We start from the raw sequence: 57,671 nt of genomic DNA, 5'->3' as shown, positions 1-57,671 counted from the left end.
GTGATCAACCACTCGGTCCGCTATATCAACCTGGCTGACGATACGCTGGCGGGCGACCTGGACGAGGTGCTGCGGCGCATCGTCGCCGAGGTCGAGGCCCACGGTCCGGCACTGGTGTTCGTCGACTCGTTCCGCTCGGTAGTGCTGGCAAGCCGAACCCAGGACAACCCGAACAACAACCTGCCGCAGTTCATTCAGCAGCTGGGCATGTTGATGACCACATGGCAGGCAACGACCTTCCTGATCGGCGAATATTTCACCGAGACTGATACCAATCCGATTTTCACCGTGGCCGACGGCTTGATCTGGCTGCGCCAGAGCGTGCAGCGCAACTCCATGGTGCGCAAAATGGAAATCATGAAGATGCGCGGCCAGCCGACATTGCCGGGGCTGCACACCTTCCGCATCGGCACTTCGGGCATCAAGGTCTTCGCACCGGCAGCGGTGCATGTCGCGAAGCCGATCGAACCGTCCGACGGCACGCCACCTTCGCGCCTGAAAATGGGCGTGCCGCGGCTGGATGAGATGCTCGGCGGTGGCCTTCCCCGTGGCTATTCGTTGCTGGTGGCCGGTCCTTCCGGCTCCGGGAAAAGTATCCTGGCGGCCACCTTCCTCGCTGAAGGTGCCCGCAATGGTGAAACCGGTGTGATCGCGGTGTTCGAGCAACGCCCTAATCATTTGCGAAGTGCCACGCTGACTCAGCTGATTCAAAGCGGTCAGGTCGGACTGGTGGACAGTCGTGCACCAGACCTGTCCATCGACGAAATCGTCCAGTTATTGTTGAGCGAAATCACCCGTCTGAAAGCGACCCGAGTGGTCATCGATTCACTTTCGGGCTTCGAGCTGGCGCTGGCGCTGGCACCGACCTTCCGCGAAGACTTCCGTGAGTCGTTGGCCCGCATGGTCACCGCCTTGACCAGTGTCGGTGTCAGCGTATTGATGACCTCCGAACTTGAAGACCGCTACACCGATCTGCGTTTCAGCCCCTACGGCACAGCCTTTCTCACCGACGCGATCATCGTTCAACGTTATATTGAAGTGGAAAGTCGCTTGCTACGCATCATGGCTGTGGTCAAAGTAAGGGCTAGCGCCCATTCCGATGAACTGCGCCTGTACCGCATCGACGAAAACGGTTTGCAGATCGGCGAAATGCTTGCAGATCAAGAAGGCTTGCTCGGCGGCCGGCCGACCAAACAGAGGCCAGGTGTGGCACACCCTGGAGATAAAAAAGTTTGAGTCCACACAATGAATGAGGCCAATGGCAAGAATGAGGGAGCGATGGCCAGTGCCGCGCGCGAACTTTTCCTGCTTGGCCAAAAAACCGTTGAAGCGCGTGCGGTGCTCGCCGCGCTGCAACAAGAGCTGGTCGATGCCAATAATCGTCTGGGGGACAACCAACAGATCGAGCAACTGATCGAGGCCAATCAACAGCTGGTATTGGCAATACTCCTGGCGCAGTCAGATGCACAAACGCCGCTGCCCTCGGAACAACAACGCCTGTATCTGGAGCTGCGCGAAGCCAACGCACAACTGGTGATCGCCGCACTCAGTGCGCAAAACCTTCAAGCTTCGGCCGAACAGGCACTGGGCCAGCAACGGGATATTCTCACCCTGGTCGCCCATGAACTGCGCAACCCCTTGACCCCCATCAGCATGATCGCCGGACGCCTGGTGCGGGTGCCTAGCGAAGAGCTGCCGCGGATGCAGGCGCTGATCGAAGGCCAGGTTCAGCACATGTCACGGCTGGTCGACGACCTGCTGGACGTCTCCCGCGCCAGCACCGGCAAATTGCGCCTCGATTGCCGCGTCGTGGACATGGTGCAGATCATCCATGAAGCCATCGCAGTCTGCAGCTCAGTGATGAGCGCTCACCAATTGCATTTCAGCGCCCGACTTCCTGAGGGGACGCTGACGGTGAACGGCGACCCGGTGCGCCTCACTCAGATCCTCGGCAACGTCCTGGGGAATGCGGCCAAATACACCCCAGCTGGCGGCATCGTCAGCCTGTCCGTAACGGTCGAAGCCGACACGCTGGTGATGAGTGTTTGCGACAACGGCATCGGCATTTCGGCAAAGGCCCTGCCGTTTGTTTTCGACCCCTTTGTCCAGGACGTGCACGCCGTGGGCTTCAATGGAGCCGGCCTGGGCATCGGCCTGACCGTGGTCCGCGAACTGGTCGAAGCCCATGGCGGCACGGTGATCGGCCTCAGCGACGGTGATGGCAAGGGGAGCGAGTTCATCGTCAGGTTGCCATTGACGGGGCATTGACCTCTACCCGCGAAAACACCGTCCCGTCCGTGATACCACCTGCCCTGGCCCCTCAGCCAATCGACTGCGGCTGAGCACCCTCCAGCGGTTCTACATTCTTTTGCAAAACCGGCAGCTCAAGCCGCGCTCGCCCGTAAAACGCCAGCGCCGTCAGCAGGCAGGCGAGCCAGACGAAGATCCCTGCCCAGAAGGTGTGGGACATGTAGTGCCAGCCCTGCAGTACCCGGGTCGTGCCATAGACAAAGCCGAGCAACAACGACCCGCACAGGATTGCTTTGGAATGGCGCCAGCGATAGCGGCGAGCCACGAAGTACAAGGCGAGCATGGTGAAGCCACCCGAGGCATGACCACCTGGCCAGCAGCGGACCGGGCCTGCGACTTTCAGCAGGTCGAAATTCTGGTACCACTCTTTGTGTTCGATTTTGCCAGCGTACTGAGTGGTTTCAACCGGGCAGTACACACTGGTGTGGCCTTTCAGATAATGGATGACCCCGGTACAGATCGAGAATGCAAACACCACGTAGAGGAAGTCCCGGCGGTGCCTGGTCGCAAACCTGAGCAGTGGAGCAATCCGCACCTTATCCAGAAACGCGATACCCCTGGCATGTTTATCGGCCTTCAACCGCGGCCAGAGAAACGATGTCAACGCACCGATAATCGCCGCTTCGCCTGTCCAGTTCGGAATGATCCGCGCCCATTTATGGGTGATTTGTTCAAACAGGCGAACATGATTCAACGGAAACAATTGAGTCACCGGATCGTAAAAAAGATCACTGAAGGCAATATCTATTGTTGTCAGATCAAACAACAAAAACACCACGGCAGCGCAGAACAGCGGAATACCAAAATTCACCCAATAAAATCGGTAGCGAGAAGAAGTCCGCATCTTTTTTCCTGATTGAACAGGCAAGCCCGTCTATTTGTTTGATGACGATTGAATTGAATCCCAGTCGCTGGCTTCAATGAAACCGAGCATCTGCGGTTTCCCGGCGATTCCTGCGGTTGAAACAAACAGCGATGCGCCGTAGCCCAGCGTCGACGAAGAGAACTTCATGTCGCTTTCCAGCTGCGACATGCATTCACTGTGCGTCACCAGGATCAGGTTCCGGCCAGGCACCTTGTGGCTGAGGGCATCACTGAGCATGTGACCCTTACAGCGGATCAGCCAGTCCTGGCCCGAACTGACCTTATTGAACATGTAGGAAGATGTCTGCGCCGCTCGGGTCAACGGACTGTTGTAGATATCCGCCTGGCTCAGATCCAACCGCCTGAACTGCGAACCGATCGCTGCGGCGACGTTGCGCGAGCGCTCGGTAATACCGTCGGCACTGCCAAGGCAGGTGGCGCGGGAGTGGTCACAACGCTCGACGTGACGAACCAGCACGATCATCTCGCCCTTGGCCCAATCCGCTTTCAGCTGCGCCACTACCGAGGCGTTGCCATTGGCGAGATCGGGGACTGCCGCGGGCTTCAGAAGAAAGAGGGTCAGTGCCAGGACAAACACGGCGGACACCAGTATCACGGCCGCATTTCTATACCTGGCAATGCCCCTCAAGCCCAGGGAACGCCTGACACCAATAAAATCGAGTCTTAACTGCACAACCAACCCGCCACTTTGGCCAAAACCTGGCAATGAACCGCACCGCACAGCGAGAACAACTGCGCGCTTGAGAATGTCTGTTTTTTGGGGTGATAGACCGGCACCCACCGCTCAACGGCTGAGCGAAACTTTAGGGGGCAGAAGGTAGGGACTGAGTGAAATGAATGTGAAAAAAAGCTTGAGAGACCGGACAAAAATCGTTTCAGCTCTCGCGTTTGCTGCCGATACACCCCCTACGACAAACCTTGCTGGCTACCAAAAACAACAAACTTCCAGCCACTGACGATCAACACTCGCACTGTTCCTGGAGGAATTCGATGAATAGCTGGTTCGGCAACATCAGCGTCAACCTGAAACTGGGCCTGGGTTTCGGCCTGGTACTGGCACTCACCACTCTCCTCGCCCTGACTGGGTGGACTAGCCTTGGTGGGCTGATCGACCGCAGCAACTGGATGAGCGACATCACCCAGCTGAACGCCGGCCTGACCAAACTACGCATCAGCCGCTTGCAGTACATGCTGACCAATGGCGACGAAACCGCCGCGCAGAACGTGCAAACCACCCTTGACGGCTTCGTTGCCCAGCAACAATCCCTGCTTAATAGTTTCAAGAGTCCGGAAAACCTCAAGCTCCTCAGAGCGCAAAGCGCAACCATCGGTGCCTACCAACAATCGCTGAACAAAATGCGCAACGCCTACCGCACCGGCAACGCTGCTCGCCAGCTCATGGACGACAACGCCGACAGCGCCAACGGGTTGATCAGCGCGATCAACACTCGCGTGCAGCAGATGCCCTTGAGCGATCAGCGCTTCGAACAGTTCCAGGCCATCTCCCAGGCCCGGGAAGAATTTCAGCTCGCCCGTTATGAGGTGCGCGGCTACACCGCCAGCAGCAACCCGCAAACCGAGCAAAAGGCCGTCGCACAACTGGACGCGGCCATCGCCAGCCTGAAAGACCTCAATGCGCATTTTGCCGACACCCAGCAAGACGCCCTGAGTCAGCTGGAAAGTGCCCTGATCCGCTACCGTAGCGCTCTGTTGGACTACAAAGTGGCGAACAGCGAGGCGATTCAGGCACGCAAGGAAATGACCGAACAAGGCAGCGCCATCGTCGCTCAGAGCGATGCGCTGTACCAGATCCAGCTCGATCGACGCGATGCGGAAAGCGCTCGGGCGCGGACGTTGCAACTGGTCAGCACGCTGCTGGCGTTACTGGTTGGCGTGCTGGCCGCGGTGATCATCACCCGGCAGATCACCCGCCCGTTGCGCGAAACCCTGGCCGTGGTTGAACGCATCGCCTCGGGTGACCTGACCCACGATGTGCGCGTCACCCGTCGCGACGAACTTGGCGTGTTGCAGCAAGGCATCGCGCGCATGGGCGTGACCTTGCGCGACTTGATCAGTGGCATTCGCGACGGCGTCACGCAGATCGCCAGCGCCGCCGAGGAGCTGTCGGCCGTCACTGAACAAACCAGTGCCGGGGTCCATAGCCAGAGGATTGAGACGGATCAGGTGGCCACCGCCATGCACGAAATGACGGCCACTGTGCAGGAAGTCGCGCGTAACGCCGAACACGCCTCGCAAGCCGCGGCGGCCGCCGACGGCGAAGCCCGCGCAGGTGACAAAGTGGTCGCCGAAGCCATCGCCCAGATCGAGCGCCTGGCCACCGAGGTCGCGCGCTCCACCGATGCCATGAATGTGCTGCAGCAAGAGAGCGACAAGATCGGCAGCGTCATGGACGTGATCAAAGCCGTGGCTGAACAGACCAACCTGCTGGCGCTCAACGCGGCCATCGAAGCAGCCCGCGCCGGTGAAGCCGGTCGAGGCTTCGCGGTGGTCGCCGACGAAGTCCGCGGCCTGGCCCAGCGTACGCAGAAATCCACCGAAGAAATCCAGGGGCTGGTTGCCGGTTTGCAGAACGGCACCCAGCAAGTGGCCACGGTAATGAACAACAGCCGCAGCCTGACCGACAGCAGCGTCGAACTGACCCGCAAGGCCGGCACCTCCCTGGAAAACATCACCCGCACGGTGTCGAACATTCAGTCGATGAACCAGCAGATCGCCGCAGCCGCCGAGCAGCAAAGCGCCGTGGCCGAAGAGATCAGCCGCAGCATCATCAACGTGCGCGACGTCTCCGAACAGACCGCCGCCGCCAGCGACGAAACCGCGGCATCCAGCGTCGAGCTGGCGCGACTGGGCAATCAGTTGCAGATGATGGTCAGTCATTTTCGGGTGTGATTGATCACATTGTGGGCGGTTGAATAAGTGGTGAATTAGAGATCCTATCGCGAGCAAGCTCGCTCCCACAGGTTATGTGTCGATCACGCCGACACAGATCCAATGTGGGACCGGGCTTGCTCGCGATGACTATTCAATAAGCGCCCTGGAACCAAGTTCAGTTACGCCGCTTTTTTCTCGTTCAAGCGTCCCACGGATTGATAACAGGTAAGCCGGAAAACTCGAAATCGCGCACATTGCGCGTCGCAATCGATGCTCCGTGTACTCGACAGATCGCCGCGATCTGCGCGTCCGCCATGGAGACTGCGCGCCCGTTGGCCTCACTACCGGCCACCAACATGGCGTATTCGACGGCCCCATGAGCGTCGAAGGGCAGGATCTTGCCAGCAAAATCCTCTTCGAACATCGCCATCGCCTGGGCCCCCAGTCCTTGTTTGCGCTTGCCGGCAGGGAGACGGGCGATACCGTGGAGAATTTCGGCCACGGTGATCGCGCTGATGACCAGATCCATTGCCGGTTGCGCATCAACCCAAGCCAGTACTTGAATCGCAGGTTCAGCGCGCATGAACTCCGATAGAACATTGGTATCCAGCACAATCATTCGGTGAGATCCACGGCAGTGGCTTTCTCATGACGAGCAGGCAGGTCGAGCTCAACCCCTCCACTCGCGCTGAATCGAGCGCGAATCCGGCTGCCCAGGCCTCCGGCACGATTGACCTGGGCCAGTGCCCGCCCGAGGATCAGGCGTGCTTCTTCCTCCATCGAGTGGCCATGGTGAGCCGCCTCGATGCGCAGTTGCTCTTTAATCTGGTCGTCCAGATTGCGAATAGTAATACTGGCCATGAATGCGCCCCTCGTGCAATCAATGAAATCATTGATTGAGCCTAGCACATTTCTTTTGCGTTGCCTTCTGGACACAGCACAACGGCATGGCCTGAAATTTGGAGCGATCAACCTCGCGTAGGAACACAGAAATTTCCGACAGGTTTTTGAGGTTGCGTTGACTTGGGCCCGTGGCTAACCTTCGCCGGTCGCTGCATATCAGCGTCCGGGCGTCGCGGCCCGCGTTTACTTGGTAGCTCCCTTCAACCCTGGAGTACCACAATGCACAAAGCCATCCCTAACCTTCCTGAAACTCTAAACATCTCACCCTACGAATCTCTCGATTCCAGCAAACTTCACGAGGCCGCAAACCGCGCCCTCGATCATTACCTGACGCCACCAATCGACAACCCCCGAACCACCACCGTCGACCGTTCGCTATCCGTCTTTGCCGTCGCCCCCGGCATCAACACCGAAGCCCTGTTGCCCAACGCCTACGAAACATTCTGTTCGGCCACCACTCTGGTGCTGGATCTTGGCGACGACCTGGACGGCAAAGACCGCAACCTTGCCTTGGCGATTCATCAAATGATGGAGCTGGGTTTGTTGCTGATCGAGAAGGCGCTGGATCACGAGCATTCGGTGGGGCATCGGGGCATGGTATAGATCGGGGGTTGGCAGTTGAATCATTGGTGAATTGGAGACCCTATCGCGAGCAAGCTGAACTGGTCCAGTAATTTTGGACATTTTTTTAGGTTCTCACGCCGCCAGCTTTTCCGCTCCCGGTGAGCTGTCGCCGTGGTGCTCGGACAGATGCAGCACGCACGCATCTCGTGAGACCTGCAGGTACAGCGGGAAGTTTTCTTCGAAACGTTGCTGCCAGTCGAGAGTGAAACCGAGGAAGTCGAGGTAAAATTCCAGGGCCTTGGCTTCGTCGAATATCCGCAGGATGGGGGTGGTTTTTCCAAAACTCATGGTGCTGCTCCCTGATTGAAATGTGGTCATCCTATACAGGCTGAATACCGAGTACGAGCATGTGTTCCTGGAAGCAAAATCAAAAGATCGCAGCCTGCGGCAGCTCCTACAATGACCGCGTTCACCACGAACTCTGCGTGAACACAAATCCCGTAGGAGCTGCCGCAGGCTGCGATCTTTTAATGAAACCCTCGCCGCAAATCCCCTGCCCGGGCCAAAAACCTCCCTTCACGCCGACCATTGGCTATGCCATCCGCATAACTGCACACGCCATTGACCCATACCCCATCAATCCCTTCAGCTGCCCGTTGCGGGTCCTCGAAGTCGGCCACGTCGCGCACTCGTAGCGGGTCGAAGAGCACCATATCCGCCCAATGCCCTTCGTGCAGTTCACCCCGTTCCACCAGGCCAAAACGCGCTGCCGAAAGCCCGGTCATTTTGTGTACCGCGGTGTGCAGCGGGAACAGTCCCACGTCGCGACTGAAATGCCCGAGCACCCGCGGGAACGCCCCCCACAAACGCGGATGGGGGAATGGATCTTCCGGCAGGCCATCGGAGCCGATCATCGACAATGGATGCGCCAAGATGCGCCGCACATCGGCTTCGTCCATGCCGTAATACACCGCGCCAGCCGGTTGCAGGCGGCGAGCGGCGTCCAGCAGCGGGAGGCCCCATTCGGCGGCGATGTCCCGCAGGTCGCGGCCGCTCACTTCAGGATGAGGTGTCGACCAGGTGATGGTAATGCGAAAGGCGTCGGTGACCTGTTTGAGGTCCAGTGTCGAAGAACTCGCCGCATAGGGATAACAATCGCAGCCCACCGGATGACTCAGCGCGGCACGCTCCAGGGAGGCGAGCAGTTGCGGGCTGCGGCCCCAATTGCCGGCTCCGGCGCATTTGAGGTGGGAAATAATCACCGGGGCCCCGGCATGACGGCCGATCTGGAAAGCTTCGTCCATCGCCTCCAGCACCGGCTCGAATTCGCTGCGCAAATGGGTGGTGTAGACCGCGCCAAACGCCGTCAGCTCTTCGGCCAGTTGCAGCACTTCATCAGTCTCGGCGCAAAAGGCGCTGGCATAGGCCAGACCTGTGGATAAACCCAAAGCGCCCGCCTCCAGACTTTCACGCAATTGCTCGCGCATGGCGCTGATTTCGCCGGGCGTGGCGCTACGAAACAGGTCATCCATATGGTTGCTGCGCAACGCCGTGTGGCCGACCAGCGCCGCCACATTCAGGGTTGGGTTCGCCGCTTCGATCGCGGCGCGGTAGTCGCGAAAGCGCGGGTAGACAAAAGCGCTGGCGGCACCCAGCAGGTTCATCGGGTCCGGCGGCTCGCCGCGCAAACTCACGGGGGATGCGCTGATCCCACAGTTTCCGACGATCACCGTGGTCACACCCTGGCTGAGCTTGGGCAACATCTGCGGCTGGCGGATCACCACGGTATCGTCGTGGGTGTGCACATCGATAAACCCCGGTGCCAACACTCGACCGCCCGCATCGATCTCTTCATCGGCGCAGGCTCCATTCAAGCTGTCGATACGCTGAATGCGTCCATCCAGAATCGCCACATCGGCGAGGAAACCCGACGTGTTACTACCATCGATGACCAGAGCATTGCGGATCAGCGTGTCGTACTTCATGTCAGTCTCCCAGCGGCAGACAATCGGCGCCACCGCGGTAGTCGTCCAGTGCCAGTATGATCCGGCGCCGACGCTCTTGATTATCTTCAGGCTGAACCAGAGCCAGCTCGGTGGCAAGTAGGTCGATGGCTGGCAGCATGCCTTAGCGCAGCTTAGACTGCGGATCTTACGCTTTACGACTCATTGACCAGGAAAGGCCAACCATGAACCCCCGCTGCCTATTTGCTGCCTGTGGTCTGTCATTGGTGTTTTGCGGCTCGGCTTATGCCGCTGACAACACTGATAGTCCTGCCTACAACAAGTGCATGGAGGCGTCGGGAGGCGTAACCGTCAACATGCTCGATTGCACCACTGCTGAAATCAAACTGCAGGATGCCCGGCTGAACAAAGGTTACAAGGCGGCCATGGCGACGCTGGAGGCCGACAAGAAGAGCCAGCTGCAGAACGTCCAGCGGATGTGGATCAAGTACCGCGACGCCAACTGCGGATTGGTCGGCAGCTTGACTGGCGGGACCATCGACAGCATCAACGCCGGTTCCTGCGTTCTGGAGATGACCAGGACCCGGGCCCAGGAGCTGGAGAATCTGGTTGGGCCTTGAGTAACAGAAACGCGAATATCCTGTCTGATGATCACTTGTGGCGAGGGGGCTTGCCCCCGCTGGGCCGCGCAGCGGCCCTAAAATCTGCTACCGCATTTTTTCAGACAAAACGCATTTGTCGATTTTACGACGGCTTCGCCGCCGAGCGGGGGCAAGCCCCATCGCCACAGAAGCCCCCTCGCCACAGGTTTGCGCCCGACACTGACGGGTTGGTCGCACCCTCTTCCCCACTCCCGTAAACTCACGCCCTTCGCACTCCCCGCTCTACCCTGGACACCTCGATGCTTTCAACCGTCAAACAACACTGGTTCTCCAACATCCGCGCCGACGTGCTGGCCGGTCTGGTGGTTGCGCTTGCGCTGATCCCCGAAGCCATCGCCTTTTCGATCATTGCCGGGGTCGATCCGAAGATCGGTCTGTATGCCTCGTTCAGTATGGCGGTGGTGATTGCTTTCGCCGGTGGTCGGCCGGGGATGATTTCCGCCGCGACCGGTGCCATGGCGTTGCTGATGGTGACGCTGGTAAAGGACCACGGCCTGCAATACCTGCTGGCGGCCACCCTGCTGTGCGGCGCGCTGCAGATCGGTGCCGGGTTTCTCAAGCTTGGTTCGTTGATGCGTTTTGTCTCGCGCTCGGTGGTCACCGGTTTCGTCAACGCGCTGGCGATTCTGATTTTCATGGCCCAGTTGCCGGAGCTAATCAACGTCACCTGGCATGTCTACGCCATGACCGCCGCCGGCCTCGGGATCATCTACCTGTTCCCCTATGTGCCGAAGATCGGCAGGGTCATTCCCTCGCCCCTGGTGTGCATCCTGGTGCTGACCGGCGTGGCGCTGTGGCTGGGCCTGGATATCCGCACCGTCGGCGACATGGGCGCGCTGCCGGACACGCTGCCGATTTTCCTCTGGCCGGATGTGCCGCTGAACCTGGAGACGCTGAAGATCATCTTCCCGTACTCGGCGGCGATGGCGGTGGTCGGTCTGCTGGAGTCGATGATGACCGCGACCATCGTCGACGAAATGACCGACACCCCGAGCGACAAGAACCGCGAATGCAAAGGCCAGGGCCTGGCCAATATCGCCACTGGTTTACTCGGCGGCATGGGCGGCTGCGCGATGATCGGTCAGTCGGTGATCAACGTGAAATCCGGTGGCCGCACGCGGTTGTCGACCTTGATTGCCGGGGTCGCCTTGTTATTCATGGTGGTGTTTCTCAGCGACTGGGTCAGCCGTATTCCGATGGCCGCGCTGGTGGCGGTGATGATCATGGTCTCCATCGGCACCTTCAGCTGGGACTCGTTGCGCAATCTCAAACGCTACCCCATTTCGACCAACATCGTGATGGTGGTCACCGTGGCGGTGGTGGTTGGCACGCACAATCTGGCATATGGGGTCCTGGCCGGGGTGCTGCTGGCGGCGATGTTTTTCGCCAACAAGATGGGCCATTACCTGGCGGTGGAATCATCGGTGGATGCCGACAACCCGCAGCGCACCTACCGGGTGATCGGCCAGGTGTTCTTCAGCTCCGCCGACAAATTCAGCGCCGCCTTCGATCTCCAGGAAACCCTGCCCAAGGTCTGCATCGACCTGACCCACGCGCACTTCTGGGACATCACCGCCGTCGCGGCCCTGGACAAGGTGGTGCTCAAGTTGCGCAGCGCTGGCGCCGAGGTTGAAGTGCTGGGATTGAATGAAGCGAGCGCGACCCTGGTGGATCGCTTTGGCGTGCATGACAAGCCGGAGGGGATTGAGCGGTTGTTGGAGCATTGATCCAGGTTTAGCCCCAAGCTTGCGGTGAAGCTGAAGCCGCCATCGCGAGCAAGCTCGCTCCCACAGGTCCCGCGCCAGCCCATATTTCTTGGAGCGATGCGATCTATTGTGGGAGCGGGCTTGCTCGCGATGGCCTCACCTCGGTTTCAAGCGAGAATCACACCATCTCGTTACGAATCCACTCCACCACCGATGTCCGCTGCGGCGCCCAACCGAGCAGTTCACGGGCATGTTTGCCGCGCACCCGGCTGTTGGAGCCCAGGCCGTAGTTGGCCATTTCATAACCCCACTCGGCTTCGGCGTCGGCCAGCGGCCAGTCTTGCGGTTGACCCAGTTTCAGCGCCTGAGCGATGGCCGTGGTCATTTCGATGAAGGACGCTTCGCCGCTTTCGACGAAGTAGAAAGTGCCAGGCACATTCTTCTCCAGCGCCAGCAGGTACAGCGCGACCACGTCTTCGATATGCACGTTGGACCAGATGTTCCGACCCGGGCCGACATGCCGGACCACGCCGCTTTTACCCGCCTGTTTGAGCAAGCGTGGCAACTGTACGCTGTCGCGCTTGACGCCGAGGCTGTGGCCATAGATCAGCGTGTTGCAGATCACCGCCGAGTTCACGCCTTCGCGCGCCGCGGCGAGGATCAGGTTGTCGATGGCCACCCGAGCTGCCTTGTCCACAGTCGGCTCAGGCAGCTTGTCTTCGTAGTAGATGACGTCGCTGGATTTGCCGCCACTGGCATCACCGACAATGCTCGAACCGCTGGTGTGCAGGAAGGTTTTGTTCGTCCCGCGCAGCGCACCGAGCAAGGCTTCGACCGCACCGCGATGGTCGCTGCTGGCGGCGTTGATCACCGCGTCAGCGGCGCGAGCCTGTTCGGCCAGCAGGTCGCTGTCGTCGAGGGTACCGATCACTGGGGTAATGCCCAATGCGGTCATTTCTTTAGCTTGTTCGGCACTGCGTACCAGGCCGGTGACTCGATGACCGGCCTTGACCAGACCGGTGGCGATGGAGCCACCGATAAAACCTGCGGCACCGGTTACGAATACTTTCATGGAGAGGACTCCTGCGTGAGTAAGTGATGGAACAAGTATCGAGGACTGATCCCGGCAGAAAAAGTCCAGGTTGCCCAATTCAATCTTGCGCAGAGCTCACGAATCAGCCCTCGAACACCGTCATGGCATAGGCCGCCAGCTTGCTCTGAATAAAGTCGAGGAAGCATTGAATGCGCAACGCCAGCTGCGAGTTACGGTAGTACACCGCATTGATCGGTTGGCGATAACCGCTATTGGCTTCGGCCAATAGCACCGTCAAGCGACCGGCCTTGATGTCATCGATGGTCATGAAGTGCGACAGGCAGGCAATGCCCTGTCCCTCCAGGGCCAGATGGCGCAGGGTCTCACCGCTGGATGCGCAGATTCCCGGCTGAATCTGCCAGCGGTCACCCTGGGCATGCCGCAATGGCCAATGATTGAGGCTTTCGGTCTGGGTAAAGCCCAGCAGCGAATGCCCGGCCAGTTCCGCTACGGTCGTCGGTGTGCCGTGTTTTTCCAGGTACCCGGGGCTGGCGAGGATGTGCAGCGGGCTGCAACCCAGGGAGCGGGCATGCAGCGTCGAATCCGCCAACGGCCCGATGCGAATGGCGATATCGGTGCTTTGTTCGAGCAAATCGATGATCAGGTCGTTGCTGTTGAGTTCCAGCTGGATGTCCGGGTACAAACGGCGAAATTCGTCGATGTACGGCACGATGGCGTGGAGCATGAACGGCGAGGCGGCGTTGATCCGCAAGCGACCCGAGGGCGTCTGCTGGCGCGAGGACAAGCGCTCTTCAAGGTGATCCATTTGTTCGAGAATCCGCTTGGCGTGCTCGAAGAAGTACTTGCCCTCTTCGGTCAGGTCCATGCGCCGCGTGGTGCGGTTGATCAGCGTGGTATCCAGCTTGGCCTCGAGCCGCGACAGCGTGCGGCTGACCGCCGAAGGGGTTTGCCCGACCTGTTCGGCCGCCGCGGAAATCGACCCGCACTCGATCACGCAGACGAAAATCTGCAACTCATCGGATCTGGCTTTCACATATCCCCTCTTTATCGAGTTGTCCCGGCGACCGCTTAATTGTGGCGAGGGGGCTTGCCCCCGCTGGAGCGCGAAGCGGTCCTAAAACCAGTCACCGCGTATCTTCAGATAGAGCGCGTGCACTGGTTTTACGACTGCTGCGCAGCCGAGCGGGGGCAAGCCCCCTCGCCACAGGTCGTCGCTGCTGATGCGTCGATAGTAGCCCGATGTTGGGCAAAAGGAAGCTTACCGCGGCAGGTTGAAAACCTCTTTCAGGTGCTGCTCGTAGCGCGCCACGTCGGCCTCGATGGCTGGACGCTTCATCACGTCGACGCAGAGGAAGGTCGGCAGACCGGTCATGCCGAGGAAGGTGTTGGCCTTGTGGAATGGGAAATACACCGAGTCCACGCCCTTGGCTTCGAAGAAGTCGGTCGGGTCGTCGAAGGCTTGCTGCGGTGCGTTCCAGGTCAGCGAGAGCATGTATTGCTTGCCCTGCAACAGGCCGCCGCTGCCGTATTTCTGCGAGGCATCGGAACGGGTGCGGCCGTCGCTGGCGTACAGGCTGCCGTGGCCTTCGGTAAAGACTTCGTCAATGTACTTCTTGACGGTCCACGGCGCGCCCATCCACCAGCCCGGCATCTGATAAATGATTACGTCGGACCAAAGGTACTTGGCGACCTCTTCCGCGAGGTCGTAACCCTCGTCGATGTGGGTGACTTTCACATCGACACCGCCGCGATCCAGCACGCTCAGCGCGGCGTCATGCAGCGTCGAGTTGTAGCGACCGTCGGAGTGGGCGAATTTCTTGCCACCGTTGAGCAACAGGACTTTTTTCATGGGGAGCCTCATCAGGGTCCAATGCGCAGCGCTGTGGATAAGTCGCTGGATTGAGAAGGTTAAAAATGATGACGACAGGGTATCGATCGGGCGCTAAGGGAATAAGCCGGAAACAGGCAAAATACATTTGACCCACACGCACGAATCGCTAGTGGATTGTTGTCGTAGACTTTTCGAACCCAGACTTGAGGAGATCGACATGTGTGAATTGCACGGCTTCATCCTGCACGCCCAGACCAAACCGGAAAAAGCCGAAGCCTTCGAAGCGCTGTTCCGCGCCTACGTGGAACCGAGCCGCGCCGAGCCCGGCTGCATCGAATACCACATGCTGCGCGACCAGCAGGACCCGACGCTGTTTATCTTTTACGAAATCTGGCAATCCCGGGCGCATCTGGATGTGCATTCGAACCTGCCGCACATGAAGCAGTTCTTCGAGCAGCGCATGGATTACCTGGAATGCGATTTCGATATCCGCCGCATTGACATGCTCAGCCCGTCATCCGCTAGCCGCTGATCAACAGGTGGCCGCCGAGTAATCCGAGGCCAATGAAGAACACCCGCTTGAACAGCACGGCACTGATTCGCTGGCGCAACCACTGCCCCAGCAACATGCCCAGCAACGCCGGCATCAGGGCGAGCAGCGAAGCACTCAGCTCGCCGCCTCCCAACGCCCCGCGCCAGAGCAGACCGGCGGCCAGCGCCAGTATTGAAACGGTGAACGACAGGCCCAGGGCCTGCACCAGTTGATCCTTGCTCAAACCCAGCGCCTGAAGGTACGGCACGGCCGGAATCACGAAGACGCCAGTGGCCGAGGTGATGATGCCGGTCAGTACGCCGCAGAGCGGGCCGAGCCAGCGCTCGGTGCCGGCGTTCACCCGCAAGGTCGGCAAGAACAGACCGCTCAAGGCATAGAGCAACAACGCCGCGCCCAGCGCCCGCACCACCCAATATCCACCTTCGATTCCCAGCCAAAAGGTACCTGCGCCGGTGCCGACGAAAATCGCCAGCAGCATCGGCCACAACCGTTTGACCAGCCCACTCAAATGCCCGCCAAAGGCCAGTTGCCAGACATTGGTCACAGTCGCCGGGATGATCAGCAGCGCCGCAGCCTGCGTCGGCAGCATAGCCAGACCGAGCAGGCCCATGGCGATGGTCGGCAGGCCGAGGCCGATCACGCCTTTGATCATGCCGGCCAGCAGGAAGGTGCCGATGACCAACAGAGACAAGGCCAGGCCGAGGTTTTGGTAGAACGCGACGAGAGTATTCATGGCGTAATCCTGAAGCCTGGGATCGACCTTGAAAATCTGCCATATACTGAGGCAGCCTCTTGCTCTGCAAGAGCCTGAAGATTTTGTTGAAGCTGCCGACGCCATCGCGAGCAAGCTCGCTCCCACAGGGAATATATGCTGGGTGCAAATTATGTGTGCACTGCAAATCCAATGTGGGAGCGAGCTTGCTCGCGAAGGCGTCAGCCCGGTCAACTCATAACTCACTCATCTCAGGCGACTTCACATGCACTTCGACCTGACCGACCTTCGCCTGTACTTGAACATCCTCGAAGCCGGCAATATCACCGCCGGCGCCGCCCGCAGCCATCTGTCGCTGGCGGCGGCCAGTGCGCGGATCCGGGCGCTGGAAGCTTCGCTGGGCACGCCTTTTCTGGAGCGTGGGCGGCGGGGCGTCAGCCCTACTCCAGCCGGCAAGGCCCTGGCGCAACATGCCCGGGTGTTGCTGCAACACGCCGAGCACATGCAACAGGATCTGGCCGAGTACGCCAAGGGCGTCAAAGGTCAGGTGCGGCTGTTGTGCAACACCACGGCAATCACCGAGTACCTGCCGGAACTGCTCGCGGACTTTCTGCGCAGTCACCCCAACCTCGACATCGACCTGCAAGAATTGCCGAGCCAACGCATCGCCCACGCCCTGCGCCAGGGCGCGGCCGATCTGGGCATCGTCTCCGACGCCGTGGACACCCACGACCTGGAAACCCTGCCCTTTCGCGACGACCCGCTGGTGCTGATCATGCCACCCGATCATCCCTTGGCCGACGGCGAGCCACCGAGTTTCAGCGACACCTTGCTTCACGACTACGTCGGTCTGGCCGCCAATAGCGCGCTGGCGGTGTACCTGGAAGAACAGGCGCTGCACACCGGTATCCGCATGCAAATCCGCATCCGCGCCGAAGGCTTCGACGGGGTGATCCGCATGGTCGCTCGCGGCGCCGCAGTGGCAATCGTGCCACTGGCGGCGGTCCAGCGCTGGACGGGTGATCAGCCGTTCAAAAGCGTCGCACTGCAGGAAGACTGGGCTCAGCGAAAGTTGCTGCTGTGCGCGCGTTCATTCGACCATCTACCCGGCTATGCCAGGGCCTTGCTTGAGGCCTTGCTCAGCGACTAGCGCGACTCTCCCCCAAGGGCAGACTTTACCCTCAGGGTTTCCTGTTCCGCAGCGGTCCGATGAGCAAACGACACCAGCCGTTGATCGCTGTTTTGCGTTAAACCTTTGGCAGTGGATTCAAGGCTGCGGCGGCCTTGGGTTTTCTAAAGAAAATCCCGTAGACCAACGTGAGAATCAGCAGGAAAGGCACACCGAACACCAGGGTCATCTTGAAGTCTTCGGTGAAGTAAGTGGTGATCATCACCGCGCCCATCAGCACCAGCCCCAACAAGGTGCTGTAGGGAAACAGGCGCATACGGAAGGACAGTTGCCGCTCGCCGTTGCGCTCGTGGTAGCGGCGGAAGCAGTAGTGGGTCAGGAAGATCATGAACCAGGTGAAGATCGCGCCGAACATGGAAATCGCCATCATCAAGGTGAACGAGCTTTCCGGGTACAGCACGTTGAGCAACGTCGCCAGGGCAATGCCTGAACTCGACAGCAACAAGGCATTGAGCGGGATCCCGGTCTTGCTCAGCACCCCCATGGACTTCGGTGCATAACCACCACGGGACAGGCTGAACATCATGCGGGTGGTGATGTACAACTGACTGTTCATCGCCGACAACGCCGCGATCAGAATCACGAAATTCATCACCCCGGTCGCACCGGGAATACCGATGGTCTGCATGACCGTGACGAACGGGCTCTGGGCATGACTGGCCTGGACCCACGGCACAATCGCCAGCATCAGCGCCAGGGTCAGCAGGTAGAACACCACCAGGCGCACGATGGTTGCGCGAAAGGCCTTCTTCACCGCCCGTTCCGGGTCCTGCGCTTCACCGGCGGCCACCGCGATCATCTCTACGCTCAGGTAGCTGAAGATCGACACGATCACCGCGATCCACATGCCTTGCAGACCATTGGGAAAGAAACCGCCATGGGCTGTGTAGTTGTGCACGCCGTAGTCCGGGTTGCCGGAACCGTACACCACATACACCGCGAGGATGATGAAGCCGACAATCGCGCCGATCTTGATGGTCGAGAACCAGTACTCGAAGGTGCCGAAGGTCTTCACGCTGATGGCGTTGAGCAGAATCAGGATGCTGGAGAACGAGAGAATCCAGACCCATTCAGGGACGTTGGCGAACCAGTACTTCATGTACATCGCCACCGCCGTCACTTCCGTGCCCACCGCCAGCACAATCGCCGCCCAATAGGCGTAGCGCACCAGGAACCCGGCCAGCGGGCTGACATAGAATTCGGCATAGGCGCCGAACGAGCCCGAGGTCGAATGGGCCACGGTCATTTCCGCCAGGCAGCCCATCAACAGCAGGGTGATGATCGCGCCAATGGCATAGCTGAGCAGCACGCTCGGCCCGGCATAACCGATGGCGTAGGCACTGCCCATGAACAGCCCGGTGCCGATCGCCCCGCCGATGGCGATCATGCTCATTTGCCCCGAAGTGAGCTGGCGTCTGAGGCCGTGTTCACGGTTGGATATGCTTTCAAAACCAGTGTCGGTCGTGGTCACTCTGGGTGCCCCCCTTATTATTGTGATCGGGTTTGCGACAGACCGCTCAAGTCACGCTGTGGCGGATCTGGAACTGCTCCTGGGACCAGGTCTTCCGGTCGAGAATCTCGCCAAGGATCTGCACCGCATCCCAGACCTCGGTAAAGCTGGTGTACAGCGGGGTGAAGCCGAAGCGCATGATCCGCGGTTCGCGGTAATCACCGATTACGCCACGGGCGATCAGCGCCTGGATCACCGCATAACCTTCGGGATGTTCGAAGCTGACATGGCTGCCACGTTTGGCGTGTTCGCGCGGGGTGATCAGGGTCAGCTCATGAGCAGCGCAGCGCTGCTCGACCAGCTGGATGAACAGATCAGTCAGGGCCAGGGACTTGCTGCGCAGGCTGGCCATGTCGGTCTGGGCGAAAATATCCAGGCCGCATTCGACCATGGCCAAGGAGGTGATCGGTTGAGTGCCGCACAAATAACGAGCGATGCCGCTGCTCGGCTCGTAACGCGACTCCATGGCGAACTGCCGGGAATGGCCGAACCAGCCGGACAGCGGTTGCGTCACCAGATCGCACAACTCAGGCGAAACCCAGACGAAGGCTTGCGAACCGGGACCGCCATTGAGGTATTTGTAGGTGCAGCCGATGGCGTAGTCGGCGCCGGCCAGATGCAGATCAACCGGCACCGCGCCGGCGGAGTGCGCCAGGTCCCAGATCGCCAGCGCGCCACACTCGTGGCTCAGCGCGGTCAGGGCCTGCATGTCGTGCATGTAGCCGGTCTTGTAGTTGACGTGGGTAAGCATGACCACTGCGGTGTCCTGGTCAATCGCTTGCGGCAGCTCTTCGGGGCTGTCGACCAGACGCAGGGAGTAGCCCTGCTGCAGCATGTCTGCCAGGCCTTCGGCGATGTACAGATCGGTCGGGAAGTTGCTGGTTTCGGTGACGATCACCCGCCGGGTCGGCGCCCGTGTGGCCTGCACCCGCAGGGCGGCGCTGAGCACCTTGAACAGGTTGATCGAGGTGGTGTCGGTCACCACCACTTCACCGTCACCTGCACCAATCAACCCCGCCAAGCGGTTGCCCAGACGCTCAGGCAGGTCGCGCCAGCCGGCACTGTTCCAACTGCGGATCAGGCCATTGCCCCATTCCTCGGCGATCACTGCCTGAGCACGCGCCAATGCTGCGACCGGGCGCGCGCCCAGGGAGTTGCCGTCGAGATAGATCACCCCGTCGGGGAGCGCAAACTGCTGACGCAGAGGAGCCAGAGCATCCTGCGCATCAAGCGCCAGGCAATCGTTTCTTGTCGTCATTGAGTGTCCTGTTTTCTTGAATGACATGCCGTCCGGGCAGATCGCGATAGTCGGGTCGAGCCTGGGTGCGAGAGCCGGGTTTCAGGGGTTTTCCGCGGCTACACGATGGGCAGATAATGAACGAAGTAATGCAGAATATTCGTGCAAAGTGAGCAGCCATATAGTAGTTATCTCGAATAAAATTCGAATCCAACCACAAAAATCGCGGATTTATTCAAGCCATGACTCTCGACTCGACAGACCTGCGGATCCTGCATCACCTGCAACAGGATGGCCGTATCAGCAATCAGGAATTGGCGGAGAAAGTCGCACTGTCGCCCTCGGCCTGTTTACGCCGTCTGCGCCTGCTGGAAAGCGAGGGAATCATCACCGGCTATCGCGCGGTGCTGAATGCCGAAAAGTTGGGTATCGAACTGGAGGCCATCGTCCATGTGTCATTGCGACAGGACGTCGAGGACTGGCACGAGACCTTCATCAAGAAGGTCCAGTTGTGGCCGGAAGTGGTCACCGCCTACGTGATTACCGGGGCGAGTAACTATGTGCTGCGGGTCCAGGCGCGCAACCTCAAACACTTCTCGGATTTTATCGTCAACCAGCTGAACCGCACGGCGGGGGTGACCGACATCCGTTCGGAAATCGTGTTGCAGAAAATCAAGGAGAAGGAGGCGTTGCTGGATTTGGTGGTGCGAAAGTGACCGCCAATTAATGGAAAACTATGATCAGGTGATGAATTGTGGCGAGGGGGCTTGCCCCCGCTCGGCTGCGAAGCAGTCGCAAAACCGGTTAATGAGTTCGCCCTGACACAACACGATTACCGATTTTAGGACCGCTTCGCGCTCCAGCGGGGGCAAGCCCCCTCGCCACAGGTCAGCGTTCACACTTGTTTCAGCAGCAGCCAATCAGCCCTGATCACCGCCACCCACCGGCAGTGTCATGCCGGTGATGTAGGACGCCTCGTCCGAGGCCAGGAACAGTATCGCCGCCGCTTGTTCATCGATCGTGCCGTAGCGTTTCATCAGTGTGCTGTCGCGGGTCTGGTCGACGATCTGCTGGTACCAGATTTTTTCCTCAGGCGTCTGCTCGACACTGTTGCGCGGGATGCGTCGTGGTGGCGCTTCGGTGCCGCCGGGGGCGGTGGCATTGACCCGGATTCCGCGTTCGGCGGTTTCGAATGCCAGGCACGCCGTCAACGCATTCACCCCACCCTTGGCCGCACCATAGGGCACGCGGTTGATACTGCGGGTGGCAATCGACGAGACGTTGACGATTGCCCCACTGCCCCGCTCCAGCATATAGGGCAGCGCGGCATGACAGCACCAGAGCGTCGGGAACAGCGAGCGCTGCACCTCGCTCATGATCTCGTCGGGTTTGTAATGTTCGAACGGCTTGGCCCAGATCGTCCCACCGACGTTGTTGACCAGGATATCCAGACGGCCGCAGCGTGCGATAGCCTCGGCCATTACCCGGCCGCACTCGACGTACTGCTCGAGGTCGGCGGTCAGCGCCAGCACTTCGCAGCTGGCGGCCAACTCATCGCGCAACTCGAACACCAGCTCCGAACGGTCGACCACCACCAGTCGCGCGCCTTCGGCCGCCATGCGTTCGGCAACCCGTCGGCCAATGCCCTGGGCGGCGCCGGTGATTAATGCAACCTTGCCGGTGAAACGTGAAATGCTCATGTCAGCTCCTCAACCTTGGGATTGGATTCAGGCCGCGCTGGCGGCGAACTTCTCGTAGTAGAAATTCGCTGGCGCAATGCCCTGTTCGGCCAGGTAACGGCTGACCCCATCGACCATCGCCGGCGGCCCGCAGAGGTAGACGTCGACATCACCGGCGTTGAGATGCTGCGGTTCGATATGTTGAGTGACGTAGCCCTTGAGCGGATGACCGCTGTCCGGATTGGCCACGCAGGCGCTGAAGCTGAAATTTGGAATGCTCGCCGCGAAGGCTTGCAGGCGCTCCATCTCCACCAGGTCGTGGTCGTTGGTCACACCGTAAATCAAGTGCAACGGATGTTCGCTGCCCTGCTCGGCAATGCGTTCGAGCATTGCGGTGAAGGGCGCCAAACCGGTTCCGCCTGCCAGCAGCAACAATGGCCGACGGATTTCCCGCAGGTAGAACGAGCCCAAGGGTCCGGCGAGATTGATCGAATCGCCAGCCTTGGCCAATCCTGTCAGGAAGCTGCTCATCAGCCCGCCCGGCACATTGCGGATCAGGAAGCTGACCTCGCCATCGCGCTGCAACGAACTGAAGGAATAGGCACGAGTCTGTTCGCTGCCAGGCACCTGCAGGTTGACGTATTGACCCGGCAGGAATGCCAGTTTGCTCAGGGCCTCGCCCTTGATCGACAGCGAAAGGGTGCTGTCGGAGAGCTGGCGAATCTGGCTGATGGCCGCGTTATAGCTGGTCTGCTGGGTGCGGCAGACGTCCGAGGACACCGGCACTCGCACCACGCAGTCGCTTTGCGCGCGCATCTGGCAGGTCAGCACGTAACCCTGTGCGGCTTCCTCCTCGCTGAGGGCGTCTTCGATGTACTCATCGCCCAGCTCATAACGACCGGCTTCGGCGAAGCATTTGCAGGTTCCGCAGGCGCCGTCACGGCAGTCCAGCGGAATATTGATGCCTTGGCGATAAGCCGCGTCGGCAACGGTTTCACCGACATCTGCGGCAATGAAGCGGGTCACCCCGTCTTCGAAATTCAATGCAATTTGATGGCTCATGGCGACGGCCTCACAGATGGTAGATGTCGATGACCTGACGGACGTAATCGTTCTTCAGGATGACTTTCTTGGCCTTGATCAGTGGGGTCTCGCCACGCACGTCGAGGGTGTAGAAACTGCTCCCGAAATAGCTGTCCACGGTCTTGTAGCGAAAGCTCAGGGTGTGCCAGTTGAAACGTACTTTGCACTGGCCATCGGCGACTTCCAGTACTTCGATATTGCTGATGTTGTGCGAGGTCCGGGTGTCCGGCACGCTGGCGCTGGAGCGCTCGGTCTTGATGCGAAAGATGCGATCTTCCAGGCCGGTACGATTGCCGTACCAGATCAGCGAAATTTCCCGCTGCGGGTCTTCGGTCAGCTCGTCGTTGTCGTCCCAGGACGGCATCCAGAAACTCGCATCGGCCGCGTACAGCTCCAGCCAGTTGTCCCAGTCCTTGTCGTCCAGGTAGCGTGCTTCGCGGTAAAGGAAGTCACGCACCGCGTCGTGAGAAATGCTCATCACACGGCCTCCACGGGAATGGTTTTCGCCTGCTCGGCGGCCAGCGCCTTGAGCATGGTCTCCTGCCAGTACTTGTGTTGCAGCACGAACAGACCTTCGTCTTCGGTGCGCACGCCGCTGAGCAGCGGATGCAGATCGATTTCCTGGGCTGCCGCATCGGCGCCTTCGACCCAATGCATGGCGCCGCGGGACATGTCGTTCCAGCCACCGCTGCCCTGATAACCGACCTGGCAGGAGCGGAACTCTTCCAGGTCATCGGGAGTGGCCATGCCACTGACGTTGAAGAAGTCCTCGTACTGGCGAATGCGCTTGGAACGAGCGTCGTCGCTCTCGCCTTTAGGTGCGACGCAGTAAATGGTGATCTCGGTGCGATCCACCGAGATCGGCCGGGCGATGCGGATCTGCGAGCTGAACTGATCCATCAGGTAGACGTTGGGGTACAGGCACAGGTTGCGCGAGTTCTCGATCATCCAGTCGGCGCGAGCCTTGCCGAAGTCCTGGGCCAGCTCATCGCGACGCTCGTACAGCGGACGATCTTCAGGGTTCGCCCAACGGGTCCAGAGCAGCATGTGGCCCTTGTCGAAGGAATAGAAACCACCGCCCTGCTTGGCCCAGCTGCCGGCACTCATGGTCGGATTGGAGTCGCCGGCTTCGCGCTGTTTGCGCTGGCTCTGGGTGGCCGCGTAGTTCCAGTGCACGGAGCTGACGTGATAGCCGTCGGCGCCGTTCTCGGCGGTGAGCTTCCAGTTGCCTTCGTAGATGTAGCTCGACGAACCGCGCAGCACTTCCAGGCCGTCGGTGGATTGGTCGACGATCATGTCGATGATTTTCGCCGACTCACCGAGATGTTCAACCAGCGGCACTACATCGGCTTTCAGGCTGCCGAACAGAAAACCGCGATAGGACTCGAACCGCGCGACCTTGGTCAGGTCGTGGGAGCCTTCGCAGTTGAAGCTCGACGGGTAGCCCGCTTCGGCCGGATCCTTGACCTTGAGCAGCTTGCCGGAGTTGTTGAACGTCCAGCCATGGAACGGGCAGGTATAGGACGCCTTGTTGCCGGTCTTGTGCCGGCACAGCATCGCACCGCGGTGACTGCAGGCATTGATGAAGGCATTGAGTACACCGTCCTTGTTCCGCGCGATGAAGATCGACTGGCGGCCCATGGTGGTGGTGTAGAAGTCGTTCTTGTTGGGGATCTGGCTCTCATGGGCCAGGTACAGCCAATTCCCTTCGAAGATGTGTTCCATTTCCAGATCGAACAACCGCGGGTCAGTGAACATCTCGCGCTTGCAGCGGTAGACGCCTTGATCCGGGTCTTCTTCAAGCAGTGAATGAAGGTATTCAGGTTGCAATGACATGGTCACAGCCCTCCGTTGTTATTGTTCAGGCAAGGCTCATGCTAGAAAGATGGCGCAAACGGCAATATCCACTGAGCGCAGATCGCTATCCATTTTCTGCACAGGGCAACGGGGGGGGGGATTCAGCGGGGATGGCGCGCAGATTCAGTGACGACGCTTGAGGGTGTCCGACGGCAATTCGCCGAACTGCTGGCGATAGTTTTGCGAGAACCGTCCCAGGTGCAGGAAGCCATAGTCCATGGCCAGCTCCGTGACGTTACGCACGTTGCACGTCTCATCGCTGAGACAGGCATGTACCCGTTCCAGCTTCTTCAGGCGAATGTAGTTGTTCGGCGTGGTTCGGGCATGGCGCTCGAACAGCGAATACAGCGAACGCAGGCTCATGCGGGCCTGAAAGGCCAGCTCTTCACTGCCGATGTCCTGTTTCAGGTTCTGCTCGATATAGTCGACGATGTGCTCGAAGGTCGCGTCCCGCGAACTCAGGTGGCTGCGCTGGATGTTGGACTTCATCAGGCTGAGCATCTTGCTGGCAACTATCTGGGCGTAATGCTCCTGGACCTTGAGCATCGGTTCGCTCGCCTCGGCCTCCAGGCAGACCATGGCCAGCAAATTGACGAAGCCTTCCAGCTCGCCGGGACTGTAGCGATTCTGCGAAAAGCGCACCCCAGGCCCCGGGTACAACCAGCGCTGCTCCAGACAGGCAGCCTCCAACAGGTTGGTGGGGATTTTCAGAATGAATTTTTCGCAATCGGCGGAATAGGTCAGGTCGACCGGGTCATCGGGGTTGATCAGCAGCAGTTCGCCAGGCGCCAGGTAATGTTCCTGGTTATGCCCGCGCCACAGGCAATTGCCCCTGAGCAGGACTTGCAGGTGGTAGATGGTTTCCAGTGCCGGCGAGGTGACGTGAACGCTGCCGCCATAGCTGATGCGGCACAGGTCGAGGCTGGCGAATTTGCGGTGATTGAGGCTGGCCTGCGGGCTGGACGCCTTGGGCAGGTGGATGCAATGCACGCCGACGTGCTGATTGACGTAGCCGGACACCGCATACGGGTCGGCACGCTCAAACACCAGACTGCGCTCGCTCAGCAGACTTTCCATAACCGGTCACTCTTACTGTTCTATGCCGTGATTCTAAGCCGTTCGGCAGCATAAATAATGCCGCGAGATAAACGGTCGGTTATCTCGCGGCTCTGGCGAGATCGCCAAGATCGCAGCCTGCGGCACCCGCGGATTGGCAGAAACACCCAATCCCGTAGGAGCTGCCGCAGGCTGCGATCTTTTGGCGATTCCGGAGATTGCCTAACAGCAAGATCAAAAGATCGCAGCCTACGGCAGCTCCTACGCCAGTGGTCAGTCTTCCAGGGCGCGGACTCGCTCCATACGCTGCTGTTCCACTGGAGCTGCGGCAGACTGCAAGGTGAAGTCGAAGTCGATCTGCGCGAAACGCCCTTCGACGCCCAGCTCGCGGGCCATTTCCTGGTCCTCGCTGAAACGGATATCGGCGATCAGCTCATCACGGGTCGCGTAGGCGAAATCGTCGTGCAGGTACGGATCACCCGACAGGTTGATCTGCGTGGTCAAGTGACGATGGCCAGGCGCCGAGATGAAGAAGTGGATATGCGCCGGGCGCTGGCCGTGGCGGCCCAACTGATCCAGCAGGTGCTGGGTCGGCCCGGTCGGCGAGCAACCGTAGCCGGACGGCACGATACTGCGGAAGCGATAACGACCCTGATCATCAGTCTCGATGCGCCGACGCAGGTTGAACTCCGACTGCGAGCTATCGAAGTAGGAGTAGTTACCGGCGGTGTTGGCCTGCCATACGTCGACGATCGCGCCGACCAGCGGTTTGCCATCGGTGTCGCGGACCTGGCCTTGCATGAACAACACCACGCCCGGATCGAGACCGTCATCCAGTCGCGCTTGGTGTTTCGACAGCGGCGCGCCAGCAACATACAACGGCCCTTCGATGGTTCGTGGCGTACCACCGGACTTGCCGGTCTGCTCGTCCTCGGCATCCATCAGCAGGTCCAGGTAATGCTCGAGGCCCAGGCCTGCCGCCAACAATCCGGCTTCCTGGTTTTTCCCCAGTACGTTGAGGTAGTTGACCGCTTTCCAGAACTCTTCCGGGGTCACTTCCAGGTCTTCGATGATGTTCACCGAGTCGCGCAGGATCCGGTAGATCAGCGCTTTAGTCCGAGGATTACCGCCTTCGTTGAAGTTGCCGCTGACTTCTTCAAGAAACTTCTGGACACTGGCAGTGTGGGAAATTCTGACTGACATGATTCATTCCTCATCTTGTATTTATTAGGCTAGAGCACAAAGCTCACAGGGCTCAGCGATCGTCGTCGCGAATCGACGAAGGATGCCGGCACAGTGCATTCACTTCGATGGCCATGTATGGATAGAGCGGCAGTTGCATCAGCAGGTCATGCAGTTCCTGCACGCTGTCGACGTCAAATACGCTGTAGTTGGCGTAGAGACCGGCGATCCGCCACAGGTGCCGCCATTTGCCTTGCTCCTGCAGACGCTGGGCCAGGGCTTTTTCGTCGGCCTTGAGCTGCGCGGCGCGCTCTGGATTCATGTCGACCGGCAGGTTCACGGTCATTTTTACGTGGAACAACATGGCAGTATGTCCTCAGGCGTGTGAAGTGGAAGACTTGTCGCGACGGAAGAACGCCAGGCGCTCCTCGTCGATGCTCAGGCCCAGGCCCGGCTCGTTCGACACGTGCAGGTGGAAATCGCGGTACACCAGCGGCGTGGCCAGGATGTCTTCGGTCAGCAGCAGCGGGCCGAACAGTTCGGTGTCCCAGGCCAGCTTGGCCAGGGTCAGGAAGGCATGGGCCGAGGCCAGCGTGCCGATCCCGCCTTCGAGCATGGTGCCGCCATACAGGCCGATCCCCGCTGCTTCGGCAATCGCCGCGGTACGCAATACCGCGCGCGGGCCGCCGTTCTTGGCGATCTTCAGGGCAAACACCGAGGCCGCGCCTTCGCGAGCCAGGTTGAAGGCGTCCTCGACACATTCAATGGATTCGTCGGCCATGATCGGCGCCGGGCTGGACAGGTTGAGCCGGGCCATCCCGCTACGATTGTTGCGCGAGATCGGCTGCTCAATCAGATCGATACCGTTGTCGCCGAGGATCTGGCAGGCGCGCAAGGCGACAGCTTCATCCCAGGCCTGGTTGACGTCGACCCGCACGCTGGCGCGATCACCCAGGGCCTTTTTGATGGCGATGACATGGGCCAGGTCCTGATTCACTTCGCCAGCGCCGATCTTCAGCTTGAAGATCCGGTGGCGGCGCAGGTCGAGCATCTGTTCGGCTTCGGCGATGTCTTTTGCCGTGTTGCCGCTGGCCAGGGTCCAGGCCACCGGCAGCGCATCACGGACCCGCCCACCGAGCAACTCGCTGACTGGCAGGCCAAGGCGTTTGCCCTGGGCATCGAGCAGGGCGGTTTCGATACCGGACTTTGCAAAGGTGTTGCCACGGATGCTGCGCTCGAGTCGCAGCATGGCCGCGTTGATGTTGCAGGCATCCTGACCGATCAGCAGCGGGGCGAAGTGGCGATCGATGTTGGTCTTGATGCTTTCGGGGCTTTCGTTGCCGTAGCTCAGGCCGCCAATGGTGGTGGACTCACCGATACCTTCGATACCGTCGGCACACCGCACACGGATGATCACCAGGGTCTGGTTCTGCATGGTGTGCATCGCCAGCTTGTGCGGGCGGATGGTCGGAAGATCGACGATGATCGTCTCGATCGATTCAATGGCGCTAGCGTGCATGTCGATACCCGTCAGGTTCTTTGCTTGTTTCACCCGATTCTGATCGCCATTGTTTGTAGGTTCCAATATAGAATTGGTCTCGATCCATACCCCAAGGGTATGCAACACATTCAGCCGTTGTCTTTGAGGAGTCCCCATGGAGCTTCGCCATCTGCGTTATTTCCAGGTTCTGGGGGAGACCCTCAACTTCACCCGCGCCGCCGAGCGCCTGCATATCGCCCAGCCGCCCCTCAGCCGACAGATTCAACAGCTGGAAGACGAGTTGGGCGTGGTGTTGCTGGAGCGTGGCCGGCCGCTGCGATTGACCGAAGCCGGGCGGTTTTTTTATGAACATTCCAACGTCCTGCTCGAGCAACTGGGCAAGGTCTGCGACAACACCCGTCGGATCGGGCTGGGTGAGAAGACCTGGCTGGGCATTGGCTTTGCCCCTTCGACCTTGTACGGCATGTTGCCGGAGCTGATTCGCCGGCTGCGCAACAACGACGCCCTGGAGCTGGAATTGGGTCTGTCGGAAATGACCACCCTGCAACAGGTCCAGGCACTCAAGGCCGGCCGGATCGACGTCGGCTTCGGCCGCATTCGCATTGACGATCCGGCGATTTCGCAGCGGGTACTGATCGAGGATCGGCTGGTTGCCGTCCTGCCTGCCGGTCACCCGTTGCTGGCCGGGCCGACAACCCTTGCCGAATTGGCCAAGGAGCCTTTCGTGTTGTATCCGGGCAACCCCCGGCCGAGTTACGCCGACCATGTGATCGCGCTGTTCGATGCCCACGGGCTGAGTATCAAGGTGTCGCAGTGGACCAATGAATTGCAGACCGCCATCGGCCTGGTCGCGGCCGGCATGGGCACAACACTGGTGCCGGCTTCGGTTCAAGTGCTGCACCGCGCCGATATCGGCTACACCCCGTTGATCGAGGCTACGGCCACCTCGCCGATCATTCTCAGTCGACGGGTCGCTGACCAGTCGCCGGGGCTCAATCATTGCCTGCAGTTGATCGAGGAATTGCTCTAGCGCTGCATGCGCCGGGCCTCGTGACGCTGCACGGTCATGCTCGGGGACTCGTCGAACAACTTGCGGTACTCGGCGGAAAACCGCCCGAGGTGGGTGAAGCCCCAGCCCATGGCGATCTCGGAGATATTGCGTGCCGAGCCGTGCTCCAGAATGTCCTGGCGCACGGCGTTCAAGCGGTATTTTTTCAGGTAGACCATCGGCGACAGGGCGAAGTATTTCTTGAACGCATCGAACAGCTTGAAGCGCGAGACGCCGGCAGCGGCTTCGATGTCCTCCAGACGCAGCGCTTCCCGGGCGTTGTCGTGGATGTACTGCTTGGCCCTGATCAGATAGTGCGGCAACTTTACTCCCAACACCTCCCGCAGCTCTTCGGAGTAGTTGTTCGGCTGGGCGAGGATCAAGCCTTTGATCAATGAGCTTTCGATGTCCCGAGTGAAGGCCACCTGTTCGTACAGCTCACTGCTGCGTGCAAGCTCGGCGATGAAATAACGCGCCATGCGCCACCACGAGGCCTACGCCCCGTCGACCGCATCCATCACCGGTTCAAAACGCAGCGGCGCATCCAGCGGTCGCTGCAGCATGCCTTCCAGGGACTCGCTCATGGCGGCGCGGGTGATCACCACCTGGACTTTGCGACAGTCGCCGGAAATCGCCAGCATCTGGCTCTCGTTCGGGGAAATGATCACCCCTTGATCGCGGTTGGACTTCAACAGCGTGCCGTTCTTGCTCAACTCCTGCTCGCCCACCAGCGGCAGGCTCAGGCTGTAGCTGCTGAAGTGCTCGGCGTCTTCAATGTCGACGGTGACATCGGTACCGTATTCGATAGTGCCCAGGGTCGTGGCCATGGACTTGAACACATTGGCGCTGTGATGAAAGCGGATCCGCTCGGGGGTCGAGGTTTGCAGTTGGTGCGGCCCGCAGATGCCGGACATCCAGTTCCGCGCCCCCTCGAGGTCATAGTGATCGATACGAATGTCGCGAAACTGCGGATCAGCGTTGCTACTCATCACGGCGCACCCACGGCAATATTTTTTAGCGCGCTCTAACGGCACGCATCAGGCTTGAAAAGAGCAAGTTCCAAGCCACAACACGGCTGGGCCAACCCAGTGGATAGCAATCATCGACTAAGCGGATAACGCGGCCGGTTTGAAGCTGGGGCGGGCCATTGAACTGCGCTGGAGACCCCGCAAAACAGTACCTGATTGCGGCAAACAGGGGCAGCCGTTTATCGGCGGGTGCAGGGGGTTGGGTAATCGCTGCCCAGAGCAATGCCTGGGTGTTACCCCGGGGTAAAACAGGTTTCTGTGTTGGTACAAATCCCCCGTAGCAGCTGCCGAAGGCTGCGTTCGGCCGCGAAGCGGTCGTAAATTCGGCATGTAGGGTTTTCCTGAAAGACTGCGATTGCAGATCTTATGCCACGACCGCTGCGCGCTCGAACGCAGCCTTCGGCAGCTGCTACGGATCAGCGCACCATCCAATTGCTCACCTGATGCCGCCGAACTTTCTGGACTGCCTTCGCCGATTAACCGGATAGACCCCTGCCCGCTCCACTCTCTCTAATGAGCACACCGATTGGCCTGAATAAAAAAGGTACACCCCCATGAGTGGCGCAAAAAACGTCGAGCAATGGAAAGCGTTTATTGAAGGCTGCCTGGACTTCCGTCCGGCAGACGGCGTGTTCCGGATTGCCCGGGACATCTTCACCGAGCCGCAGTTGTTCGATCTGGAGATGGAGCTGATCTTCGAGAAGAACTGGATCTACGCCTGCCATGAAAGCGAACTGGCCAACAATCACGACTTCGTCACTCTACGTGCCGGGCGCCAGCCGATGATCATTACCCGTGACGGCAACGGACAGCTCAACGCCTTGATCAATGCCTGCCAGCATCGCGGCACTACCTTGACCCGCGTCGGCAAGGGCAACCAGTCGACCTTCACCTGCCCGTTCCACGCCTGGTGTTACAAAAGCGATGGCCGCCTGGTCAAGGTCAAGGCGCCCGGCGAATACCCGGAAGGTTTCGACAAGGCCACTCGCGGCCTGAAGAAGGCGCGCATCGAGAGTTACAAGGGATTTGTGTTCATCAGCCTCGACGTGCACGGAACTGACAGCCTCGAAGACTTCCTCGGCGATGCCAGGGTGTTCTTCGACATGATGGTGGCCCAGTCGCCCACTGGGGAGCTGGAAGTGCTGCCCGGCAAGTCGGCCTACACCTACGATGGCAACTGGAAACTGCAGAACGAAAACGGCCTCGATGGCTATCACGTCAGCACCGTGCACTATAACTACGTGGCCACCGTGCAACACCGCCAGCAGGTCAACAGCGAGAACGGCACCCGCAGCGGCACCACCCTCGACTACAGCAAACTCGGTGCCGGCGACGCCAATACCGATGACGGCTGGTTCGCCTTCGATAACGGCCATAGCCTGCTGTTCAGCGACATGCCGAACCCGGCCGTGCGCTCCGGCTACGCGACGATCATGCCGCGGCTGATCGAGGAACATGGCCAGCAAAAGGCTGAATGGATGATGCACCGCCTGCGTAACCTGAACATTTATCCCAGCCTGTTTTTCCTCGATCAGATCAGCTCGCAGCTGCGCATCATTCGCCCGGTGGCCTGGAACAAGACCGAAATCATCAGCCAGTGCCTGGGGGTCAAAGGCGAGTCGGACGCCGACCGCGAGAACCGGATTCGGCAGTTCGAAGACTTCTTCAACGTGTCCGGGCTCGGCACCCCGGATGACCTGGTGGAATTCCGTGAAGCCCAGCGTGGTTTCCAGGCGCGCCTGGAGCGCTGGAGCGATATTTCCCGCGGCAGCCATCAATGGGCGACCGGCGCCACACCGAACAGCGAGTCGATCGGCATCATGCCGGCCATGACCGGCACCGAATTCACCCACGAGGGGCTTTACGTCAACCAGCACAGTCACTGGCAGAAATTTCTGCTCGATGGCCTGGAAGCGAAATCCCTGAAGCTGCGTGAGGTGTGAAGATGAATGCGCAATTGCAGTACCGGATCGAACAGTTTTTCTATCGCAAATCCGAGTTGTGCGACGCCCAGGACTGGGACGCCTACCTCCAGCTGTTCGACGAAAATAGCGAGTTCCACCTGCCGCAATGGGACTCGGAGCATGTCTACACCCAGGATCCCAAGCGCGAGATGTCGCTGATCTATTACCCGAACCGTTCGGGCCTGGAAGACCGGGTGTTCCGCCTGCGCACCGGCAAGGCCGCCTCGGCGACTCCGATGCCGCGCACGCTGCACCTGGTCAATAACCTGCGCATCGGCGAACTCGAGGGCGGTGAGCTGGAGGTGCGGCTGAATTGGCACACGCTGTTCTATCGCCTGGCCACTTCCGAGCAGTTCTACGGCCGGGCGACCTATCGCCTCAAGCCCCACGCAGACAGCTGGCTGATCACCCGCAAGCATGTGCTGCTGTTCAACGACACCATCAACTCGGTGCTCGATTTCTACCACCTCTGAACCCATGGAGACCGGGCATGAATCACAAGGTCGCGTTCAGCTTTGCCGACGGCAAAACCCTGTTCTTTCCCGTACAGGCCAATGAAATACTGCTCGACGCCGCCCTGCGCAACGGCATCAATATTCCCCTGGATTGCCGCGAGGGCGTCTGTGGAACCTGCCAGGGCCGCTGCGAATCGGGCGATTACAGCCAGGACTATGTGGATGAGGAGGCTCTCTCCAGCCAGGACCTGCAACAACGCAAAATGCTCACTTGCCAGACCCGGGTGAAATCCGACGCGGCGTTTTATTTCGACTTCGCCTCCAGCCTGTGCAATGCCTCAGGCCCTGCACAACTGAGCGGTAGAGTCACTGAAGTCAGTCAGGTCTCGGCGAGCACCGCGATCCTGCATCTGGATCTGGGCACGGCCGGTCAGCCGCTGGATTTCCTCCCGGGGCAATACGCCCGGCTGCTGATTCCGGGGACCGGGAGCAAGCGCTCCTACTCCTTCGCCAACCGGCCAGGCGCCCACAATCAATTGCAGTTCCTGATTCGTCTGTTGCCCGATGGGTTAATGAGCAATTACATCCGTGAACGCTGCCAGGTGGGCGACGAAATCGGTCTGGAAGCGCCGCTGGGTGCGTTCTATCTTCGTCACATCGCCAGGCCGCTGATCCTGGTGGCCGGTGGCACCGGGTTGTCGGCGCTGCTGGGTATGCTTGATGAAATTGCCGAACGCCGCTGCGAGCAACCCGTACACCTGTACTACGGCGTACGGGATGCTGCCGACCTGTGCGAAAGCGCACGCATCGAGGCCTATGCCGAGCGCATCCCGGGGTTTCGTTACACCACGGTGGTCAGTGAGCCCGCGCCCGGCTGGGGCGGAAAGTGCGGCTACATCGCCGAGCATTTCGACGCCAGCGAATTGCGCGACACGGCAGTCGACATGTACGTCTGCGGGCCACCGCCCATGGTCGAGTCGATCAAGAGCTGGTTGCAGAGCCAGGCACTCGACAAGGTTCATCTGTATTACGAGAAATTTACCGAGAGCAATGTCTGAATACTGAAAAAAAGCGTCGGGATTGAATAAACTCACGCAACCAACCAAACCAAACCAAGCCTGACCAGAACAACTAGAAGGGATCCAGATGGCGGATGAAATCTTGCAACAGGGCGAGCTCAAGCGGGGGTTGAAAAATCGTCATATTCAGCTGATCGCATTGGGCGGAGCCATTGGCACCGGGCTGTTCCTGGGCTCCGCCGGCGTACTCAAGTCAGCCGGGCCGTCGATGATCCTCGGCTATGCGATTGCCGGGTTCATCGCCTTTCTGATCATGCGCCAGCTGGGTGAGATGATTGTCGAAGAGCCGGTGGCCGGCTCCTTCAGTCACTTCGCCCACAAGTATTGGAGCGGTTATGCCGGCTTTCTATCCGGCTGGAACTACTGGGTGCTCTATGTACTGGTCGGCATGGCGGAACTGACGGCCGTGGGCAAGTACGTGCAGTTCTGGTGGCCGGAGGTCCCCACCTGGGTCAGTGCGGCGGTGTTCTTCGTGCTGGTCAACCTGATCAACACGATGAACGTCAAAGTCTTCGGCGAGATGGAGTTCTGGTTCGCGCTCATCAAGGTCGTGGCGATCATCGGCATGATTGTCCTGGGCTGCTACATGCTGTTCAGCGGCACCGGCGGCCCGCAGGCCTCGGTCAGCAACCTGTGGAGCCATGGCGGTTTCTTCCCCAACGGCAGCAGCGGTTTGCTGATGGCGATGGCCTTCATCATGTTCTCCTTCGGTGGTCTGGAGCTGGTCGGCATCACCGCCGCCGAAGCCAGCGAACCGAGGAAGGTGATTCCCAAAGCGATCAACCAGGTGGTTTATCGCGTGCTGATCTTCTACGTCGGCGCACTTACCGTACTGCTGTCGTTGTATCCGTGGGATCAGTTGCTGCAGACTCTGGGCGCTTCCGGCGATGCCTACAGCGGCAGTCCGTTCGTGCAGATCTTCTCCCTGATCGGCAGCGATATCGCCGCACATATCCTCAACTTCGTGGTGCTCACCGCGGCACTCTCGGTCTATAACAGCGGCGTCTACTGCAACAGCCGCATGCTCTACGGCCTGGCCGAACAGGGCGACGCGCCCAAGGCGCTGATGAAACTGAACAAACAGGGTGTGCCGTTGCGGGCGTTGGGCATATCGGCGTTGGTCACCTTGTTGTGCGTGGTGGTTAACTACGTTGCCCCGCAGAATGCGCTTGAGTTGCTGTTCGCCCTAGTGGTTGCATCGCTGATGATCAACTGGACGCTGATCAGCCTGACCCATCTGAAGTTTCGCAAAATCATGGGCCAGCAAGGCATAGTGCCGAGCTTCAAGTCGTTCTGGTTTCCCTTCAGCAACTACCTGTGCCTGGCCTTCATGGCGATGATCATCTGCGTGTTGTTGATGATCCCGGGGGTACGCGCTTCGGTCTTCGCCATGCCGGTCTGGGTGTTGGTCATCTATGGTTTCTATCGGGTGCGAGTGGCCAGGAGTCGGGGCTTGCCGGCGGTTCAGTAACCTTTAAACCCTCGACAAAAAAAGTCCCGGCATTCGATGAATGCCGGGGCTTTTGTATTTTGGATCAGACCATTTCATGCGCAGCCCGCTCTCACCCCGTAGCAGCTGCCGAAGGCTGCGTTCGGCTGCGCAGCAGTCGTAAAATCGGTATGTGTATTTCTTCAGGTAGATTGCGTCCACCGAATTGCGACCGCTGCGCGCTCGAACGCAGGCTTCGCCAGCTGCTACGGAGGTTTTGGCGTATACCTGCGGATTCGCGGGTGTACCCCGATCTTGGCTACCTCGCCCGCACCGAAAATCTTTGACGGTCACACAAATAAAAACGGCCCGGCATTCAATGAATGCCGGGCCGTTTTCTTTTATCCGGATCAGAGGGTCGAACGCACCCGCCACAATTCCGGGAACAGCACGGTATCGAGCATCTTGCGCAGATAACCAACGCCTTCGGTGCCGCCGGTTCCCGGTTGGAAGCCAATGATTCGCTCCACCGTGGTCACATGCCGGAAGCGCCATTGACGGAACGAGTCTTCAAGGTCGATAAGCTTTTCGGCCAATTGATACAGGTCCCAGTATCGCGAAGGGTCGGTGTAGACCACGCGCCAGGCCGCTTCGACCGAGGCGTCATGGGCCGTAGGGCTGCTCGGGTCGCGCTCGAAGCGTTGCGGATCGATGCTCAGGCCTGCGTTGGCCATCAAGCGAATCGCTTCGTCATACAGCGAAGGCGTGGCAATTGCCTTTTCAAGTTCCTGCAACAACTCCGGACGATGGGCATGGGGACGCAACAGGGTCGCGCTTTTGTTACCCAGGATAAATTCGATCTCGCGGTACTGGAACGACTGGAAGCCCGAGGACTGCCCCAGAAACGGCCGTATCGCGTGGTACTCGGTGGGGGTCATGGTGGCCAGCACCGTCCAGGCATGCACCAGCTGATCGAAAATCCGCGAGACCCGTGCCAACATCTTGAAAGCCGGCGGCAACTCCCCCAGCCGGAGGTGTTCGCGAGCGGCCTTGAGCTCGTGCAGCATCAACTTCATCCACAGCTCCGAGGTCTGATGCTGGATGATGAACAGCATCTCGTTATGATCTGGAGACAACGGGTGCTGAGCGCTGAGAATACGGCCCAGGTCCAGGTAATCGCCGTAGCTCATGGAGTCGGAAAAATTCAGCTCGGCGTTATGCCATTCCTCTGTCTGGTTGGCAGGCGAATAGGGACATTGGCTCATTGAGCAGGCTCCTCAAGTGGCGGTTTATTCAGTGGACGCAAAATCGCCCTGACCGGACTGGCGTCCAGATTGGCGAAACGCAGCGGCAGCGCGATCAATTCATAGTCCCCTTCCGGAACTTCATCGAGCACGATGCCTTCGAGGATGGCCATGCCGTGGCGGGCCACGGCATTGTGCGAATCCATGGTCTTGGATTGTTGCGGGTCCAGCGACGGCGTATCGATACCGATCAAGCGCACACCAAGGCTCGCCAACAGGTCGACGGTTTCTTTGGCGACGGCCGTGAAGTCCGGATCCCAGGCGGTTAACGGCGCTTGGCGATAAGTGCGCAGCAGCACCCGTTCAGGCAGGTTTTGCAAACGACCTTCCAGTTGCTTGGGGTGCACCAACTGGCCGCTGTCCAGGCAATGCAGCACACGGCAAGGGCCGATATAGACATCCAGCGACACATCGCCAATGGCCGCACCGTCAGCGCTGTAATGCAGCGGCGCATCGACATGGGCGCCGGTGTGCGGCGACAGGGTGATGCGCCCGACATTCACCGGACATTCGGGCCCGAACTGCCAGACGCGCTCCTCCTGAAAAGGTGTATCGCCCGGCCAGGTCGGTGTCGCGATACTCAAGGGCGGGCTGATATCCCACCACGACATGGTTTCTTTCATTGCAAAGCTCTCGGCCTGTTCCGAAGTGAATGATACGAGTGATAGCTGTGAATATTCTTGCGAAAGCCTGCGGGAAGGCCCAGATTTTTCGCACATACTGCCGAGAATCAGGCATTTCCCGAGAGGAAATTTCAATGAAAAGAACAGACCGTTCAACAGCCTGATTTCATCCGCCGAGCGGGGGCGTGGATGCATGACGGCCGCTGCGTTTCTGGACAGCTCAGTGTCGAGTACAGACAACTGGCACCTCGCCAGGCGCTATAGGGTGCGACTTCAGTTCTCCCTACCGCTCGGAGTCATCATGTCCGCACCGCTTACCGTTCTTCGCGATACCCACCCTCTGCCCGTGCTCGATGCCTGCAAATGGGAAAAGCTCGAAGGCGACCCGCACACCGTCAACCTCAACGCCTACACCAGCGAAGACGGCAGCAAGATCATGGGCACCTGGATCTGCACGCCGGGCAAATGGCGGGTCGAGTATGTGAAGTGGGAATACTGCCATTTCCAGGAAGGCTACTGCGTGATCACCCCGGACGGCATGGCGCCGATCCATCTGCGGGCGGGTGATATTTTCGTCATCGAGCCGGGGATGACAGGCACCTGGGAAGTGGTCGAGACGGTGCGTAAGTATTTTGTGTTTGCCTGATTTTCAAACTGGCGGGTGTTGGGTATAGGCATTGCCCTAATACCAGCCAAGACTGGCGCAAACTTGTGGCGAGGGGGCTTGTCGGAACGCCGCATCGCCCCGTTCGGCTGCGAAGCAGTCGTAAAACCGGTCACCGCATTCAGTCTGAATGAACTCGGTGATTGGTTTTAGGAGCGCTGCGCGCTCCAGCGGGGGCAAGCCCCCTCGCCACAGGTATAGCGTTCGCCTGGTGCGATATGTTTGGTCAACCAAACGCAAAAAAACCCGAGAGCCCATCCGACATGGGCTCTCGGATAATCCCATTATTGGGGTTTGCGATAGCTATTGATGATCGCCGAGAAGTCCTTGCCGCCTTCCCCACGCTGGCTCATTGCCTGATACAGCTGCTCGGCTACTGCGCCGAGCACCACCGGCTGGTGCGCCTGACGCGCTGCTGCAGTGGCCAGGCCCAGGTCCTTGAGCATCAACTCGGCACCGAAACCGCCGGTGTAACCGCGCGAGGCGGGCGCCGTTTCGACGATACCCGGCCACGGGTTGTACATCTCCGAACTCCAGCAACGCCCGGTCGAGCTGTTGATGATGCTGGCCAGCACCTGGGTATCTATCCCCAATGCGTCGCCCAACGCCATGGCTTCGCTGACGCCGACCATGGAAATCCCCAGCAGTAGGTTGTTGCAGATCTTGGCGATTTGCCCGGTGCCCACTTCACCGCAAAGGACGATATTGCGGCCCATTTGTGCCAGCACTGGCTGCAGGGTGGCGAACAGCTCCGGCGTTGCCCCGACCATAAAGGTCAGGGTGCCTGCCTGGGCGCCACCGGTACCGCCGGAGACTGGGGCATCGGCCATGGCCACGCCTTGCCTGGCCGCAGCCGCCGCCACATCACGGGCGGTCTGTGGGTCGATGGTGCTGCAATCCACGGCTGGCACACCTTTGGCGATCCCGGCCAACACCCCGTCTTCACCCAGCCAGACACTGCGCACATGGGCGGCGGCCGGCAACATGGTGATGACCAGCTCGCTGCCTTTCGCCGCTTCACGCGGTGAAGCGCTGATAGTGCCACCCAGCTGGGCCAGTTCGGCGAGCACGGTCTGGTTCAGGTCGAACAGGTTCAGCTCGTGGCCGGCCTTGATCAGGTTGCGCGCCATCGGCGCGCCCATGTTGCCCAGACCGATAAATGCAATCTTCATGTTCTTCTCCTCGATCAGCGCAGGTTGATGGTGGTGTTAACACCGTCGTTTACGCTGTCATCGTCGAACCAGCGACTGGTGACAGTCTTGGTCTGAGTGTAGAACTGCACCACTTGTTTGCCGTACGGGCCGAGGTCGCCGAGCTTGGAACCACGGGAACCGGTGAAGCTGAAGAATGGCACCGGCACTGGAATCGGGATGTTGATCCCGACCTGGCCGACGTCGATTTCAGTCTGGAATTTACGCGCTGCTGCGCCGCTCTGGGTGAACAGGCCGGTGCCGTTGCCAAACGGGTTGCTGTTGACCAGAGTGATGGCCTGATCAAGGGTATCGACTTCCATTACCACCAGTACCGGGCCGAATATTTCCTGGGTGTAGATCTGCATCTCGGGGGTCACGCCGGAGAACAGGGTCGGGCCAATGAAGTTGCCTTGTTCGAACCCTGGAACCTTGACATCGCGGCCGTCGAGTTCCAGCTTCGCGCCTTCCTTGATGCCCGCTTCGATCAGCGACAGCACACGGGCCTTGGCCTTTTTCGAAATCACCGGACCGACATCGGTGCCCGGCTCGCTGCCGGCATTGACGGTGAGTTTCTGCGCCAGTGCCTTGAGGTCCGGCAGCCATTGCTTGGCCGCGCCCACTAGCACTACCACCGAAGTGGCCATGCAGCGTTGACCGGCAGCGCCGAAACCGGCACCAACCAAGGCGTTAAGAGCTTGTACACGATTGGCATCAGGCAGCACCACCGCGTGGTTTTTTGCGCCCATCATCGATTGCACGCGCTTGCCGTGTTTACCGGCCAAGTCGTAGACATGGGTACCGACCGCGGTCGAACCGACAAACGACACAGCTTTGATGTCCTTGTGGGTGCACAGCGCATCCACCACGTCCTTGCCGCCGTGCACCACGTTGAGTACGCCCGGCGGAACGCCGGCTTCGAGCGCCAGTTCAACCAGCAGCATGGTCGACATCGGGTCCTGCTCGGAAGGCTTGAGCACGAAGGTGTTGCCGCAGGCGATGGCCATCGGGAACATCCACAGCGGAATCATTGCCGGGAAGTTGAACGGGGTGATCCCGGCGCAGACGCCGATCGGCTGACGCAGGGTGTAGGTATCGACGCCACCGGCGACGTTCTCGGCGAACTCGCCCATCTGCAGGCTGCCGATGGAGCAGGCGTGCTCGACCACTTCCAGGCCACGGAAAATATCGCCTTCAGCGTCGGCAATGGTCTTGCCCTGCTCGGCGCTGAGGACCATGGCAATACGTTTGGAGTGTTCGCGAATCAACGCCTGGAGCTTGAGCATGATGCGCATCCGCGCGCCGAGCGGCGTCAACTTCCAGGTCTGGAAAGCGCGATGGGCAGCGCTGATGGCGGCGTCGACTTCAGCGGCGGTAGCGAACGGGACTTTGGCCAGCACTTGCTGGGTGGCCGGGTTGACGATGTCGTGCCACTCGGTGGTCTGCGACTCGACCCATTCGCCGTCGATCAGCAGCTTGACCCGTTGCAGGGTGGTTTCGTCTGGCGTGAGAGATGCGTTCATGATGGTCTCCTGGCTTCTTGTTATTGAAGAGAGTGGTGATGCAGGCAGCCAAGGCGTGTTGTCGCCTTGAAATGGTGAGTGCGTCCTGAATTGGTGATCGGACTGTTTTTGGAGTATAGATGTGCAAACTTCTAATAAGAACGCACATAAAAGCCGGTCCAACATGCAAAAAAACATCACGTCTTTAAGCTCTTTGAATTGGGACGACCTGAAGTTCTTCCTCGAGGTCGCCCGTACACGCAAGGCCAGCACGGCCGCCAAGCGCCTGGCGGTGGACTACACCACCGTGTCGCGGCGCATCAGTTCACTGGAAGGTGCGCTGGGCACCTTGCTGTTCGAAAAATCGCGGACCAACGGCTTTGTGCTGACTGCCGAGGGCCAGCGTCTGCTGGGCTATGCCGAGTCGATCGAAAGCACGCTGCACATGGCCTGCGAGCAGGTCTCGGGCTCCGGGGTAGCGCTTTCGGGGCATGTGCGCATGGGCTGCACCGAGGGTTTTGGCAGCTTCTTCATCACCCCGCAGCTGAGCCACTTCGTCGACACCTACCCGGCGATCTCGGTGGACATTCTGCCGCTGCCGCACTTCATCAGCCTGTCCAAGCGCGAGGCGGATATCGTCATCGCCCTCGAACGCCCGGAACACGGCCCGTACGTGTGCTGCAAACTCTGCGACTACCGCTTGCAGCTATACGCGACCCAGGATTACCTCGACAAACACCCACCCATTCGTCGCCCGGCCGATCTGGGCAAGCATCAGTTCATCAGCTATGTCGACGATCTGGCGTTCAGCTCGGAGCTGCTTTACCTGGCCAACGTATTGCCCGGCGCCAGCGCCACCCTGCGCAGCACCAGCGTGATCGCCCAGTATGTCGCCGCGCTACAGGGCCGCTCGCTGGCGATCCTGCCGTGTTTTCTCGCCGCCCAGGACCCGCGCCTGCTGCCGGTACTGCCGCAAGAGATCAACATCACCCGACAATTCTGGATGTACTGCCGCGAGGACCTGCGCAAGCTCAAGCGGATTACCCTGTTGTGGGATTACATCCGCAGCGTGACCGAGCAGAATCGAGGGCTGTTGATGGGTGAAACCCGGTCGATGCTGTTCGCCGACTAATCGGCGCTCGGCACCCTCAAGGGGGTTAGCCCCCGGTTTGCACATTGGCAGCCGGGAGGTCCGCTCCCGCGGTGTGTTGCCCGCCTCGGGAAAGGCATTTGGCTTGATACATCGCCGCATCGGCGGCATTGAGCAGGGCGCCTGGGGAAGCGCCATGATCGGGGTAGATGGCAATGCCAATACTCAGTGAGGTCAGGATAGAGGTGCTGCCCGATAGCTGCACCGGCAGGTCCATGCTGGCAATAATCTTCTCGGCAATGCGCTCGGCGTCCTCGTTGTTGTGCAGGGACGGCAGCAGAATCGCGAACTCGTCACCGCCCAGACGCGACACCAGATCCTCTTCGCGCAATTGCGCTTTGACCCGAGTAGCGACGGCTACCAATACCGCATCACCGGCTGCGTGGCCGAAGTTGTCGTTGATGCGTTTGAACTGATCACTGTCGAGAAACAACACCGCGACCCGCTCGTCGAACTTCTTCGCATTGTGCAACGCACGGATCAGCCGGCCTTCGAAAAACGCCCGGTTCGGCAGGCCGGTGAGGCTGTCATGGCTGGCCTGGTGGGCCAGTGACTGGTTCTCGTCTTGCAGGCGCGTCTGCCAGGTTTCCATTTCATCGAGCAAGGCATTGAAGTCGTTGCCCAGGCTATCGAACTCGGCAATTTCGACCGCTGGCACATGCCGGTCGAAAGCGCGTTCAATGCGCGCCCCGTGGGCGACACTGGCCAGATGGCGCAGCGGAGCGATGATTCCTCGAATCTGACGGCGCGCCAGATACAACGCAACCCAGGCACTCACGGCAGTACACAACAAAATGCCGGCCAGACCGCTGAGCAAAAAGCGCAGCAGACTGCCGCCGTATCCAATGAGCAGGATGCTGCCGATTTCCCGGCCCTGATGAAAAATCGGCTGGGTGATCGATTTTTCCAGAAAGGCCCGGGCGATCTGCATTTCCAGCTCAGAGAGCAGTCCGGATTCCGGTCGCTGCCAACGCGTCAGCAATCGTCCGCGCGCATCGAAGACCTGGGCCTGCGCGACCTCTTCGGTAGAGGCGATCAACGCCAGTGCTGCAGTGACCGCGACCTTGTCGTCGGACATCACCGCGGCTTCGACGGTGTAGCTGATCGAGCGGGCAATCAAATGCAGGTTGTGATCGGCATAGACGCGTAAGGCCAGAACGCCGAGCAGGCTCAAGGAAAGGCTGGTCATGGCCACCGCCACCCACGCAACGATCCAATGCCCGCGACCGATGACCGAGTGCAGGGTGGGACGGCTGTGTTGGCGCAGGAGCTTCATGGGACCGGCGTTTGCGTCCACTTCCATGCAGGAATTCTCTTCAATCGTCAGGGCGATGCCCAAACGGTAGCACAGCCGCTGAAACCTTCACGAAACTGCGCTCATAGATAGGCGACTAACTGTTTAGAAAAGTCTGAAGTAACAATTTTGAGTTTCCTATTCTTCCCGGCCCTGCGTCCTGCCTACCATCGGCGCCAACGTACCTGCGGCCGCCAGCGGCCCTGATAACAATAAAAATTAACAACGATCGAGTGAGAACGGATACCCAGAGATCCGGCTCATGGAAACTTTTACTACTGCCGTAACAGCCCGATCCGGTCATGGACCGCCGTCGAGCCTTGAGTAGTTGAAGGAATCGTGGAGGTTCGCCGATGAAACTTGAAATATTCCGTACCCTCTGGGGCTATACCGCGAGCAAGGCTCAGGCACTCGATGAGTTACTGCACGCCGGCTTCGACGGCATGGAAGCCCGCCTGCCACTGGAACCCCGCGAGCGAGCCGAGTTCGGCGCTTTTCTACAGGCCAATCGAGTCGGTTATATCAGCACGGTGTTTACCGCCTATGACGTACTGCCGGAGCAATCCGCAGCGCCCGCCGAACACCTCCTTGATCTGGACCGAAAACTCGCCTGGGCCGCCGAACTCAACCCACGCTTCGTCAATGTGCTGGGCGGCAATGACCGCTGGCCTCTGGCGCAGCAGGTGGAGTTCTTCGGTCAGGCCATTCTACTTGCGCGCAAGCACGGGCAAATCTGCAGCTACGAAACCCACCGTTCGCGTTCGCTGTTCAACCCCTGGTTGACCCTTGAGCTGATCCGGCAACTGCCCGACCTGCGGTTCACCAGTGATATCAGCCATTGGATCGTTACCTGCGAGCGCTTGTTGAATGACCCGGCGGATGACCTGAGTGCCTTCGTCGACCGCGTGCACCACATCCAGGCCCGGGTCGGTTATGACCAGGGCCCGCAGGTGCCCCATCCCGCTGCCCCGGAATACGCCCGGGAACTGGCCTTCCATCAACAGCACTGGGAAGCCATCTGGCGCTCCCAGCAGGCTCGCGGCTATCAGGTCAGCACCTTGACCCCAGAGTTCGGCGCCGACGGCTATTTGCATCACCTGCCCTTCACCAATGTGCCGGTCGCCGACCTGTGGTCGCTGAATACCTGGATGGCCAGGACCGAGCGCGAACACTTCGATCGCTTCAACCACTCAACCCTGCTGTGAGGTTTTTGCGTCATGCCTGAGAAGATCAATAACAGTCCGGCCCAAGCCAACTTCAACAGGATTCCGGTGGTGGATATCGCCGGCCTGTTCAGCATCGAACTGGAACATCGCCTGGCCGTCGCCGAGCAGCTCGGGGCGGCCGCCAGCGACGTCGGCTTTCTCTACATCACCAGCCACGGCATTGAGCCGCAGCTGATCGCCAACTTGCGTCAGGCGGCCAAGGACTATTTCGCTCAGCCGTTCGACACCAAGATGCAGCACTACATCGGCACCTCGAAGACCCATAAAGGGTATGTCCCGGAAGGCGAAGAGGTTTACGCCAAGGGCAAACCGGATCACAAGGAAGCGTTCGATATCGGCTTCGAAGTCCCGGCCAACGACCCGCTGGTGCTGGCCAACACCCCGCTGCTCGGACCGAATGAATGGCCGTCGCTCCCTGGTTTCAAGGCAGCGGTGCAGGCCTACTACGCGGCGATCTTCGCCCTCGGCCAACGGCTGTTCGGTGGTTTTGCCCTGGCCTTGGGCCTGGAAGAAGACTATTTCGACAGCATGGTCACCCGCCCGCCATCCAAGCTGCGGCTGATCCACTACCCCTTCGACGACACGGTCCAGGATGCGCCCGGTATCGGCGCGCACACCGACTACGAGTGCTTCACCATTTTGCTGGCTGACAAACCGGGGCTGGAGGTGATGAACGATCTTGGCCAATGGATTGATGCGCCGCCCATTCCAGGCGCTTTCGTGGTGAACATCGGCGACATGCTCGAAGTCATGACCGCTGGCGCCTTCGTGGCGACCGCTCACCGCGTGCGCACGGTGAGTGAAGAGCGCTACTCCTTCCCGCTGTTCTACGCCTGCGACTTCCATACCCAGATCAAACCGCTGCCCGGCTTTGCCAAAGCCGAACACGACTATGAACCGATCGCTATCGGCGAACACATGTACGGCCAGGCTTTGCAGACTTACCAATACCTGCGCAAGCGGGTCGAAGCTGGCGACATCCAGCTTCCAGAAAAGGCCCGCAAGCCATCGAGCTTCGGCCATTTGAAAAACCAGGCGCAGCCTTCCTGAACCCTGTCGTCGGCCACTACCTCCCTACCCTGGAGTCACTGAACATGTTCACTAAAAACACCGAATCGCGCCTGACCCTGCTCGCCGCCAGCCTGCTTTGCGCCACTGCCAGCCTTGCCACTACCGCGACGCCGGGCCAGCTGAAAATCGGCATGGAAATCACCTACCCACCCTTCGAGTCCTACGATGCCGAGAAAAACGTCGTTGGTTCCGACCCGGAGCTCGGTCACGCTCTGGCCAAACATCTGCAAGCGAAAGCCGAGTTCGTCGACACCAAGTTTCCCAGCCTGATCCTTGGCCTGAATGCCGGGCGCTATGACGCAATCATCTCCGGCATGTACATCACCCCGGAACGCCAGACTCAGGCCATGACCATTGCCTACGCGAAAACCGGCGCGGCGATCATGGTTCCGAAAGACAGCGGCCTGAATCCGCAAACCCCGGAAGACCTCTGCGGCCTGAAAGTCGGACTGGAACAGGGCACCACCTGGGTTGGCGAATTACAGAAGCTTTCGACCAACTACTGCGTGCCGAACAACAAGGGCGCCATCAGCCTGAGCGAATACCCGTCGGCACCGGAAGTCACTCAGGCGCTGCTGTCGAAAAACATCCAGGCCCAACTGGAAATCGCTGGTGCCGCGAAGATGATCGCCGAACGCACCAAAGGTCGAGTGCAGGTGACCACTCAACACCCGGTCTATCAGCAGACCCTCGGCATCTTCGTCAAGAAAGGCAACGACGAGGCCTATCAGGCGCTGCTCAAGGCCTTCGCTGAAGTCAAGAAAAGCGGCGAGTACGCAACGATCCTGAGCAAGTACAACCTGGAACCAGTAGCTGATTGAAGAACTTCGCGGGCAGCCACATCTTCCTGGGGAACGTGGCTTGCCCGTGACCGAACCGGGCCACGTACGGATGCAGCGCTCGCCATGATTTCAGCGACATAAGGCTAGAGGTATTTATGCAATTCGAATGGTCCTACTTCTTTTCCCTGTTCTCGCTTCCGAGCTTCTGGCATGCCTGCGTCACGGTCATTGAACTCAGCGCCCTGGCGTGGTTCATCGGCATGCTGCTGGGCTTTTTACTGGCTTCGGCCAAGCTGTCCAGCGCGGCCTGGCTGAGGACACCGGCGGCGGTTTACATCTGGTTCTTTCGCAGTATTCCGCTGCTGGTGCTGGTGGTCTTTGTCTACAACCTGCCGCAGCTGTTTCCAGCCACCGGTTCGGTGTTGTCCAACCCATTCTATTCCGGACTGTTCGCCCTGGTGGTGACCGAAGCCGCGTACATGGCGGAAATCCATCGCGGCGGCCTGATCTCGGTCGCCAAAGGCCAGAAAGAAGCCGGTCGGGCCTTGGGTATCGGTCTGGTGGGGATGCAACGGCTGATCGTGATTCCCCAGGCGTTTCGTATTTCGTTGCCGACCCTGATCAACGAATACATCACCGTGGTGAAACTGACGTCGCTGATCTCGGTGATTTCCCTGACCGAACTGCTCACCGTCGGCCAACGCCTGTACGCGCAAAACTTCCTGGTGATGGAAACCCTGGCGGCGGTGGCGGTGTACTACGTGCTGATCGTCAGTGTGTTCGGCTGGTTGTTGCAGCGCCTGGAACACTCGCTGGACTTGAATCAACGCAAGCCGAAAACCCTCGATGACGCCGCCGTGGCCGAACTCAAGTCGGCCATCTCGTCGCAGGTCACTGTGGCTCGCACACAGAAGGACTCCGGCGCGGACTCGATCCTGCATTTGCAGGACATTCATAAACGTTACGGCGACCATGAAGTGCTCAAGGGCATCGACCTGAAGATCGGCAGCGGTCAGGTGGTGTCCATCATCGGTCCTTCCGGCTCGGGCAAGACCTCGCTGATTCGCACCATCAATGGCCTTGAGAGCATTGATCAAGGTGAAATCATGCTGTTTGGCGAAAGCTTCATCAACGCTGGCGACAACCTCCACAGCACGAAAGTCCGTCAGGGTGTGCGGCATATCGGGATGGTGTTCCAGAGCTTCAACCTGTTCCCCCATCGCTGCATTCTCGACAACATCACCCTGGCGCCGCGCTTCCACGGCAGTGCCAGAACCTTGAGCGAACAGCGGGCCTATGCGCTGCTGGATAAGGTTGGCCTGCTGGCCCACGCCCACAAATACCCGCATCAGCTGTCCGGCGGCCAGCAGCAACGGGTAGCGATTGCCCGGGCATTGGCCATGGAACCGCAGATCATGCTGTTCGACGAACCGACGTCTGCCCTCGATCCGGAGCTGGTGGGCGACGTATTGAACGTGATCCGCGATTTGGCCAGGGAAGGCATGACCATGCTGATCGTGACCCACGAGATGGACTTCGCGATGTCGATTTCCGATCGGGTGATTTTCATGGAAGGCGGGCATATTCAGCTGGACGCGAGCCCGCACGCCATACGCAATGAGCAGGAAGGGGAGCGGGTTCGACGCTTTATGGGACTGCCTGCTGCGCCTGAAATGCCGTTGGCGATGGCGGGGTAGATTGCCAGGTTTGGAGGCAGGCCCTCACTGTATATAGGAGCCGGGCACATAACCTGTGGCGAGGGGGCTTGCCCCCGCTGGGTCGCGCAGCGGCCCTAAAACCTGCAACCGCATTACATCAGGCGGACCGCACCATCAGGTTTTACGACTGCTGCGCAGCCGAACGGGGCGATGCGGCGTTCCGACAAGCCCCCTCGCCACAGTAAGCGCCCTGGGCACAGGAAATGTGCCCGGGCGCGATATCACCCCAGTTCCAGCATCAACCCGCTCAGGCGCTTGACCTTGCGCCGCACCGCTTCTTCGAACACCCCGGGTCGTGTCTCGATCAGGCTGAACCAGTCCTTGGCGCGGGTAATCCCGGTGTAGATCAGCTCCTTGGTCAGTACCGGGTTCAGCGCATCCGGAAGAATCAACGCGGTGTGGGCGAATTCGGAGCCCTGGGATTTGTGCACGGTCATGGCGAACACGGTCTCCACATCATTGAGCCGACTGGGCAGGACAAAACGCACACCGCCCTGCCCATCGTTGCGCGGGAATGCCACGCGCAGCACCTGTTTACCGGCCTGTGGACCCTCGCGTTCCGGCAGTTTCAGGGCGATGCCGATGTCACCATTCATCAAGCCCAGACCGTAATCGTTGCGGGTCATCAGCACCGGGCGGCCTTCGTACCACTGCTGGTCGTTGTCGATCAGCCGGGCCTTGAGCAACGCGCCGGTAATGCGCAGGTTCAAGCCCTCGACGCCCCAGGGCCCCTTGCGCACCGCACAGAGCAACTGAAAGCGGTCGAACGCCTGCAACACCTCGCGCGCCCATTCGATCCAGCGCGGATCCTCAAGCGCGGTATCGACTGCCGGGCGTTGAGTGCGCAGCAGGCTCAGGTAATGCCGATACCCCTGCGGACCTTCGCCCTGTCCTTCCAGCACCAGCTGCTCCAGAGCGCGATCCTGTTCGCCCTTGAGCGCCAGCGAAAACACATCGGCATGACTGCGGGCGGCCAGCAGTTTGCGTGCCTCATCGGCGTGTTGCTGGTTGACCCAGCGGGCCAGCTGGCCAATGCCACTGCCCTCACCGAAACGCCGCGAGTGGCGCAACATCACCACTTGCTGGGCCAACGGATGAGCACCTTCGGTGTCTTCGTGCAAAGCGCTGGCACTCAGGCTTTCAGCGCTGACCGACTCCAGCCATTGGCGGGTCTGCGGGCTGTACCAGCCGGCCTCGGCATCGCGGCACAAATCGCCGAGCACCGCACCGGCCTCCACCGAGGCCAACTGGTCCTTGTCGCCGAGCAATACCAACCGGGCGTGGGCCGGCAAGGCGTCGAGCAGGTTGGCCATCATTTCCAGGTCGATCATCGAGGCTTCGTCGACCACCAGCACATCCAGCGGCAAGCGGTTGCCGGCATGGTGACGAAAATGCCGGGTGCCCGGACGGCTGCCGAGCAAGCGGTGGACGGTGGTGACTTCAGTGGGGATCTTGTCTCGCACGTTTTGCGGGACAGCGAGGGTACGAACCTGCTGGCTGATGGATTCGGTCAAGCGTGCGGCGGCCTTGCCGGTGGGTGCGGCGAGGCGGATGCGCAGCGGTTTGCCGGACTCCACCGCTGGCGCCTGCAGCAGTGCCAGCAGACGCACCACAGTGGTGGTCTTGCCGGTGCCGGGACCGCCGGTGATGATGCTGAAGGCTGCGCGAGTGGCCAGGGCGCAAGCGAGTTTCTGCCAGTCGATCGGCGCCTCGCTGCTGGCCGCACCGAACAAGCTGCTCAAGCGCTCCGGCAGATCATCGGGGGTTGTTTCGTCGGCCGCCAGACGTTGACGCAGGGCGCTGTCGATGCGCCGTTCGTAAGCCCAGTAACGGCGCAAATACAAACGCTTGCCGGACAATACCATTGGCCGCTGTTGCGCCTCGTCACTGGCATCGACGGCCAGCGCGACCAACTTGCTCAAGGCCAGGACCTTGCACCAGTGCGCGCCTTCCAAGGCCTCGAGCAGTTGCGACGGCAACACCATGGCAGCGCTCGGCACCTCGCCTTCCGGCGGTAACGACAGGGCGAAGTCCGGCGCCTTGAGGGTCTCGAACAGATCCAGGCAGACGTGCCCGTGGCCCAGTTGATGGCTGGTCAACGCCGCCGCCAGCAACACCAGCGGGTCGCCCAGGGGTTCCAGTTCATGGAGGAAGGCCACAAAGGCTTTGTCCAGCGCCCTCAGCCAGCCGCGTTCGACCCAGCGCTCCAGCAACAGCAGCAGATCCTCGGCTCGACTCAAGGGCGCCAGCTCGGCCAGGCTTTGCGCGGCCAGCGATGTTGGCAGCAAATCGGCAAAGGAACGCTTCATAGCAATACTCCCTGTTCCCAGGCGGGTTCGGCCTTGGGTTGTTCCGCTTTGCCCTGGAACAGCCGGTCCAGACGTTCGATCAATTCCCGAGGCGGACGGCTGAAATACACGCCCCGGCTCGCGGCCTGGGTGCCACGTAAAAACAGGTAGAGCGCCCCGCCCATGTGCCGCTCGTAATCGTAATCGGCCAGCCGCGCCTTGAGTTGGCGATGCAGGGCCAGCAGGTACAACACGTATTGCAGGTCGTAGCGGTTGTCGAGAATCGATTGTTCCATCGCCTGCTCGGTGTAGGCCGAATCATCGACGCCCAGCCAGTTGGATTTGTAATCGGCTACGTAGTAACGCCCTTGGTGCTCGAACGTCAGGTCGATAAAGCCCTTGAACATGCCATTGAGCAATACCGGTTCGGCCGCCACCCGGGCCACGCCGTTATGGGTGTATTGACGCACCAGTTCATCGAGCTTGAGCACGTCGACTTTATGGCTGGCGAACCAGAATTCCATCTCGACCCGGTACTGGGTCAGTTGCCCGAACACCACGGGCGGTTGTCCGGTGCCGATCGATAATGGCGTCTGCAGCAAGTGCAGCAACCAGTCGCTCAAGGTGCCGATCCAGCCTTCCCAGCCACGGCGGTTGCAGCGCCGGCCAATGGCGTCCTCGATACTTTGTCGATCCGCGGCAAAACCTTCGTCACCGGCCCACTCCAGCAGGCCGTGGAGAAAGGTCCCCGGGTTCGGTCCACGGGGGAAATGGTGGATATCGCCACCGCTGGCAATGACTTCCCGGGGAGCATCCGGATCGAGTCGCTCATCGTCGAAGAGCTTCTGCGCTTGCGGGCTTTCCGGTGCTTCGTCACTGCCGGCACTCATGCGCTCGCCAATGCGCAGGGCGCTATAGGAGGCGATCCACCAGTTCTCGGCAGCCTTGCGTTTGGGGATCAGCGGGGCGAGCAAGCGTGCTTCGTTGCGCGGCGGATGGAAGCACTCGGCGGTGGCTTCGGGCATTTCGCTATAGCTCAACGCCGCGCAGCCTTGCTGCAAGTCTTCCAGCCAGCGGCTCAAGCCGGTCGACTCGGTCAGGGGCGCGCCACCCCCCAGCAAATAGCCCAGCGCCGAAAGGTGCAGGACCGAACCGTTGTTATTGCCGCGCTTGAGGTCTGTGACACCCAACCACAAAGCGTGTTGCGCACGAGTCAGTGCCACGTAGAGCAAGCGCAGGTCTTCGGCCAGACGCTCTTCATCCGCCTGGGCAATCAGCTCGGCGGTCGGTTTCAGCGACACTTGCGCCTTGCCCGTGGCGTCGTGGTAATGCAGCGGCAAGCGACTGCCATCCACCGGTTTGGCCGAGCAGATGAACGGCAGAAACACCAAGGGGTACTCAAGACCCTTGGACTTGTGGATAGTGACCACCTTGACCAATTGCTCGTCACTTTCCAGCCGCAGAATCTGCTCTTCGCCCGCCTGCCCCGACAACGCCAGATGCTCGGCCAGATGCCGGATCAAGGCTTGTTCGCCATCGAGTTCGGCGGCGGCTTGCTGCAGCAACTCGCACAGGTGCAGCAGATTGGTCAGCACCCGCTCGCCATCGCTGCGAGCAATCAGCGCCTGAGGCAACTGGAAGTCATGCAGCAGACGGCGCAACATCGGCAGCACCCCCTGGCTGCGCCAGATTGCCCGATAACCGCGGAACTGCATGACCCGTGCTTCCCAGGCCAGCTCGTCCTGGTTCAAGCGCTCCAACTCGGCCAGTGGCAGGTTCAGTGTGATGCAGGCCAATGCCGCACGTAACGGTCGCTCGACATCCGGCTCGGCGCAGGCCTTGAGCCAGGCCAACAGATCATGGGCTTCCTGGGCGGCGAATACCGAGTCCTTGTCCGACAGGTAAACACTGCGCACCCCTCGGGCGGACAGCTCGGCGCGCACCGCCTGGGCTTCTTTGCCGTCGCGTACCAAAATCGCGATATCGGCCGGGAGCAGGCCTCGAAAATCCTTGCCGTCTTGAGCAAACCCGGCTCGGCCCTGTTGACCACCATTGAGCAGCGTGACGATTTCGCTGGCGCAGGCGGCGGCCAGTTGCTGGCGGTAAACTACGCCGGATAATGGTTGGTCTGCGGACAACTGCCAAATGTTCAATGCCGGCAGTGGCTGGCCATCGATCTGCAAGACTTCTTTGCGTCCCTGAGACGCCACGGGCAGAAACGGCACCGGATTCTCGCCAGTCTTTTCCCGAAACAGAAACGCACCACGCCCGAGCTCACGAGACTCGGCGCGCTCGAATACATGATTCACCGCCATGACCATTCCATGGCTGGAGCGGAAGTTGGTGCCCAGGGTATGCAAGCGGCCAGTGGTGGCCTGGCGCGCGCGCAGGTAGGTGTAGATATCGGCGCCGCGGAAGGCGTAGATCGCCTGCTTCGGGTCACCGATCAGGAACAGCCCGCTGTCGGGATTGTTGTCTTCGATGCGGTAGATGCTCTCGAAGATCCGGTACTGCACCGGGTCGGTGTCCTGGAATTCATCGATCAGCGCAACCGGAAATTGCTCGCGGATCAAGGTCGCCAGGCGCTCGCCGCCGTCGGCTTGCAGTGCCGCGTCGAGGCGCAGCAGCATGTCGTCGAAGCCCATCTCGGCGCGACGGCGCTTCTCTTCCTCAAAACGCGCACCGACCCACTGCGCAGCATGTTGCAGGACCGCCGCATCCGGGCTCGGCAAGGCATCCAGGCTGGCTTTGAGCCCGGGCATTGCGTCCAGCCCGGGATGGCTCGGTGCCTGGCCTTTCCAGGCCTCGGCCATGCCGTCCGGCGTCAGGCGACTGAAGCCGGTGCCGATATCCAGTTGTTCCTGGGATTCATCCGCGGCCCAGGTGCTGATTTTCTCGAACCAGGGCTCGAAGTAGCGCGCCTGCATCTTGCGCCCATCGACGGCCTTGCTGGCGACCGCTTGCAGGCAGATATCCCGCAGCTCGGCCGCCCATTGCAGCCAGGGCGTCTTGAGCTGCACCAGGGCTTCGCGGCGCTCTTGCAGGCATTCGGCAATCACCTCGGCCGGTGCTTTCCCGTGTTCGTTGCCGCGCTCGCTGGCGAACAGCGCGCGGACTCGCGGCAACAAGGCGGCCGGGCCACCCCAGTTGGCCCGCACCCAGTTCAGTGCATCACCTTGCATCGGGTAGCAAAACAGCCGCCAGTAATCGCGCAGCACTTCACCGAGCAAGTCGCTGTGGTCGGTTTCAAGGGTCTGGGTAAACAGGCTGCCACTGTCGAAGGCGTGCTCGCGCAACATGCGCTGACACCAACTGTGGATCGTCGAGACGGCCGCCTCGTCCATCCATTGCGCCGCGATGTCCAGGCGATTGGCACAGCCGGGCCATTGCTCCGGGCGGTATTCCTCGCGCAACTGGTTGATCAGGTCATCCGGTGCCGGCGTCTCATCGCGGAAAAACCGCGCCGCTTCGGCCAGACGGGTGCGGATACGCTCACGCAGCTCCTTGGTCGCGGCGTCGGTGAAGGTCACCACCAGTATCTGCGGAGGCAGCAACTCGCAGCCGAAGCCTGCGGGCTCGCCACCGTGGCCGAGCACCAGGCGCAGATAGAGCGCAGAAATGGTGAAGGTCTTGCCAGTCCCGGCGCTGGCTTCGATCAGCTGGCTGCCATGTAGGGGAAAAGCCAATGCCAGAGGTGTTTTTGTGGTCATGCGCGAGCCTCCTCAGTGGCCAATGAGCGCCACGGGGCTTCAAGCAGCGGGCGATAAAGGGCGTCGCACCAGGTGGCGAAGGTTTCGTCAGCCACCAGAGCGTTGTAATCGGCGAATTGCCGGGCCAGGGCCGGGCTTTCGCGACGCTCGCCATCGGTGGTTTGACCGTCACCCTCATAGGCTTTGCGCGCAGCCGCCTCGGCCTTGAGCGGATCGCTCTGACCCAGCCAGGCGAAGGCGGTTTTTACCGCGACCGGTAATGGCTGACGCATGCCGAATTGCCAGGCCTGCAACAGATCGCCCAAGGTTTTCAGGGCTGCGTTCTGTTCCAGGGGAGGCAACAACAAGGTGTCGTCACTGGCCACCAGGGCCGTGGTCATCGACAACCCGCTGGCACAGGCCGCCAGATGATTGACCCAGGCTCGGGTCAGCCGATGCCATTTGCGGGTCTTGATCGAACCAATGCTGTTGGGGATGGTGGTGACAGCCAATAGTCCGCCATCACTGCGTTGATGCAGACCACTGAGCCAGCCTTCGAGGCCGATCCCGTGCAGCTCCAGACTGACTGGCAAGGCACTGTTGAGGGGTGTCGGCCATAACGCCAATAGCTGCTGATAGCGCTGTAGCAAGTCCGGCAAAGGTTCGATCAGCTCCTGTTGCAGGCGTTCACCAAACCCGGCCATCGGTAACAGACCGCAACCCTGCAGGCGTTTTGCCTGGGCTGCCAACGCCTGATCCGGCTGATCCCCATGGCCAAGGGCGGCTTCCAGCAAGCTGTCGCTCAGGCTATAGCGTTGCAATGCATCGAGGACAAAGGGTTCTTCATCCGCCAGCGGCACCTCGGCGGCTTCGAAAAACACCTTGAGCCGTTGACTGAAGAAATGTCGCAGCGGATTTCGATGGAAGTCCTGCAGCAAGCCCAGGCTCAGCGGCTCCTCCTGGTGGTAGGCCGCGAGTGCTGGAAGTTCGCTGGCTTCTGCCGATGGCTGATGCAGCAACTGCCACTCCCGAGCGTAACTGAACAACTCGTCGCCTTCATGGAAGTAACGTGCACTGAAGGGTTGCAGTGGATGTTCCTGGGTCATGGCCTCAAGCAGCGATTCATCGCTATCGCACAGCCGCCAGCCGCTGGCCAGATGATCGCGCAACTGGCCGATCAACACCGATGCCGGGCGCTCGCTGTTGTCGCGAATGCTGCGCCCGACCCAACTGATGTACAGCTGATCCCGCGCCGAGAGCAAAGCCTCGAGCAGCAGGTAGCGATCATCTTCGCGCCGCGAGCGGTCGCCGGGACGGTAATCACTGCCCATCAGATCGAAGTCCAGCGGCGGTTGCGCACGCGGGTAGTCACCGTCATTCATGCCCAACAAGCACACAAGCTTGAAAGGAATTGCGCGCATCGGCATCAAGGTGCAGAAATTTACCGCACCGGCCAGGAAGCGTTGGGATAGCCGACCCTGGTCGAGACCGGCCAGCCAGGCCTCACGGACCACGGTCAGTGGCAGCTCGTCCTGCAAGCCAACCGACTCGCAGGTATCCAGCCAGCTTTCGCGCAAGTCTTCGAGCTGGGCCAGAAGGTAGTCGTCATGCTCATTACTGGCCAGGAAGAACACCTGTACCAGTGCTTGCAGGCGCTCGCCCCATTTTTTCGGTGACGCGGGTTGGGTGAGCTCCTGATGGGCAATATGCAGCGCATCGAGTAAAGCCACCAGCGGGCCGATCAATGCGGCGTCCAGCCCGCCGATTTCATCGTAAGGTTCGATGCCGTCACAGGCAGCGCCGCTGCCTACGGCATAACCGAGCAGCATCCGGCGCAGGCCGAAACGCCAGCTGTTCTGCTCCAGTGCATCCGGCAGGCCCAGCCCGGCGCGCTGCTCGGCATTCATGCCCCAGCGAATACCGGCGCCTTCAATCCAGCGATGCAGGGTCGGCAGGTCGCGCTCCTCTATGCCGAATCGCGCGCGCAAGGCTGGAACATCCAACAGATCGAGAATCTCGCTGACCGGAAAACGACTGTCCGGCAGCTTGAGCAGATGTTCCACGGCGATCAGCAGCGGATCGCGGCCACGCTGGCCCTGGTCGGCAAGGGTGAAGGGAATGAAGCGTCGATCATCTCGCTCGAGCTGGCCGAATACCGCACGGATATGCGGCGCATAACTGTCGATATCCGGAACCATCACGATCACATCGCGAGGGTTCAAGTGTGGATCGGCGCTGAAGCGCGCGAGCAACTGGTCGTGAAGGATTTCCACTTCACGCTGGGCGCTGTGAGCAATGTGAAAACGGATCGACTGGTCCTGTGCAGGATCAAGCGCGGGCCATAGCTCGCGGGTCTCGTTCAGTGGACGTAACTCGAGGATGTCGTCCTGCAACTGGTTGAGCATATTCTGCGGCTGGTTTTCGCTGAACAGATCGATTCGCCCATCGCGAAAGGCCGAACGATAGCTGTTGGGGTCATCATAGCTGTCGAGCAGATTGATGTAGTCACGCCCCTGTTTACCCCAGGCAGCCAGCAACGGGTGAGCGTGTTGATGCAGGGTTTGCGGGTCGAGCACCACGGGCATTCCGGGCTTGCGCGCCTGACGTTTGTATTGGTGCCGTAACAGGTCTTTATCGGCGACGATATCCGCCCAATGGTGCCGACAGGGGTTATGTACGCACAGCAGAACCTGACTGAAACGCGCCAACCCGGCGAGCGCTTCGAGGGCTTGAGCAGGCAGTGAAGAAATACCGAAAACGATCACTCGGGAGGGCAAGCCTTTTGGGGCGGTCTCCAGGCTGTTGATCCGCTCGATGAAGCGTTGGTGAACGCCGGCACGACTTTGCGCCATGCCCTCTGCACCTACATCCAGCAACAGTGCACGCCACAATTCGGCTTGCCAGCAGTTGGCGGGTGTCAGCGCCTTGGCTTCGCCCCTGACATTACGTAGTTGATGGCGACCGGCTGCCCAGTCTTCCAGCCAGTCGGCGCGGTACACCTGGTATTGGTCGAACAGATCCGCCAGGCGCTCGGCCAGTTGGTAGCGCTTGCGCAGGTCGGTGTCGTGGGTGAGGAAGCGTTGCAGGGGTTCGAAGTGCGGCTGATCGATCAGCGCAGGCAACAAGCGCATCAGCCGCCAGGTCAGTGGGGCTTTATCCAGCAGGGATTTGGCCGGAATCTCGTCACGGCCCAGCACCATACGATAGAGCTGCCACATAAAGCTGCCCGGCAACTGCACATCAATCGCGGCCGCTATGCCGCAGCCGCCGGTATCCCCGGCTTGCGGGTCTTCAGCCAATGCCAGCTTCAGCCACTGGGCGATGCCGTTGCTTTGCACCAGGGCGATTTCATTTTCCAGGGGGGCCAGCGGATAACGCCGCATTACGTTGATCACCAGACTGCGCAGTTCTTCCAGGCTGTTGCTTTGAACCACCATAAAAGCAGCATTGAGTGACGTCGCGTCCGGCATAGCGGCTTCCTTGAAGAATGCAAAAGCTGAGGCCGAACCTTAGCACTGGGACGGCTATTGTAGGAGCCGAGCTTGCTCGCGATGAACGTTAACGATAACGCGTGTTTTCTGAACAAACGCGCCGCCCTTGAGTCCATCGCGAGCAATCGAGCGTCGACCGGCTGCTCCTGTAAATCGGGCGCAAAAACAAAACCCCTACCTGCATACGCAGATAGGGGTTTCGGAATTTAATCTTGACGATGACCTACTCTCACATGGGGAAACCCCACACTACCATCGGCGATGCATCGTTTCACTGCTGAGTTCGGGATGGGATCAGGTGGTTCCAATGCTCTATGGTCGTCAAGAAATTCGGTAGCCGGGTCGT

47 protein-coding genes, 1 rRNA gene and 4 pseudogenes (1 of these 52 running past the window's edge) are annotated in these 57,671 nt (G+C 60.1%); 21 read left to right on the top strand and 31 right to left on the bottom strand.

The features are described 5' to 3' along the window. A protein-coding gene (locus F8N21_RS12565; protein ID WP_150642447.1) for an ATPase domain-containing protein crosses the window boundary here: on the top strand, positions 1-1,236 show its 3' portion. It extends 255 nt beyond the left edge of the window; 1,236 of the gene's 1,491 nt are visible here — the last part of the coding sequence; its start codon lies beyond the left edge, outside the window; its stop codon occupies positions 1,234-1,236. Between the two features lie 9 nt (positions 1,237-1,245). Then, positions 1,246-2,268 (top strand): sensor histidine kinase, encoded by a 1,023-nt coding sequence (locus tag F8N21_RS12560; protein WP_150642446.1) that lies wholly within the window; start codon positions 1,246-1,248, stop codon positions 2,266-2,268. A gap of 52 nt (positions 2,269-2,320) precedes the next feature. Here F8N21_RS12560 and F8N21_RS12555 read toward each other — a convergent pair whose 3' ends face one another. Next, entirely contained in the window at positions 2,321-3,154 is an 834-nt protein-coding gene (locus F8N21_RS12555) for a phosphatase PAP2 family protein (RefSeq protein WP_150642445.1), read from the bottom strand. A gap of 30 nt (positions 3,155-3,184) precedes the next feature. Next, on the bottom strand, positions 3,185-3,868 hold the full coding sequence (locus F8N21_RS12550; RefSeq protein ID WP_150642476.1) for a histidine phosphatase family protein: 684 nt from the start codon (positions 3,866-3,868) through the stop codon (positions 3,185-3,187). A gap of 317 nt (positions 3,869-4,185) precedes the next feature. Here F8N21_RS12550 and F8N21_RS31470 point away from each other — a divergent pair. Together F8N21_RS31470 and F8N21_RS31465 are read left to right on the top strand one after the other, a co-directional pair. Further along, positions 4,186-5,199: pseudogene (locus F8N21_RS31470) on the top strand (methyl-accepting chemotaxis protein); the annotation flags it as partial. A 42-nt stretch (positions 5,200-5,241) separates the two neighbouring features. Continuing rightward, on the top strand, positions 5,242-6,105 hold the full coding sequence (locus tag F8N21_RS31465; RefSeq protein WP_412071639.1) for a methyl-accepting chemotaxis protein: 864 nt from the start codon (positions 5,242-5,244) through the stop codon (positions 6,103-6,105). Positions 6,106-6,286: 181 nt separating this feature from the next. Here the strand turns inward: F8N21_RS31465 and F8N21_RS12540 are convergent, their stop codons facing one another. Then, positions 6,287-6,706: a type II toxin-antitoxin system VapC family toxin gene (locus F8N21_RS12540; RefSeq protein WP_150642443.1), complete on the bottom strand. Its 420-nt coding sequence runs from the start codon at positions 6,704-6,706 to the stop codon at positions 6,287-6,289. Continuing rightward, positions 6,703-6,948 (bottom strand): FitA-like ribbon-helix-helix domain-containing protein, encoded by a 246-nt coding sequence (locus F8N21_RS12535; protein WP_150642442.1) that lies wholly within the window; start codon positions 6,946-6,948, stop codon positions 6,703-6,705. Before F8N21_RS12535 ends, F8N21_RS12540 begins: the two co-directional genes overlap by 4 nt. Before the next feature lie 261 nt (positions 6,949-7,209). On the opposite strand from F8N21_RS12535, the gene F8N21_RS12530 reads away from it, so the two are divergent. Beyond that, complete coding sequence (locus F8N21_RS12530; protein ID WP_150642441.1) at positions 7,210-7,593, top strand: DUF6124 family protein; 384 nt, start codon at positions 7,210-7,212, stop codon at positions 7,591-7,593. Positions 7,594-7,704: 111 nt separating this feature from the next. Here F8N21_RS12530 and F8N21_RS12525 read toward each other — a convergent pair. From F8N21_RS12525 to F8N21_RS12515, 3 genes and pseudogenes are all read right to left on the bottom strand, one after another. Beyond that, positions 7,705-7,902, bottom strand: a pseudogene (locus F8N21_RS12525) (glyoxalase superfamily protein); the annotation flags it as partial. Between the two features lie 179 nt (positions 7,903-8,081). After that, positions 8,082-9,539, bottom strand: coding sequence for an N-acyl-D-amino-acid deacylase family protein (locus F8N21_RS12520; RefSeq protein WP_150642440.1), 1,458 nt, complete (start codon positions 9,537-9,539; stop codon positions 8,082-8,084). 1 nt (position 9,540) lies between these two features. Continuing rightward, positions 9,541-9,681: pseudogene (locus tag F8N21_RS12515) on the bottom strand (MurR/RpiR family transcriptional regulator); the annotation flags it as partial. Between the two features lie 61 nt (positions 9,682-9,742). Between F8N21_RS12515 and F8N21_RS12510 the strand changes: the two are divergent. Both F8N21_RS12510 and F8N21_RS12505 read left to right on the top strand, forming a co-directional pair. Continuing rightward, entirely contained in the window at positions 9,743-10,138 is a 396-nt protein-coding gene (locus F8N21_RS12510) for a lysozyme inhibitor LprI family protein (protein WP_150642439.1), read from the top strand. 281 nt (positions 10,139-10,419) lie between these two features. Continuing rightward, positions 10,420-11,907, top strand: coding sequence for a SulP family inorganic anion transporter (locus F8N21_RS12505; protein ID WP_150642438.1), 1,488 nt, complete (start codon positions 10,420-10,422; stop codon positions 11,905-11,907). A 157-nt stretch (positions 11,908-12,064) separates the two neighbouring features. On the opposite strand, the gene F8N21_RS12500 is transcribed toward F8N21_RS12505, so the two are convergent. The 3 genes from F8N21_RS12500 to F8N21_RS12490 all read right to left on the bottom strand — a co-directional run bounded on the left by F8N21_RS12500 (position 12,065) and on the right by F8N21_RS12490 (position 14,789). Then, positions 12,065-12,958 (bottom strand): NAD-dependent epimerase/dehydratase family protein, encoded by an 894-nt coding sequence (locus F8N21_RS12500; protein WP_150642437.1) that lies wholly within the window; start codon positions 12,956-12,958, stop codon positions 12,065-12,067. 103 nt (positions 12,959-13,061) lie between these two features. Then, complete coding sequence (locus F8N21_RS12495) at positions 13,062-13,973, bottom strand: LysR family transcriptional regulator (protein WP_150642436.1); 912 nt, start codon at positions 13,971-13,973, stop codon at positions 13,062-13,064. A 225-nt stretch (positions 13,974-14,198) separates the two neighbouring features. Then, positions 14,199-14,789, bottom strand: a complete 591-nt coding sequence (locus tag F8N21_RS12490; protein WP_150642435.1) for an NAD(P)H-dependent oxidoreductase — start codon at positions 14,787-14,789, stop codon at positions 14,199-14,201. A gap of 199 nt (positions 14,790-14,988) precedes the next feature. Here F8N21_RS12490 and F8N21_RS12485 point away from each other — a divergent pair, with 199 nt between their 5' ends. Then, on the top strand, positions 14,989-15,303 hold the full coding sequence (locus F8N21_RS12485) for a putative quinol monooxygenase (RefSeq protein WP_150642434.1): 315 nt from the start codon (positions 14,989-14,991) through the stop codon (positions 15,301-15,303). On the opposite strand, the gene F8N21_RS12480 is transcribed toward F8N21_RS12485, so the two are convergent. Further along, on the bottom strand, positions 15,293-16,057 hold the full coding sequence (locus F8N21_RS12480; RefSeq protein ID WP_150642433.1) for a sulfite exporter TauE/SafE family protein: 765 nt from the start codon (positions 16,055-16,057) through the stop codon (positions 15,293-15,295). The genes F8N21_RS12485 and F8N21_RS12480 overlap by 11 nt on opposite strands. A 244-nt stretch (positions 16,058-16,301) precedes the next feature. On the opposite strand from F8N21_RS12480, the gene F8N21_RS12475 reads away from it, so the two are divergent. Then, positions 16,302-17,186: a LysR substrate-binding domain-containing protein gene (locus F8N21_RS12475; RefSeq protein ID WP_150642432.1), complete on the top strand. Its 885-nt coding sequence runs from the start codon at positions 16,302-16,304 to the stop codon at positions 17,184-17,186. 97 nt (positions 17,187-17,283) lie between these two features. Here F8N21_RS12475 and F8N21_RS12470 read toward each other — a convergent pair whose 3' ends face one another. Both F8N21_RS12470 and kynU read right to left on the bottom strand, forming a co-directional pair. After that, positions 17,284-18,696, bottom strand: a complete 1,413-nt coding sequence (locus F8N21_RS12470; protein ID WP_150642431.1) for an amino acid permease — start codon at positions 18,694-18,696, stop codon at positions 17,284-17,286. Between the two features lie 46 nt (positions 18,697-18,742). Continuing rightward, positions 18,743-19,993, bottom strand: coding sequence for a kynureninase (gene kynU / locus F8N21_RS12465; RefSeq protein ID WP_150642430.1), 1,251 nt, complete (start codon positions 19,991-19,993; stop codon positions 18,743-18,745). Positions 19,994-20,214: 221 nt separating this feature from the next. On the opposite strand from kynU, the gene F8N21_RS12460 reads away from it, so the two are divergent. Beyond that, positions 20,215-20,688, top strand: coding sequence for an Lrp/AsnC family transcriptional regulator (locus F8N21_RS12460; protein WP_150642429.1), 474 nt, complete (start codon positions 20,215-20,217; stop codon positions 20,686-20,688). 204 nt (positions 20,689-20,892) lie between these two features. Here F8N21_RS12460 and F8N21_RS12455 read toward each other — a convergent pair whose 3' ends face one another. The 8 genes from F8N21_RS12455 to F8N21_RS12420 form a co-directional block, all read right to left on the bottom strand. Continuing rightward, positions 20,893-21,666 (bottom strand): 1,6-dihydroxycyclohexa-2,4-diene-1-carboxylate dehydrogenase, encoded by a 774-nt coding sequence (locus tag F8N21_RS12455; RefSeq protein WP_150642475.1) that lies wholly within the window; start codon positions 21,664-21,666, stop codon positions 20,893-20,895. A gap of 33 nt (positions 21,667-21,699) precedes the next feature. After that, the gene (gene benC, locus F8N21_RS12450; RefSeq protein WP_150642428.1) at positions 21,700-22,713 is read right to left on the bottom strand and encodes a benzoate 1,2-dioxygenase electron transfer component BenC; all 1,014 of its coding nucleotides are present in this window, start codon (positions 22,711-22,713) and stop codon (positions 21,700-21,702) included. 10 nt (positions 22,714-22,723) lie between these two features. Next, entirely contained in the window at positions 22,724-23,212 is a 489-nt protein-coding gene (gene benB, locus F8N21_RS12445) for a benzoate 1,2-dioxygenase small subunit (RefSeq protein ID WP_150642427.1), read from the bottom strand. Next, on the bottom strand, positions 23,212-24,570 hold the full coding sequence (gene benA, locus F8N21_RS12440; protein WP_150642426.1) for a benzoate 1,2-dioxygenase large subunit: 1,359 nt from the start codon (positions 24,568-24,570) through the stop codon (positions 23,212-23,214). The genes benB and benA overlap by 1 nt, the downstream gene beginning before the upstream one ends. Positions 24,571-24,714: 144 nt before the next feature. Further along, a complete protein-coding gene (locus tag F8N21_RS12435; protein ID WP_150642425.1) occupies positions 24,715-25,668 on the bottom strand; it encodes an AraC family transcriptional regulator in 954 nt (317 codons plus the stop codon). Positions 25,669-25,920: 252 nt separating this feature from the next. Continuing rightward, positions 25,921-26,850, bottom strand: coding sequence for a catechol 1,2-dioxygenase (catA, locus tag F8N21_RS12430; RefSeq protein WP_150642424.1), 930 nt, complete (start codon positions 26,848-26,850; stop codon positions 25,921-25,923). Positions 26,851-26,902: 52 nt separating this feature from the next. Next, positions 26,903-27,193, bottom strand: a complete 291-nt coding sequence (gene catC, locus F8N21_RS12425; protein ID WP_150642423.1) for a muconolactone Delta-isomerase — start codon at positions 27,191-27,193, stop codon at positions 26,903-26,905. A gap of 12 nt (positions 27,194-27,205) precedes the next feature. Next, positions 27,206-28,348, bottom strand: coding sequence for a muconate cycloisomerase family protein (locus tag F8N21_RS12420; RefSeq protein ID WP_191624300.1), 1,143 nt, complete (start codon positions 28,346-28,348; stop codon positions 27,206-27,208). 136 nt (positions 28,349-28,484) lie between these two features. Between F8N21_RS12420 and F8N21_RS12415 the strand changes: the two genes are divergently transcribed. Then, positions 28,485-29,360, top strand: a complete 876-nt coding sequence (locus tag F8N21_RS12415) for a LysR family transcriptional regulator (RefSeq protein WP_150642422.1) — start codon at positions 28,485-28,487, stop codon at positions 29,358-29,360. On the opposite strand, the pseudogene F8N21_RS12410 reads toward F8N21_RS12415, so the two are convergent. Continuing rightward, positions 29,357-30,367: pseudogene (locus tag F8N21_RS12410) on the bottom strand (helix-turn-helix domain-containing protein). The gene F8N21_RS12415 and the pseudogene F8N21_RS12410 overlap by 4 nt on opposite strands. Positions 30,368-30,960: 593 nt before the next feature. Here F8N21_RS12410 and antA point away from each other — a divergent pair. The 4 genes from antA (at position 30,961) to F8N21_RS12390 (ending at position 35,375) form a co-directional block, all read left to right on the top strand. Further along, the gene (antA, locus tag F8N21_RS12405; protein WP_150642421.1) at positions 30,961-32,349 is read left to right on the top strand and encodes an anthranilate 1,2-dioxygenase large subunit; all 1,389 of its coding nucleotides are present in this window, start codon (positions 30,961-30,963) and stop codon (positions 32,347-32,349) included. 2 nt (positions 32,350-32,351) lie between these two features. Further along, positions 32,352-32,843 (top strand): anthranilate 1,2-dioxygenase small subunit, encoded by a 492-nt coding sequence (gene antB, locus F8N21_RS12400; protein ID WP_150642420.1) that lies wholly within the window; start codon positions 32,352-32,354, stop codon positions 32,841-32,843. A 17-nt stretch (positions 32,844-32,860) separates the two neighbouring features. After that, positions 32,861-33,883, top strand: a complete 1,023-nt coding sequence (gene antC / locus F8N21_RS12395; RefSeq protein ID WP_150642419.1) for an anthranilate 1,2-dioxygenase electron transfer component AntC — start codon at positions 32,861-32,863, stop codon at positions 33,881-33,883. Positions 33,884-33,971: 88 nt separating this feature from the next. Further along, positions 33,972-35,375, top strand: a complete 1,404-nt coding sequence (locus F8N21_RS12390) for an amino acid permease (RefSeq protein WP_150642418.1) — start codon at positions 33,972-33,974, stop codon at positions 35,373-35,375. A gap of 368 nt (positions 35,376-35,743) precedes the next feature. Here F8N21_RS12390 and kynA read toward each other — a convergent pair whose 3' ends face one another. Both kynA and kynB read right to left on the bottom strand, forming a co-directional pair. Continuing rightward, positions 35,744-36,598 carry a tryptophan 2,3-dioxygenase gene (gene kynA / locus F8N21_RS12385; protein WP_150642417.1) on the bottom strand — a complete coding sequence of 285 codons (855 nt, stop codon included), beginning with the start codon at positions 36,596-36,598 and terminating at the stop codon, positions 35,744-35,746. Then, the gene (gene kynB, locus F8N21_RS12380; protein WP_150642416.1) at positions 36,595-37,260 is read right to left on the bottom strand and encodes an arylformamidase; all 666 of its coding nucleotides are present in this window, start codon (positions 37,258-37,260) and stop codon (positions 36,595-36,597) included. The genes kynA and kynB overlap by 4 nt, the downstream gene beginning before the upstream one ends. A 301-nt stretch (positions 37,261-37,561) precedes the next feature. Here kynB and F8N21_RS12375 point away from each other — a divergent pair, with 301 nt between their 5' ends. Then, positions 37,562-37,906: a cupin domain-containing protein gene (locus tag F8N21_RS12375; RefSeq protein WP_150642415.1), complete on the top strand. Its 345-nt coding sequence runs from the start codon at positions 37,562-37,564 to the stop codon at positions 37,904-37,906. Between the two features lie 302 nt (positions 37,907-38,208). On the opposite strand, the gene mmsB is transcribed toward F8N21_RS12375, so the two are convergent. Together mmsB and F8N21_RS12360 are read right to left on the bottom strand one after the other, a co-directional pair. Beyond that, positions 38,209-39,096 carry a 3-hydroxyisobutyrate dehydrogenase gene (gene mmsB, locus F8N21_RS12365; protein ID WP_150642414.1) on the bottom strand — a complete coding sequence of 296 codons (888 nt, stop codon included), beginning with the start codon at positions 39,094-39,096 and terminating at the stop codon, positions 38,209-38,211. 14 nt (positions 39,097-39,110) lie between these two features. Next, a complete protein-coding gene (locus F8N21_RS12360; RefSeq protein WP_150642413.1) occupies positions 39,111-40,637 on the bottom strand; it encodes a CoA-acylating methylmalonate-semialdehyde dehydrogenase in 1,527 nt (508 codons plus the stop codon). A gap of 163 nt (positions 40,638-40,800) precedes the next feature. On the opposite strand from F8N21_RS12360, the gene F8N21_RS12355 reads away from it, so the two are divergent. Then, entirely contained in the window at positions 40,801-41,748 is a 948-nt protein-coding gene (locus F8N21_RS12355; protein WP_150642412.1) for a LysR family transcriptional regulator, read from the top strand. A 25-nt stretch (positions 41,749-41,773) separates the two neighbouring features. On the opposite strand, the gene F8N21_RS12350 is transcribed toward F8N21_RS12355, so the two are convergent. After that, the gene (locus F8N21_RS12350) at positions 41,774-43,042 is read right to left on the bottom strand and encodes a diguanylate cyclase domain-containing protein (RefSeq protein WP_150642473.1); all 1,269 of its coding nucleotides are present in this window, start codon (positions 43,040-43,042) and stop codon (positions 41,774-41,776) included. Positions 43,043-43,413: 371 nt separating this feature from the next. Between F8N21_RS12350 and F8N21_RS12345 the strand changes: the two genes are divergently transcribed. The 4 genes from F8N21_RS12345 to F8N21_RS12330 all read left to right on the top strand — a co-directional run bounded on the left by F8N21_RS12345 (position 43,414) and on the right by F8N21_RS12330 (position 47,836). Next, positions 43,414-44,265, top strand: a complete 852-nt coding sequence (locus tag F8N21_RS12345; RefSeq protein WP_150642411.1) for a sugar phosphate isomerase/epimerase family protein — start codon at positions 43,414-43,416, stop codon at positions 44,263-44,265. Positions 44,266-44,277: 12 nt separating this feature from the next. Next, positions 44,278-45,336: an isopenicillin N synthase family dioxygenase gene (locus F8N21_RS12340; protein WP_150642410.1), complete on the top strand. Its 1,059-nt coding sequence runs from the start codon at positions 44,278-44,280 to the stop codon at positions 45,334-45,336. Positions 45,337-45,380: 44 nt separating this feature from the next. Further along, positions 45,381-46,178, top strand: coding sequence for an ABC transporter substrate-binding protein (locus F8N21_RS12335; protein ID WP_150642409.1), 798 nt, complete (start codon positions 45,381-45,383; stop codon positions 46,176-46,178). Positions 46,179-46,294: 116 nt separating this feature from the next. After that, positions 46,295-47,836, top strand: coding sequence for an amino acid ABC transporter permease/ATP-binding protein (locus F8N21_RS12330; protein WP_150642408.1), 1,542 nt, complete (start codon positions 46,295-46,297; stop codon positions 47,834-47,836). 242 nt (positions 47,837-48,078) lie between these two features. On the opposite strand, the gene recD is transcribed toward F8N21_RS12330, so the two are convergent. The 4 genes from recD to rrf form a co-directional block, all read right to left on the bottom strand. After that, complete coding sequence (gene recD, locus F8N21_RS12325) at positions 48,079-50,166, bottom strand: exodeoxyribonuclease V subunit alpha (protein ID WP_150642407.1); 2,088 nt, start codon at positions 50,164-50,166, stop codon at positions 48,079-48,081. Then, positions 50,163-53,855, bottom strand: a complete 3,693-nt coding sequence (gene recB / locus F8N21_RS12320; RefSeq protein WP_150642406.1) for an exodeoxyribonuclease V subunit beta — start codon at positions 53,853-53,855, stop codon at positions 50,163-50,165. Before recB ends, recD begins: the two co-directional genes overlap by 4 nt. Beyond that, positions 53,852-57,304, bottom strand: coding sequence for an exodeoxyribonuclease V subunit gamma (recC, locus tag F8N21_RS12315; RefSeq protein ID WP_150642405.1), 3,453 nt, complete (start codon positions 57,302-57,304; stop codon positions 53,852-53,854). The genes recB and recC overlap by 4 nt, the downstream gene beginning before the upstream one ends. A gap of 231 nt (positions 57,305-57,535) precedes the next feature. Beyond that, positions 57,536-57,651 (bottom strand): 5S ribosomal RNA (gene rrf / locus F8N21_RS12310). Positions 57,652-57,671: the final 20 nt, after the last annotated feature.

It is taken from the genome of Pseudomonas fluorescens, from assembly GCF_902497895.1.
GTDB lineage: Bacteria > Pseudomonadota > Gammaproteobacteria > Pseudomonadales > Pseudomonadaceae > Aquipseudomonas > Aquipseudomonas fluorescens_BP.
The sequence above is the reverse complement of the archived record's forward strand: the minus strand, read 5'-3'. Positions and strand labels throughout refer to the sequence as shown.

Bases quoted from the DNA above. Each gene is read 5' to 3' on its own strand.
- catC (WP_150642423.1), bottom strand. From the start codon at position 27,193: ATGTTGTTCCACGTAAAAATGACCGTGAACCTGCCGGTCGACATGAAT.
- F8N21_RS12500 (WP_150642437.1), bottom strand. From the start codon at position 12,958: ATGAAAGTATTCGTAACCGGTGCCGCAGGTTTTATCGGTGGCTCCATC.
- recD (WP_150642407.1), bottom strand. From the start codon at position 50,166: ATGAAGCGTTCCTTTGCCGATTTGCTGCCAACATCGCTGGCCGCGCAA.
- F8N21_RS12510 (WP_150642439.1), top strand. From the start codon at position 9,743: ATGAACCCCCGCTGCCTATTTGCTGCCTGTGGTCTGTCATTGGTGTTT.
- recB (WP_150642406.1), bottom strand. From the start codon at position 53,855: ATGACCACAAAAACACCTCTGGCATTGGCTTTTCCCCTACATGGCAGC.
- mmsB (WP_150642414.1), bottom strand. From the start codon at position 39,096: ATGAAGATTGCATTTATCGGTCTGGGCAACATGGGCGCGCCGATGGCG.
- F8N21_RS12475 (WP_150642432.1), top strand. From the start codon at position 16,302: ATGCACTTCGACCTGACCGACCTTCGCCTGTACTTGAACATCCTCGAA.
- F8N21_RS12420 (WP_191624300.1), bottom strand. From the start codon at position 28,348: ATGCACGCTAGCGCCATTGAATCGATCGAGACGATCATCGTCGATCTT.
- F8N21_RS12330 (WP_150642408.1), top strand. From the start codon at position 46,295: ATGCAATTCGAATGGTCCTACTTCTTTTCCCTGTTCTCGCTTCCGAGC.
- F8N21_RS12415 (WP_150642422.1), top strand. From the start codon at position 28,485: ATGGAGCTTCGCCATCTGCGTTATTTCCAGGTTCTGGGGGAGACCCTC.
- F8N21_RS12490 (WP_150642435.1), bottom strand. From the start codon at position 14,789: ATGAAAAAAGTCCTGTTGCTCAACGGTGGCAAGAAATTCGCCCACTCC.
- F8N21_RS31465 (WP_412071639.1), top strand. From the start codon at position 5,242: ATGGGCGTGACCTTGCGCGACTTGATCAGTGGCATTCGCGACGGCGTC.
- F8N21_RS12355 (WP_150642412.1), top strand. From the start codon at position 40,801: ATGCAAAAAAACATCACGTCTTTAAGCTCTTTGAATTGGGACGACCTG.
- F8N21_RS12555 (WP_150642445.1), bottom strand. From the start codon at position 3,154: ATGCGGACTTCTTCTCGCTACCGATTTTATTGGGTGAATTTTGGTATT.
- kynA (WP_150642417.1), bottom strand. From the start codon at position 36,598: ATGAGCCAATGTCCCTATTCGCCTGCCAACCAGACAGAGGAATGGCAT.
- antB (WP_150642420.1), top strand. From the start codon at position 32,352: ATGAATGCGCAATTGCAGTACCGGATCGAACAGTTTTTCTATCGCAAA.
- benA (WP_150642426.1), bottom strand. From the start codon at position 24,570: ATGTCATTGCAACCTGAATACCTTCATTCACTGCTTGAAGAAGACCCG.
- recC (WP_150642405.1), bottom strand. From the start codon at position 57,304: ATGCCGGACGCGACGTCACTCAATGCTGCTTTTATGGTGGTTCAAAGC.
- catA (WP_150642424.1), bottom strand. From the start codon at position 26,850: ATGTCAGTCAGAATTTCCCACACTGCCAGTGTCCAGAAGTTTCTTGAA.
- benC (WP_150642428.1), bottom strand. From the start codon at position 22,713: ATGAGCCATCAAATTGCATTGAATTTCGAAGACGGGGTGACCCGCTTC.
- F8N21_RS12360 (WP_150642413.1), bottom strand. From the start codon at position 40,637: ATGAACGCATCTCTCACGCCAGACGAAACCACCCTGCAACGGGTCAAG.
- F8N21_RS12530 (WP_150642441.1), top strand. From the start codon at position 7,210: ATGCACAAAGCCATCCCTAACCTTCCTGAAACTCTAAACATCTCACCC.
- F8N21_RS12540 (WP_150642443.1), bottom strand. From the start codon at position 6,706: ATGATTGTGCTGGATACCAATGTTCTATCGGAGTTCATGCGCGCTGAA.
- F8N21_RS12375 (WP_150642415.1), top strand. From the start codon at position 37,562: ATGTCCGCACCGCTTACCGTTCTTCGCGATACCCACCCTCTGCCCGTG.
- antA (WP_150642421.1), top strand. From the start codon at position 30,961: ATGAGTGGCGCAAAAAACGTCGAGCAATGGAAAGCGTTTATTGAAGGC.
- F8N21_RS12485 (WP_150642434.1), top strand. From the start codon at position 14,989: ATGTGTGAATTGCACGGCTTCATCCTGCACGCCCAGACCAAACCGGAA.
- kynU (WP_150642430.1), bottom strand. From the start codon at position 19,993: ATGACGACAAGAAACGATTGCCTGGCGCTTGATGCGCAGGATGCTCTG.
- F8N21_RS12460 (WP_150642429.1), top strand. From the start codon at position 20,215: ATGACTCTCGACTCGACAGACCTGCGGATCCTGCATCACCTGCAACAG.
- antC (WP_150642419.1), top strand. From the start codon at position 32,861: ATGAATCACAAGGTCGCGTTCAGCTTTGCCGACGGCAAAACCCTGTTC.
- F8N21_RS12480 (WP_150642433.1), bottom strand. From the start codon at position 16,057: ATGAATACTCTCGTCGCGTTCTACCAAAACCTCGGCCTGGCCTTGTCT.
- F8N21_RS12560 (WP_150642446.1), top strand. From the start codon at position 1,246: ATGAATGAGGCCAATGGCAAGAATGAGGGAGCGATGGCCAGTGCCGCG.
- F8N21_RS12505 (WP_150642438.1), top strand. From the start codon at position 10,420: ATGCTTTCAACCGTCAAACAACACTGGTTCTCCAACATCCGCGCCGAC.
- F8N21_RS12350 (WP_150642473.1), bottom strand. From the start codon at position 43,042: ATGAAGCTCCTGCGCCAACACAGCCGTCCCACCCTGCACTCGGTCATC.
- F8N21_RS12435 (WP_150642425.1), bottom strand. From the start codon at position 25,668: ATGGAAAGTCTGCTGAGCGAGCGCAGTCTGGTGTTTGAGCGTGCCGAC.
- benB (WP_150642427.1), bottom strand. From the start codon at position 23,212: ATGAGCATTTCTCACGACGCGGTGCGTGACTTCCTTTACCGCGAAGCA.
- F8N21_RS12390 (WP_150642418.1), top strand. From the start codon at position 33,972: ATGGCGGATGAAATCTTGCAACAGGGCGAGCTCAAGCGGGGGTTGAAA.
- F8N21_RS12345 (WP_150642411.1), top strand. From the start codon at position 43,414: ATGAAACTTGAAATATTCCGTACCCTCTGGGGCTATACCGCGAGCAAG.
- F8N21_RS12335 (WP_150642409.1), top strand. From the start codon at position 45,381: ATGTTCACTAAAAACACCGAATCGCGCCTGACCCTGCTCGCCGCCAGC.
- F8N21_RS12340 (WP_150642410.1), top strand. From the start codon at position 44,278: ATGCCTGAGAAGATCAATAACAGTCCGGCCCAAGCCAACTTCAACAGG.
- F8N21_RS12520 (WP_150642440.1), bottom strand. From the start codon at position 9,539: ATGAAGTACGACACGCTGATCCGCAATGCTCTGGTCATCGATGGTAGT.
- F8N21_RS12535 (WP_150642442.1), bottom strand. From the start codon at position 6,948: ATGGCCAGTATTACTATTCGCAATCTGGACGACCAGATTAAAGAGCAA.
- kynB (WP_150642416.1), bottom strand. From the start codon at position 37,260: ATGAAAGAAACCATGTCGTGGTGGGATATCAGCCCGCCCTTGAGTATC.